49 protein-coding genes, 1 other RNA gene and 2 pseudogenes (1 of these 52 running past the window's edge) are annotated in these 57,671 nt (G+C 48.8%); 33 read left to right on the plus strand and 19 right to left on the minus strand.

The annotated features are described in order from the left end of the window. Positions 1-148: 148 nt before the first annotated feature. Positions 149-532 carry a hypothetical protein gene (locus tag NG346_RS09675; protein ID WP_396266807.1) on the minus strand — a complete coding sequence of 128 codons (384 nt, stop codon included), beginning with the start codon at positions 530-532 and terminating at the stop codon, positions 149-151. Positions 533-685: 153 nt separating this feature from the next. On the opposite strand from NG346_RS09675, the gene lepA reads away from it, so the two are divergent. Both lepA and NG346_RS09685 read left to right on the plus strand, forming a co-directional pair. After that, positions 686-2,467 carry a translation elongation factor 4 gene (lepA, locus tag NG346_RS09680; protein WP_262280094.1) on the plus strand — a complete coding sequence of 594 codons (1,782 nt, stop codon included), beginning with the start codon at positions 686-688 and terminating at the stop codon, positions 2,465-2,467. 72 nt (positions 2,468-2,539) lie between these two features. Then, entirely contained in the window at positions 2,540-3,136 is a 597-nt protein-coding gene (locus NG346_RS09685) for a Crp/Fnr family transcriptional regulator (RefSeq protein WP_262280095.1), read from the plus strand. Positions 3,137-3,243: 107 nt separating this feature from the next. Here NG346_RS09685 and NG346_RS09690 read toward each other — a convergent pair whose 3' ends face one another. The 4 genes from NG346_RS09690 to mltG form a co-directional block, all read right to left on the minus strand. Then, positions 3,244-3,885 carry a DedA family protein gene (locus NG346_RS09690; protein ID WP_262280096.1) on the minus strand — a complete coding sequence of 214 codons (642 nt, stop codon included), beginning with the start codon at positions 3,883-3,885 and terminating at the stop codon, positions 3,244-3,246. 43 nt (positions 3,886-3,928) lie between these two features. Further along, a complete protein-coding gene (locus NG346_RS09695; RefSeq protein WP_262280097.1) occupies positions 3,929-5,383 on the minus strand; it encodes a tetratricopeptide repeat protein in 1,455 nt (484 codons plus the stop codon). Positions 5,384-5,404: 21 nt separating this feature from the next. Beyond that, positions 5,405-7,126: a glutamine--tRNA ligase/YqeY domain fusion protein gene (locus tag NG346_RS09700; RefSeq protein ID WP_262280098.1), complete on the minus strand. Its 1,722-nt coding sequence runs from the start codon at positions 7,124-7,126 to the stop codon at positions 5,405-5,407. A 341-nt stretch (positions 7,127-7,467) separates the two neighbouring features. After that, positions 7,468-8,511, minus strand: coding sequence for an endolytic transglycosylase MltG (gene mltG / locus NG346_RS09705; protein ID WP_262280099.1), 1,044 nt, complete (start codon positions 8,509-8,511; stop codon positions 7,468-7,470). A gap of 158 nt (positions 8,512-8,669) precedes the next feature. On the opposite strand from mltG, the gene NG346_RS09710 reads away from it, so the two are divergent. From NG346_RS09710 to NG346_RS09720, 3 genes are all read left to right on the plus strand, one after another. After that, positions 8,670-9,440: a carbohydrate-binding module family 20 domain-containing protein gene (locus tag NG346_RS09710; protein WP_262280100.1), complete on the plus strand. Its 771-nt coding sequence runs from the start codon at positions 8,670-8,672 to the stop codon at positions 9,438-9,440. Beyond that, positions 9,415-10,056: an HAD family hydrolase gene (locus NG346_RS09715; protein ID WP_262280101.1), complete on the plus strand. Its 642-nt coding sequence runs from the start codon at positions 9,415-9,417 to the stop codon at positions 10,054-10,056. Before NG346_RS09710 ends, NG346_RS09715 begins: the two co-directional genes overlap by 26 nt. 606 nt (positions 10,057-10,662) lie before the next feature. After that, a complete protein-coding gene (locus tag NG346_RS09720; RefSeq protein ID WP_262280102.1) occupies positions 10,663-11,112 on the plus strand; it encodes a YhcH/YjgK/YiaL family protein in 450 nt (149 codons plus the stop codon). Between the two features lie 140 nt (positions 11,113-11,252). On the opposite strand, the pseudogene NG346_RS09725 reads toward NG346_RS09720, so the two are convergent. Beyond that, positions 11,253-11,569: pseudogene (locus NG346_RS09725) on the minus strand (transposase); the annotation flags it as partial. Between the two features lie 325 nt (positions 11,570-11,894). Further along, on the minus strand, positions 11,895-13,367 hold the full coding sequence (locus NG346_RS09730) for a Do family serine endopeptidase (RefSeq protein ID WP_262280103.1): 1,473 nt from the start codon (positions 13,365-13,367) through the stop codon (positions 11,895-11,897). Between the two features lie 309 nt (positions 13,368-13,676). Here NG346_RS09730 and rnpB point away from each other — a divergent pair. From rnpB to NG346_RS09790, 12 genes are all read left to right on the plus strand, one after another. Beyond that, positions 13,677-14,068, plus strand: an RNA gene (gene rnpB, locus NG346_RS09735) — RNase P RNA component class A. A gap of 116 nt (positions 14,069-14,184) precedes the next feature. Next, entirely contained in the window at positions 14,185-14,619 is a 435-nt protein-coding gene (locus NG346_RS09740) for a hypothetical protein (RefSeq protein ID WP_262280104.1), read from the plus strand. A gap of 51 nt (positions 14,620-14,670) precedes the next feature. Then, positions 14,671-15,075 (plus strand): YkvA family protein, encoded by a 405-nt coding sequence (locus NG346_RS09745; protein ID WP_262280105.1) that lies wholly within the window; start codon positions 14,671-14,673, stop codon positions 15,073-15,075. A 215-nt stretch (positions 15,076-15,290) separates the two neighbouring features. Next, entirely contained in the window at positions 15,291-16,082 is a 792-nt protein-coding gene (locus NG346_RS09750; RefSeq protein ID WP_262280106.1) for a hypothetical protein, read from the plus strand. Beyond that, on the plus strand, positions 16,079-17,260 hold the full coding sequence (locus NG346_RS09755) for a GH25 family lysozyme (RefSeq protein WP_262280107.1): 1,182 nt from the start codon (positions 16,079-16,081) through the stop codon (positions 17,258-17,260). The genes NG346_RS09750 and NG346_RS09755 overlap by 4 nt, the downstream gene beginning before the upstream one ends. 101 nt (positions 17,261-17,361) lie before the next feature. Continuing rightward, entirely contained in the window at positions 17,362-19,650 is a 2,289-nt protein-coding gene (locus NG346_RS09760) for an aconitate hydratase (RefSeq protein WP_262280108.1), read from the plus strand. Between the two features lie 13 nt (positions 19,651-19,663). Then, positions 19,664-20,848 carry an NADP-dependent isocitrate dehydrogenase gene (icd, locus tag NG346_RS09765; RefSeq protein WP_263010696.1) on the plus strand — a complete coding sequence of 395 codons (1,185 nt, stop codon included), beginning with the start codon at positions 19,664-19,666 and terminating at the stop codon, positions 20,846-20,848. A gap of 18 nt (positions 20,849-20,866) precedes the next feature. Continuing rightward, positions 20,867-22,213, plus strand: coding sequence for a citrate/2-methylcitrate synthase (locus NG346_RS09770; protein WP_154534447.1), 1,347 nt, complete (start codon positions 20,867-20,869; stop codon positions 22,211-22,213). Positions 22,214-22,354: 141 nt separating this feature from the next. Continuing rightward, the gene (locus NG346_RS09775; protein ID WP_262280109.1) at positions 22,355-22,906 is read left to right on the plus strand and encodes a 30S ribosomal protein S16; all 552 of its coding nucleotides are present in this window, start codon (positions 22,355-22,357) and stop codon (positions 22,904-22,906) included. Positions 22,907-23,039: 133 nt separating this feature from the next. After that, entirely contained in the window at positions 23,040-23,738 is a 699-nt protein-coding gene (locus tag NG346_RS09780; RefSeq protein WP_262280110.1) for a J domain-containing protein, read from the plus strand. A gap of 284 nt (positions 23,739-24,022) precedes the next feature. Beyond that, positions 24,023-26,491, plus strand: coding sequence for a phenylalanine--tRNA ligase subunit beta (gene pheT, locus NG346_RS09785; protein ID WP_262280111.1), 2,469 nt, complete (start codon positions 24,023-24,025; stop codon positions 26,489-26,491). Positions 26,492-26,588: 97 nt separating this feature from the next. Continuing rightward, positions 26,589-27,335 carry a YebC/PmpR family DNA-binding transcriptional regulator gene (locus NG346_RS09790; protein ID WP_154534451.1) on the plus strand — a complete coding sequence of 249 codons (747 nt, stop codon included), beginning with the start codon at positions 26,589-26,591 and terminating at the stop codon, positions 27,333-27,335. Positions 27,336-27,472: 137 nt separating this feature from the next. Here NG346_RS09790 and lpdA read toward each other — a convergent pair whose 3' ends face one another. From lpdA to NG346_RS09820, 6 genes are all read right to left on the minus strand, one after another. Continuing rightward, positions 27,473-28,807: a dihydrolipoyl dehydrogenase gene (gene lpdA, locus NG346_RS09795; protein ID WP_262280112.1), complete on the minus strand. Its 1,335-nt coding sequence runs from the start codon at positions 28,805-28,807 to the stop codon at positions 27,473-27,475. A 21-nt stretch (positions 28,808-28,828) separates the two neighbouring features. Next, positions 28,829-30,217, minus strand: a complete 1,389-nt coding sequence (gcvPB, locus tag NG346_RS09800) for an aminomethyl-transferring glycine dehydrogenase subunit GcvPB (RefSeq protein ID WP_262280113.1) — start codon at positions 30,215-30,217, stop codon at positions 28,829-28,831. A 47-nt stretch (positions 30,218-30,264) separates the two neighbouring features. After that, positions 30,265-31,584 carry an aminomethyl-transferring glycine dehydrogenase subunit GcvPA gene (gene gcvPA, locus NG346_RS09805; RefSeq protein WP_262288659.1) on the minus strand — a complete coding sequence of 440 codons (1,320 nt, stop codon included), beginning with the start codon at positions 31,582-31,584 and terminating at the stop codon, positions 30,265-30,267. Positions 31,585-31,706: 122 nt separating this feature from the next. Then, on the minus strand, positions 31,707-32,066 hold the full coding sequence (gene gcvH, locus NG346_RS09810; protein WP_262280115.1) for a glycine cleavage system protein GcvH: 360 nt from the start codon (positions 32,064-32,066) through the stop codon (positions 31,707-31,709). Between the two features lie 32 nt (positions 32,067-32,098). Continuing rightward, positions 32,099-33,184, minus strand: a complete 1,086-nt coding sequence (gene gcvT, locus NG346_RS09815; protein ID WP_262288660.1) for a glycine cleavage system aminomethyltransferase GcvT — start codon at positions 33,182-33,184, stop codon at positions 32,099-32,101. Between the two features lie 218 nt (positions 33,185-33,402). Then, a complete protein-coding gene (locus NG346_RS09820; RefSeq protein ID WP_262280117.1) occupies positions 33,403-35,694 on the minus strand; it encodes an NADP-dependent malic enzyme in 2,292 nt (763 codons plus the stop codon). Between the two features lie 324 nt (positions 35,695-36,018). Between NG346_RS09820 and NG346_RS09825 the strand changes: the two genes are divergently transcribed. The 10 genes from NG346_RS09825 to sucD all read left to right on the plus strand — a co-directional run bounded on the left by NG346_RS09825 (position 36,019) and on the right by sucD (position 46,386). Next, a complete protein-coding gene (locus NG346_RS09825) occupies positions 36,019-37,293 on the plus strand; it encodes a replication-associated recombination protein A (RefSeq protein WP_262288661.1) in 1,275 nt (424 codons plus the stop codon). A gap of 105 nt (positions 37,294-37,398) precedes the next feature. Next, positions 37,399-38,349, plus strand: a complete 951-nt coding sequence (locus NG346_RS09830; RefSeq protein ID WP_262280119.1) for a D-2-hydroxyacid dehydrogenase — start codon at positions 37,399-37,401, stop codon at positions 38,347-38,349. Positions 38,350-38,427: 78 nt separating this feature from the next. Then, positions 38,428-39,066, plus strand: a complete 639-nt coding sequence (locus NG346_RS09835; RefSeq protein ID WP_262280120.1) for a trimeric intracellular cation channel family protein — start codon at positions 38,428-38,430, stop codon at positions 39,064-39,066. Positions 39,067-39,837: 771 nt separating this feature from the next. Further along, entirely contained in the window at positions 39,838-40,662 is an 825-nt protein-coding gene (gene thiD, locus NG346_RS09840; protein ID WP_262288662.1) for a bifunctional hydroxymethylpyrimidine kinase/phosphomethylpyrimidine kinase, read from the plus strand. Further along, on the plus strand, positions 40,659-41,288 hold the full coding sequence (locus NG346_RS09845) for a thiamine phosphate synthase (RefSeq protein ID WP_262288663.1): 630 nt from the start codon (positions 40,659-40,661) through the stop codon (positions 41,286-41,288). Before thiD ends, NG346_RS09845 begins: the two co-directional genes overlap by 4 nt. Then, the gene (gene thiC / locus NG346_RS09850; protein WP_262288664.1) at positions 41,285-42,862 is read left to right on the plus strand and encodes a phosphomethylpyrimidine synthase ThiC; all 1,578 of its coding nucleotides are present in this window, start codon (positions 41,285-41,287) and stop codon (positions 42,860-42,862) included. The genes NG346_RS09845 and thiC overlap by 4 nt, the downstream gene beginning before the upstream one ends. 18 nt (positions 42,863-42,880) lie before the next feature. Further along, positions 42,881-43,654 (plus strand): sulfide-dependent adenosine diphosphate thiazole synthase, encoded by a 774-nt coding sequence (locus NG346_RS09855; protein ID WP_262280124.1) that lies wholly within the window; start codon positions 42,881-42,883, stop codon positions 43,652-43,654. Continuing rightward, entirely contained in the window at positions 43,651-44,211 is a 561-nt protein-coding gene (locus tag NG346_RS09860) for a thiamine phosphate synthase (RefSeq protein WP_262280125.1), read from the plus strand. The genes NG346_RS09855 and NG346_RS09860 overlap by 4 nt, the downstream gene beginning before the upstream one ends. Before the next feature lie 137 nt (positions 44,212-44,348). Beyond that, positions 44,349-45,488 (plus strand): ADP-forming succinate--CoA ligase subunit beta, encoded by a 1,140-nt coding sequence (gene sucC, locus NG346_RS09865; RefSeq protein ID WP_262280126.1) that lies wholly within the window; start codon positions 44,349-44,351, stop codon positions 45,486-45,488. Between the two features lie 19 nt (positions 45,489-45,507). After that, complete coding sequence (gene sucD / locus NG346_RS09870) at positions 45,508-46,386, plus strand: succinate--CoA ligase subunit alpha (RefSeq protein WP_262288665.1); 879 nt, start codon at positions 45,508-45,510, stop codon at positions 46,384-46,386. Positions 46,387-46,579: 193 nt separating this feature from the next. Here the strand turns inward: sucD and NG346_RS09875 are convergent. The 4 genes and pseudogenes from NG346_RS09875 to NG346_RS09890 form a co-directional block, all read right to left on the minus strand. Continuing rightward, positions 46,580-46,946 (minus strand): annotated as a pseudogene (locus NG346_RS09875) (transposase); the annotation flags it as partial. Positions 46,947-47,372: 426 nt separating this feature from the next. Continuing rightward, the gene (gene hisB / locus NG346_RS09880) at positions 47,373-48,449 is read right to left on the minus strand and encodes a bifunctional histidinol-phosphatase/imidazoleglycerol-phosphate dehydratase HisB (RefSeq protein ID WP_262288666.1); all 1,077 of its coding nucleotides are present in this window, start codon (positions 48,447-48,449) and stop codon (positions 47,373-47,375) included. Between the two features lie 24 nt (positions 48,450-48,473). Further along, a complete protein-coding gene (locus NG346_RS09885) occupies positions 48,474-49,481 on the minus strand; it encodes a hypothetical protein (RefSeq protein WP_262288667.1) in 1,008 nt (335 codons plus the stop codon). 22 nt (positions 49,482-49,503) lie between these two features. Continuing rightward, positions 49,504-50,265: an RNA methyltransferase gene (locus tag NG346_RS09890; RefSeq protein WP_262288668.1), complete on the minus strand. Its 762-nt coding sequence runs from the start codon at positions 50,263-50,265 to the stop codon at positions 49,504-49,506. Positions 50,266-50,367: 102 nt separating this feature from the next. On the opposite strand from NG346_RS09890, the gene tamL reads away from it, so the two are divergent. Next, positions 50,368-52,608 (plus strand): translocation and assembly module lipoprotein TamL, encoded by a 2,241-nt coding sequence (tamL, locus tag NG346_RS09895; RefSeq protein WP_262288669.1) that lies wholly within the window; start codon positions 50,368-50,370, stop codon positions 52,606-52,608. 28 nt (positions 52,609-52,636) lie between these two features. On the opposite strand, the gene NG346_RS09900 is transcribed toward tamL, so the two are convergent. After that, complete coding sequence (locus NG346_RS09900) at positions 52,637-53,452, minus strand: MBL fold metallo-hydrolase (RefSeq protein WP_262280132.1); 816 nt, start codon at positions 53,450-53,452, stop codon at positions 52,637-52,639. Between the two features lie 268 nt (positions 53,453-53,720). Here NG346_RS09900 and rpmB point away from each other — a divergent pair, with 268 nt between their 5' ends. Genes rpmB through NG346_RS09915 form a run of 3 tightly spaced genes read left to right on the plus strand, consistent with a single transcriptional unit; the run spans position 53,721 to position 54,387 of the window. Further along, a complete protein-coding gene (rpmB, locus tag NG346_RS09905; RefSeq protein ID WP_154534664.1) occupies positions 53,721-53,984 on the plus strand; it encodes a 50S ribosomal protein L28 in 264 nt (87 codons plus the stop codon). Positions 53,985-53,989: 5 nt separating this feature from the next. Next, on the plus strand, positions 53,990-54,178 hold the full coding sequence (rpmG, locus tag NG346_RS09910) for a 50S ribosomal protein L33 (RefSeq protein ID WP_154534665.1): 189 nt from the start codon (positions 53,990-53,992) through the stop codon (positions 54,176-54,178). A 50-nt stretch (positions 54,179-54,228) separates the two neighbouring features. Continuing rightward, the gene (locus tag NG346_RS09915; RefSeq protein ID WP_262280133.1) at positions 54,229-54,387 is read left to right on the plus strand and encodes a DUF4295 domain-containing protein; all 159 of its coding nucleotides are present in this window, start codon (positions 54,229-54,231) and stop codon (positions 54,385-54,387) included. Positions 54,388-54,636: 249 nt separating this feature from the next. Here NG346_RS09915 and NG346_RS09920 read toward each other — a convergent pair whose 3' ends face one another. Then, complete coding sequence (locus tag NG346_RS09920; protein WP_262280134.1) at positions 54,637-55,662, minus strand: asparaginase; 1,026 nt, start codon at positions 55,660-55,662, stop codon at positions 54,637-54,639. 140 nt (positions 55,663-55,802) lie between these two features. Here NG346_RS09920 and uxaC point away from each other — a divergent pair, with 140 nt between their 5' ends. Continuing rightward, on the plus strand, positions 55,803-57,209 hold the full coding sequence (gene uxaC / locus NG346_RS09925; protein WP_262288670.1) for a glucuronate isomerase: 1,407 nt from the start codon (positions 55,803-55,805) through the stop codon (positions 57,207-57,209). 112 nt (positions 57,210-57,321) lie between these two features. Further along, a protein-coding gene (locus NG346_RS09930; RefSeq protein ID WP_262280136.1) for a polysaccharide biosynthesis/export family protein crosses the window boundary here: on the plus strand, positions 57,322-57,671 show its beginning. 451 nt of this gene lie beyond the right edge of the window; the window shows 350 of its 801 coding nt (coding positions 1-350); its start codon is at positions 57,322-57,324; the stop codon falls past the right edge of the window.

The raw sequence follows: 57,671 nt of genomic DNA on the forward strand, positions 1-57,671 counted from the left end.
AAAGGTTGTACATACGATGGTTTGGACTTAATGTTTTGAACACCACTAAGTTACTAAAAATCAGCGATATGTGCAACTTTTTACTCATATTTATCAACTTAAATTAATTCCGCCAACGGGTTCCGTTTATAAATTTCCTGCCAAAGACTTATTTCTTTACCTTCTTGATCGTAGCGTAGTCTTTCTTATGGAATACGACATCGAGCAGCACTTTCTTTGTTGAGGCCGAACGGAAGACATAGTGGAAAGAGTAGCCCTTGTCCTTGAAAGCCTTGTTGCGGGTATCCTCCTTCAGTCCGCTGAGTAGGATCGTGCGAAGTGTGTCGTGGCGCGCGGTAAAGATTCTTGCGTCATCGAGTTTGCCATTGACAAGATAGTAATAATTGAAAGTGCGTGTGATGCGGTTGAAACCGATGCTGTCCGTGCGCGTATTGCCCTGATAAGGGGTTGGACAGTACTGGGCAGTGTAGTCCTTGCATTCTTTCTCTGCACGATCCTCCAATGTCTGATGATGGCAAGCGGTTAACATCAAGCTTGCTGATAACAGTGGAGCTAAAAACCTAAAACCAATCTTCTTCATATAGTGTGAAATTCCTTTTTTGTGCAAAGTTAATAAAAATAATGATAGATAGCCACCCAAATTTGCTTAGTTTTTCGTAACTTTGCGTAAAAGATAAAGAAGAAGATGGAACATATAAGGAATTTCTGCATCATCGCACACATTGATCACGGCAAATCAACGCTTGCTGATCGTATGCTGGAATACACCAATACGATTAAAATCACCGAGAACCAGATGCTTGACGACATGGATTTGGAAAGAGAGCGTGGCATCACCATCAAGAGCCATGCCATACAGATGGAATACAAGCACAACGGTGAAAATTATATACTCAATCTCATCGATACTCCGGGACACGTGGACTTCAGCTATGAGGTATCGCGCAGTATCGCTGCTTGCGAGGGCGCCCTCTTGGTGGTGGACGCTACTCAGGGCGTACAGGCTCAGACGATTTCCAATCTTTATATGGCCATTGACCATGACTTGGAGATTATCCCGGTCATCAACAAGATCGACATGCCCAACGCTATGCCCGATGAGGTGGAGGATGAGATTGTGGACCTGATTGGTTGCGATCCCTCCGAGATCATCCGTGCAAGCGGTAAGACGGGCGAAGGTGTTCCCGACATTCTCGATGCTGTGGTTGAGCGAATCCCGTCACCTAAAGGCGACAAGACAAAGCCTTTGCAGGCTCTGATCTTTGACTCGATCTTCAACTCTTTCCGTGGCATCATCGTGCTCTGCAAAGTAGAGAATGGCGTAATCCGCACCGGAGATAAACTGAAATTCGTTCAGACGGGAATGGAATATACCGCTGACGAAGTGGGTGTGCTCAAGATGGACATGGAGCCACGCAAGCAACTCTCAACGGGTGAGGTCGGCTATATCATCTCGGGCATCAAAAACGCTACCGAAGTAAAGGTCGGTGAAACCATCACCCACGTCGATGAGCCCTGCGACAAGGCTATTGAGGGATTCCAAGAGGTGAAGCCGATGGTGTTTGCCGGTGTTTATCCGATTGACCCCAATGAATATGAGAATCTCAGAACGTCGCTTGAGAAGCTGCAGCTCAACGATGCCGCATTGACATTTATGCCAGAGTCTTCTCAGGCTTTGGGCTTTGGCTTCCGCTGTGGCTTCCTCGGCTTGCTCCACATGGAAATCGTGCAGGAGAGACTCGATCGAGAATTCAACATGGAGGTGATCACCACGGTGCCCAACGTCTCGTATATGGTCTACGACAAGCAGGGTCACGCGATGGAGGTGCACAACCCCAGCGGACTCCCGGATCCGACGCTCATCGACCACATTGAGGAGCCTTATATCCGGGCAAGCATCATCACGTCGGCCGAATATATCGGTCCAATCATGCGGCTCTGTCTCGACAAGCGTGGTGAGTTGCTCGACCAGCAATACGTCTCGGGCAACCGCGTGGAACTGCATTTTATGCTGCCGTTGGGTGAGATTGTCATCGACTTCTACGATAAGTTGAAGTCAATCTCCAAAGGCTATGCGTCGTTTGACTATCACATCGACTCCTATCGTCCATCGAAGTTGGCCAAGCTCGACATACTGCTTAATGGCGAGCCTGTTGACGCACTCTCCACGCTGACCCATCAGGACAATGCCGTGACCTTGGGCCGTAGGATGTGCGAGAAGCTCAAGGACTTGATCCCACGTCAGCAGTTCGATATTGCGATCCAAGCTGCCATCGGTGCAAAGATCGTAGCGCGCGAGACGGTGAAACAAGTCAGAAAAGATGTCCTCGCCAAGTGCTATGGTGGTGATGTCAGCCGCAAGCGTAAGCTCTTGGAGAAGCAGAAGAAAGGCAAGAAGCGCATGAAACAGATTGGTAACGTGCAGGTACCACAGAAGGCTTTCCTGGCTGTGCTGAAGTTGGATTAGAGAAGTGAGAGAAAAATTGTCTAAGAGAGGAAATGCTCCTATGTTTAAGAAAATAATAGAGGAGGAATAGAAATGAAAGATTATCATAACACAACGCGGGATATTGCCCGTGAGTTGGCAAGAAAATACAGTACGATGACGCACGATGAGCTCGATATCTTGGAGAGCATCATCGTGCCAAAGAAATACGCTAAAGGAGAGATGATTCTTCGCGAAGGAGAGACTTGCGAGGACATCAGCTATATCGATCGTGGACTGGTCCGTCAGTTCTATTTCAAAAACGATAAAGAGCTGACGGAGCACATCGGTTCGGATGGCGAGATCTTCATGTGCATTGAGAGTCTGTTCCGTGAAGAGCCCACACATCTGCAAGTGGAAGCTTTGGAGCCTTGCATGATCTATTGTCTGCCGAAGCGCAGACTGGAGCAGGTGGCCCTTCACAATGTCAACATTCAGATTCTCTACCGTAAGATTTTGGAAGAGAGCTTGATCATCTCGCAGATTCATGCCGACTTGGTGCGCTTTGAGTCAGCTCAGAGCCGCTATCAGAAGCTTTGCAAGCTGAAGCCTCAGGTGGTGTTGCGTGCACCGTTGGTGTATATCGCCAGTTATCTGCAGATGACACCGGAGACGCTCAGCCGTGTCAGAGCTCAGAAAGGTGACGGATAAATAATTTATGAACTATAGAAAAAGCCATGAATGACTCATATATATAATATGGTGTGTCATTCATGGCTTTTTGTATCTATCTTGTGTAACTACATAACTGTGGTAGGCTAATCTTCTGTTTCGATTTTCTTCCTCCGCTTGATCAGACTCTTTGCGAGGAAATAGAGGAGGGCTATGGCAGCAAGGGAGCAGATGACCACTTTGATGTATTCGCCGTATTCCATGATCTTATCGTTGAGCATCTCTTCCGGAACCATCGTGTGGAGATACCATCCGAGCGCAGCGAGGATACAATTCCAGCAACCGGCACCTAACGTTGTGTAGAGTAGGAATTTCCAAAACGTCATTTTGGAGAGCCCGGCAGGGATTGAGATGAGATGGCGGATGCCGGGAATGAGTCGGCCGGTGATAGTTGCCACCATGCCATGATCATTGAAATAGTTCTCACTCTTCTCCACCTTTTTCTGATTCAGCATACAGAAGTGGCCCCAACGGCTGTTGGCGAAGCGATAGATGATAGGGCGGCCGAGATAGTAGCCTGCCAGATAGTTGATCGTAGCACCGCAGTCAGCTCCTAATGTCGCAAAGAGAATGACCAGCCAAATGTCGAGATTACCGGCGGCAGAGTGGTAGGCCGCGGGAGCAACCACCAACTCAGATGGTACCGGGATGACTGTACTCTCAAGCAACATCAGCAGGAAAACCGTCCCATAGTTGAGGTTTCCAAGAAGCGAAGATAAAAAATTCATAATGGTGTTTCTTGCGTTATGTATTTGTCAATCGTTATTTCATTCAATCCTTCAGCTCTTCATACGGCACTGCGCCCATCCGTGGATGCTGTAGCGCATAAGCGTAATAGTCAGCAGCACTCAACTCCTGCGGAAACATCGTAGCGAGAAACGAGGTAGCAGCCTCGGGATCAAGCTCCACGGTTCGTTTCAGATCAGCAAGAAAAGCCTGGCGGTCACCAAGCTCATGGTCGCACAGGGTGATAAACGCCCAACCGCCCGACCACGATCCTTTGTCGACATGGCCCACAATCTTGAGATATTGCTCACGGGCATAGCGGATGTATCCGCACTCATAGGCAGCGTAGGCCACAAGCATGGTGACTTGGTCGAGGTTGTCACCGGCAGAAGACTGTGCCTGACCGAAGCACCGCATGGCAACACTCACCTGGTTTTGTTTCAGAAAGAGAAAGCCGCGCATGACATCCAGTTCGGCTTGAGTGGCTCCTTGGTTGGCTTTGATCTTTTCAAGGCATTGCAGCGCCTCGGCATATTTACCTTCGCTGGAGAGCAGGTTGAATTTCTGGCGTAGGATTTCTATGCGGTTGATGCTCTGCGGCGGGCACAGCTGCTCAGCCTTGCTAAGGGCTTCAATCGCTTTCTTGCGGTCGTTCTGTGCCATGTAGACCGTGGCCATACCCATGTCACCGGCTTCATTTTGTGGCTGCAAAGTCTTGAAACGCTGATAGTATTTCAGCGCTTCGTCGTAGTTGCCCAGCTGCACGAGTCCGTTGGCTTTGTTGAGCACAGCGTCAAAGTCATCAGGGTCGATGGCCAGTGAGAAGTCGCTGCTCTCGATGCTGGCTTGCAGATGGTGCTGGGCAAACTGCAAGGAGGCGAGTTGGTTCCAATAGCCGTTGGCATAGGGATCCTCATCGATCAGATGGTTGAAGATGTGCTCGCTGCGCCGGAAGTCGCCTTGCTCCATGGCAATGCGCCCCTGCAACTCTTTATAGTCTCTCGAATCGGTGTCGGAGCTTTTACTCAGCCAGTATTTGGTCTGCTTAATGCAGGAATAGTCGGCAAAGAGCGTGGCGACATCGAGATAGTAGTCCTCAAGATCGTCTTCGTCGACCTCAGCCTCCTTTTCCTCCAAATATTTTTCAGCTTCAGTCACTTTTCCGTCAGCGATGAGTATCTCTGCGATGGTGTAGAAATAGTCCAGGTCTCCCTTGTCGTTGATCTGATGGGCATAGGCAAAAGCTTCCTGCGCATTGCCGTTGACAAGAATGGCATAGCGGGCGCGGAAAGCTAAAGGATGCAAGGATCCCGGAAACATATCGATGGTTTTATCGATTGTCTCCAAAGACTCTTGCGTCCTTCCGTGATAAAAATAATATTCAGCAATATCGGTCAAGTCGTCTGCGTCCATGAAGGGGAAGCTGCCCTTGCTGCGGACAGCCTCATACTGTTGGAGCATCTCCTTGAACTCTTTGCTTCGATAGAAATTATCGCTCAATCGTGTATTTTCCTTCTTTGGTTATTTCTTACTCTGCTTGGCCCATGTATCCTTGAGTCCCACAGTCTTGTTGTAGACCGGTGCAGCCTCAGTGCCGTCGGGGTCAGCCATGAAGTATCCGATGCGCTGGAACTGGAGATACTGTCCCGGCTTCATCTTGGCGGCGAAGTCCTCGACATAGCAGTTGTCGTGAACGTGCAGAGAGTTGGGATTCAGCAGCTCATGGAAGTCGCGCTCATCGGCGGATGGATTCTCCACGCTGAAGAGTCGGTCATACTCTCTGACCTCAGCCTTGACACAATGGTCAGCGCTCACCCAGTGAAGCGTGCCCTTGACCTTGCGGTTGGCACCCGGCATACCGCTCTTGCTGTCGGGATCATACGTGGCCTCGATCTCGATGATGTTGCCGTCAGCGTCTTTCTTGCATCCGGTGCACATCACGATGTAGGCATTCTTCAGTCTCACCTCTTTGCCCGGTGTCATGCGGAAGAACTTCTTCGGAGCATCCTCCATGAAGTCTCCACGCTCGATCCACAGGTTGCGGGTGAAGGTGATGGTGTGTGTGCCGGACTGCTCGTCCTCGGGATTGTTGACAGCCTCCATCTCCTCGCTCTGACCTTCGGGATAGTTGGTGATGACCAGCTTCACGGGGTCAAGGACAGCCGAGACACGTGTGGCACGCTTGTTGAGATCCTCACGAACGGCAGCCTCCAGGAGAGCCATGTCGTTGAGAGCGTCGAACTTGGTGTAGCCGATCGACTTGATGAAGTTCTTGACCGACTCCGGTGAATAGCCACGACGGCGCATACCACAGAGTGTCGGCATACGGGGATCGTCCCAGCCGTTGACGAGATGCTCGTCGACAAGGGTGTGGAGCTTGCGCTTCGACATCACGGTATAGGTGAGGTTGAGTCGGTTGAACTCGATCTGCCGCGGGCGGAAGTCGTTGAGTCCCTTGGCTGCAGTGCCGTCGTACTCTTTGAGGAAGTCAATGAACTTGTCGTAGAGTGGGCGGTGGGGCACAAACTCCAGCGTACAGATGGAGTGGGTGACACCCTCGAAATAGTCGCTCTGTCCGTGAGCAAAGTCATACATTGGATAGCAGTGCCACTTGGTACCGGTGCGGTGGTGTGGAATCTGAATGATACGGTACATGATCGGATCACGGAAGTGCATGTTGGGGTTAGCCATGTCGAGCTTGGCTCTGAGCACCATAGATCCCTCGACGGCCTCGGGGGTATTCATCTGCTGGAACAGACGCAGGTTTTCTTCCACGGGGCGGTCGCGATAAGGACTGGCAACACCGGGCGTGGTCGGCGTACCCTTCTGCTCAGCGATCTGCTCAGCGGTCTGCTCGTCGACATAGGCATTGCCCTGCTTGATCATCCAAATGGCGAAATCCCACAGCTTCTGGAAGTAGTCCGAGGCATAGTAGATATGTCCCCACTGGAAGCCGAGCCACTTGATGTCGTTGAGGATGTTCTCGACATACTCGGTATTTTCCTTCGAGGGGTTGGTGTCGTCGAACCGCAGGTTGCAGACACCATTGAACTCCTCAGCCACACCGAAGTCCATGCAGATGGCTTTGGCGTGTCCGATATGCAGATAGCCGTTGGGCTCTGGAGGGAAGCGCGTCTGAATGCGTCCTCCGTTTTTACCATTGGCCAAATCCTCCTTGACAAATTGCTCCACGAAACTCAAGCTATGCTTCTCTTCGCTGTTCTCAGTCTTGCTATTTTCCATATTTACAGTGATTCTTTTTCTTGGTGCAAAGATAATCATTTTCTATAGATTTTCATTACTCGAAATAAAATTTATCGAGATAAAAACAAAAAAACATTTGCAAATATCAATAAAAAGGATTAACTTTGCACTCGTTATCCTGAATACAATCTTTTTACCTTAGAGAAAGACTAATACCTATTGAGGATTGATGGCACTCGCTGTGAAGCGGGTGCCATTGTTTATTTTTGCCCTTTTCATCGTTCTTTTACCACATTCTCCTCGTCCCATCATTGCTACGGCAGCATAAAAAAAGACGGCTCTTGCGAGTCGCCTTCTATTGACATGTTTTTATGTGCTGCTTATTTGATGCCTCGGCTGTTGAGGGCAGCGGCATAGCGCCTGGCGTTGGCCAGATGCTCCTCATAGGTTCTTGCAAAACGGTGGGTGCCGCTGAAGTCCTCGTTGGCGCACATATAGAGATAGTCGTGATGCTTCATGTTCAGCACTGCGTCGATACCGGCCACCGACGGGATGCGGATAGGCCCTGGGGGCAGTCCGGGATTGCGGTAGGTGTTGTAGGGGCTGTTGATCGAGAGCAGATTGTTGTAGATGCGCTTGAGTCCGAATTGTTTCCAGGCGAACTTGATCGTCGGGTCAGCCTGCAGCGGCATACCCTCGGGATATTTTGCATCGCGCAGCATCAGCCGGTTGTAGTACATACCGGCGATCATTGGCTTCTCACCATTGTTGGCGGTCTCCTCGTCGACGATGCTGGCCAACGTTGTCACCTGAATCGGGTCGAGACGCAGAGCGTTGGCTTTGGCCATGCGGTCATCATCCCAGAAGAGGCGGTTCTCTTTCTGCATACGTTTCATCAGTCCGTCGATCGAGATATTCCAGTAGATGTCATAGGTGTTGGGGATGAACAGCGCGGCGATGGTGGCTGTGTCATAGCCGTATTGCTTGCAGAAGGCCTCGTCGGTGAAGTCCTTGGCCAGCGTGGCGCTGTCGACCATGAGTTTCTCTCCGAGCTCTCCTGCCAAGTCCTGCATGGTTCTGACGCTGGGCACTGTGAGGCTCAAAGGCTCCTGCATACCATTTTTGAAATGGCGGAAGACGACCAGTGCGCCCATACCCGGCTTGATGGCGTAGCGGCCCGTACGCACATGAGTGGTGAGCTTGCTGTGGCGGGCCAGCGCGCAGAAGGCATGATAGCAATGCCGCTGCGAGATGGGCTCCACCTTATTTAATAAGGAGTCGAAGTTGTCGTCCTGGTCGATGTAGACATACTTGGTGCTGCTTTGGCCGGTGAACGACGTGAAGAAATAATAATATCCGATTCCGAACAGCACGACCAAGCAGGCCACGGCCGGAAGGATGTATTTTCTCAATTCTCTTGTCATAGTAACTAATCTGTTAAAAAGACGGTGCAAAGATACTGCAAAACGCTGAATTGGCAAAACTTTTAAGATACAACATCGTGGAGAAGAATTTATTTTGAATAATTTTATGCTTAAAGTGATGTGTTATTACGAAAATGATTATCTTTGCAAACATGAAGATGTCATTTCAAATCGAATACCGAGCTCCGTTCGGGCAGTCCATGCATCTCTGCGTGACCTACTACAATGCTGAGATGCATCGCCGTGTCCACGACCTGCTTATGCATACCGACGATGGCAACACTTGGGAGGTGGAGACCAGCAGCATGGTGCTCTCGCATTTTCCCATTGCTTACGTGGAATATCACTATCAGGTAGAGGATGATCACGGCAAATGCATCCGAAAGGAGTGGAGTGGCGTACCGCGCGTCTACGCCATCGACGATTCAAAGAACTACATCTTCCAAGACCAGTGGCGCGACCTCTCGCTGCAGCACTATCTGTTTCGATGGACCAAGCGTCCGCTGGCTTATCTCAAAAACATCCCCTTTTTCGACCGCTCCATCGTGTTCCGCGTCTCGGCTCCGCATATCAAGAGCTCTCAGCATGTAGCTCTGCTCGGAAGTGAAGGCCCCCTGGGAGCATGGAACGTGAAGCATCCGCTGCCCATGCATTATATCGGTGACGGCGACTGGATGCTCTCGATCAACGCCTACGCCATCAGACTGCCGTTGGAATATAAGTATGTGGTGGTCAGCGACGAGACTCACGATGTCGTGGAGTGGGAGAAGGGCGGGAACCGACGGACGAAGATCAAACGGCTGGAGTGGGGCGAGCAGCTCGTCCTGTATGGCGGCAACCTGCGGACGGATTGCGAACTCGTCTGCCATGACGATTTTTTCAACAAGGATAACACTATTGCACATGAAATTCGAGAGTTATATATTTGATTTAGACGGAACATTGATAGAATCATTACGGGACTTAAAGGAAAGCTGCAACTATGCGCTCCAAAGCTGTGATATGCCTGTCCGTACACTTGAGGACGTGAGGATGTTTGTAGGCAACGGAGTGAAGAAGCTCATGGAGCGCGCTGTGCCCGACGGACTCGCCAACCCTCGCTTCGAAGAGGCTTATGCCATCTTCCGCCAGCACTACCTCCACCACAATCTCGACCACACGGCTCCATATCCCGGTATCATGGAGATGCTCGCCACCCTGCAGGCCAATGGTAAGGCTGTGGCTGTGGTCAGCAACAAGTTCTACGCTGCCACGCAGCAACTGGTTCGTCACTTCTTCTCCGACTATGTCTCTGTGGCCATCGGCGAGCGCGAGGACATCAAGAAGAAACCGGCTCCCGACACCGTGATGGAGGCGCTCCGCCAGCTCCATAAGCCTGTCTCCACAGCAGTTTACATCGGTGACAGCGACGTCGACATCGACACGGCAAAGAACTGCGGCATGCCCTGCATCAGTGTCCTGTGGGGGTTCCGCGACAAGCCCTTTCTCATCGATCACGGTGCCACTACCTTTGCCGCCACTCCGGCTGACATCCTGAAAATATGATGAGTACTTGGTGAGTATATGATGAGTATATGATGAGTATATGATTTGCGCCGTTTTTTATTCTCGGTGCAAAGTTACGGCACAATCTCTCCGTATCCAAATCTTTGCGTTCTATTGCGGTTAAAATCCGTTAACAACAGAGCGCAAACATCATTTTTCTATATTCATGGTCTGTGAGGGGCGTAATTATTGTATGCCCAAAGCATACATGTTGTTTGACGTGACGAGACTACTATGCTCCAAGCGTCGCACTGTCGCACCGTCGTATAAGGCCGATTCTGACATGCGGTGGGATAATCTGCGGAAAATGAGACTATAGAGTAAAAAGATATTATATTGTTGATAATCTATATTTTACGTTGATAGTATGTTTTGAATATTATGTTTACATTTGTTCGTTTTCCAATATGCGATAGCTATAAATGCGACGGTGCGACACTGCGACGGATGATAATCTTAGTCCAATTAACTGTCAAGACCAGAGTTTAGGGTAAGCTTAATGATTTTTATGAAAGAGAGATGATCGTAGCAAGAGATTTTTTCGTATTTTTGTAGTTGAAGAAAGAATCCAAAATCAATTCATCAACCATTAATTCTTACACAATCATGATCATAGACAATTTGGAGAATCTGATGCAGTATGCACCGCTGAATCCGCTTATCGAAGAAGTGTGGAAATTCATGCAAACTCATGACTGGAAAAATATGGCCAACGGGCATTATGAAATCATTCCTAACCGACTGTTTGTCAACATAGAAGACGATCAAGGCAAACAAAAGGATGAAGCCGTCGTTGAGTATCATCGCAAGATGATAGACATTCAGGTACCAATGAACTTCTACGAGACTTATGGCTACATTCCCGTCGGTGACCTGCCTAATGTTCCCTTCGATATTGAGAAAGATATTGCCAAAGTGCCCAATGTCCGTCCACGTTGCTATGTAAAGTTGCTGCCTGGTGAGTTTGCTATATTCTTCCCTCAGGATGGTCATGCACCATGCATCTCCGAGGGAAGTCTTCACAAAGCAGTTTTCAAACTATTGGTTATAGACTAAGTTTTTTTCTTGATAAAAAAGAGGGTGTATCATAATTAAGTTTTATGGTGCATCCTCTTTTCTTTTACAATGATAGTCGTAAAATTAGGATTAGGCCGACTTTTTAGTTAAAATTCCATTTTCGCTGTTTCTTAGAGTCGTCAGACCGCAATGAGGCAGAAATAGGCCGTATTAGCGGCTCCAAAAGGCTTTCCCTTGCCTTTTTTGTTGATTTTCGAGCACATTTTCTTTATGTTGAAAGCAATTGCAAAGAAAGCAAAATCCATCTTGACCTTGTCCATACCGAAGTGCCTGAAGCGTTTGTAGTTCATGTCGTATTTCATCTGTCCGAAGACGGCCTCTGGCTCTATGCATCTTTTTCCCCTATATTTTTTCCTTCTTCCGAAGTAAGTCTTTCCGCGGCCTGCTTTCTGTATTTGGCAAGACGGTGGTTGATCTCGATGATCCTGTTGCCCTTGATTGAGTGGGTTTGAAGCTGCATTCTTGCGGGGTCGAAGCTATGTTCTTGTGGGGTCGAAGCTATGTTCTTGTGGGGTTGAAGCTATGTTCCCAATGTTGTAACGCTATAGAAAAAGATCGTTCGCTACGCAGGGAATGATTAAAATCTACGCAGCGAACAATCATTTGTAAGGCAGTAAAAACAAGCGTTGGAAATCTTGCTAAATAAGTAAGTGTTAATTTCCAGTATTTATGGGCACTCACAAAGCATTTTAAGCCGAGAGTGCCCATAAAATAGGGGTGGGAAACTTTAGTTAAATAGTGTTTTGCTTGGATGATGAATACTATTTGTCGGTACCGATATTCACAGCCTTGTAGTCTGTCTTGCCCGATGGCCATTCACCAGTGATGAACAGCACAGGATTCTTGCTGGTAGAAGCATCTTTGACAGCATCCTGAAGATCAGAGATGGTCTTCATCGGCTTGTCATTGACGGTCAGAATGATGAAGCCATTGCTGATGCCACCATCTTTGAAGGCGCCGTTCTTCACATCCTTGACCTGTAGACCATAGCTGATGCCCAATTGCTTCTTCAACTCAGCACTGACAGGGATGACCTTGGCACCAAGAACATCCAAGTCGGCGGTCTTGATCACCTTGGTATTGCCTTGCATATTTTTGACGGTGACCGTCTTGCTCATCTTCTTCTTGTTGTGAAGCCAAGTGATGGTGATCTTGTCGCCCGGGTGCTTACTGTTGATGACCTCTTGTAGTTCAGCCATCTTAGTGATATTCTTGCCGTCAACGCCAACGATGACATCGCCCTTCTCGATACCGGCTGCTGAGGCTGCGCTGTTGTCCTCTACCTTAGCGACATAAACTCCGTCTACGGTACCAAGGTCGGGCACATCCTTGTTTTGATCTTTCAGGTTGTTGACATAGTTGAGCACATCCTGGCCTTGAATGCCCAGGTAAGCACGCTGTACGGTGCCGTATTTCTTCAGGTCGTCAATGACCTTTGTCATGATGGCTGTAGGAATGGCAAAACCATATCCGGCGTAGGAGCCGGTTTCAGAGAACAGCATGGCATTGATGCCGACGAGCTCGCCTTTGGTGTTGACAAGAGCGCCACCCGAGTTGCCTTTGTTGATGGCGGCATCGGTCTGAATGAAACTCTCAACGCCATTGGCACCGAGTGTGCGGGCTTTGGCGCTGATGATGCCGGCTGTCACCGTGTTGTTGAGTCCGAAAGGATTACCCACGGCGATGACCCATTCACCAACCTTCAGATTGTCGGAGTTGCCGATTGGAAGGGTAGGCAGATTCTTACCGTCGATCTTGATCAGGGCAAGGTCGGTGGTTGGATCTGTGCCGATGATGCGGGCGTTGAACTCTCTGTTGTCTTCGAGAGTAACGGTCAGTTCGTCAGCACCATTGACGACATGGTTGTTGGTGACGATATATCCGTCGGGGCTGATGATGACTCCCGATCCGGCAGCCTCCTGCTTGGGAGTTCTGATCTGACGCTTTTGTACGCCGCCATTACCGCCACCGGGATTACCGAAGAATCCGAAGGGATCAAAGAAGTCGGAGAAAGGATCACTCTGTACCTCCACGGTCTTTGTCTTGGAGTTTTGTACGTATTTAATATAGACGACGGCAGGCAGTGCCTTTTCGGCAGCGTAAGTCAAATCAACCGGCTGTCCTGCCACTTCCACCTTGTTGGTGGCTGCAGAAGCATTGGCATACTTGCCGACGGGTAGGGTCAGTGCCATGGTGCAAAGTCCTACGAGCAAATAACTGGAATACTTTTTCATTCTTTCTATAGTTTATGTTTATATGGTCTTTATTTCCACTTTGTATCTTTGTTTCACTTTGTTATCAGTTTCCTCATATCTTTGACAGAGAACTGACAATCTTTGTTGAAACACTTGCAAATATAGCATCAAAAGATGAATGACTGTCATTTTGTCCTATTACTTTATCTGACTTTAACACATTCTTTTTTGCACTTAACTGCTATTAAGTAGAATAAAAGTTGATTTTACATTCCTTTAAAAACTTACAAAATATTAATCAGCCGGTTGGCAGTTTGGAGATTATTTATTACTTTTGCAAGATGTAAGGCAGTGCTCCGGCTCGTCGCTGGCATCGCTACAGATGCGAGAGGAAAGTCCGGGCAGCATAGGACACCTCACTTCCGAAAATAGAAGCTATTGGCAACAGTAGGTGTAGGCAGAAGAAAATAACCGCCGCTCCTTGTGGGCGGTAAGGGTGAGAAGGTGGTGTAAGAGACCACCAGCCGGCGGGTGATCGTCGGGCTGTGCCGTCTGGGGGCTGCAAGTTCATGTAAACTATCGTCATGTCAGGGTTGTCCGCCCGATGCCACTTCGATGGCAACGATAGAGGGTAGAACGCTTGAGTGATGGGGTGACTCATTATCTAGATAAATGACAGAGCGCCGCCTCTTCCTGAGAACTGGCGGTTACGGAACCCGGCTTATCAGAGCACTGTCTTACTTTTTTGTTATCGCGATACAATATAAGGAGGGAAAAAAGGTTATCTCACTTGGGGATAGTACCTTGGGTAGAGGCAGTAAATTCCAGACAACGACTTAATTAAAGATTCTCATCTATGAAGGATTTAGAGCCTAATATACTTAACGATTATGAGCATCGCATCGCTCGAATCATTGAACACTACGGCGACGAGGAAACGTTTCCCCGGATGGAGCAGTATGGCGTGGCGCGTGAAGAGTTGGACAGTTTTCTGTCGGCTTATCAGGATATTCTTGACAGTGAGGGTACCCAACGGCAGCAGCTGACGGTCTATGGGATTATTGCCGTATTACCTGTGCTTGTACTGAGTGCCTTTCCTGAGGAGAGTTTACCTTGGGGCAACAAGTCGCTGTTTGTTGGTATTGGTATTGGACTGTTATTGGCGCTCATGGCCAAAGGAGTGCGGATGTTGGTGACGCGTTATCGACTGTCGCAGTTGAGAAGAGAGCAGAAAGCTTACGCACAATATGCAGACGCAGTAGACCAATATTTGATGGACAAAACCATGTGAGTATGTGATGCCTAAACAGAATGAATACTTAAACTTAACGACTAAAACTATATGAAAGACTTACAGTTACCGGATTTTATGAAGTACAGCGACAAATACACTGCTTCAGGGTTTGTCGAGAAGATTTCTCATATCGCCAAGCGGGCAGGAGCCAAACTCGTATATGCTGCGCTCATTCTTTACTACACGCTTCAGAGCAAGGATGTACCATTGAAGGACAAAGCGATTATCATTGGCGCTTTGGGCTATCTGATCAGTCCTTTGGATGTTATCCCCGACGCAATACCTATCGCTGGATTGGGCGATGATGTGGCAGTATTGTTGTATGTGTTACGCAAAATCAAGGGTGACCTTACCGACGATGTGAAGAAGCGTGCTTACGACAAACTGTCGAAATGGTTTGATGAGGACGAAATTGAAGAGGCCAATCATCTCTGGGACGATGCCGACCAATAAAAAATACTCTTCCGTTTGCAAAGGATTCTCATTTATGTTTAGTAACTTTGCACTCGTATTTAGGAGTATAGAATTGGAGGTTTGAGATCAGAGTGATGCTGAGAAGAAAGATCATACCATTCATTGTGAGACGGAGAGTCTATATTGCGGTGATTCTCCCCTTGATGTTGTTGTTTTGGCTTACTTGTATGGCTTTGCCTGCAACGGAAAACGACATGCGAAAGTCTGTCTGTATGTTGGATGGAACAGCTACGCTTTGCTTGAGCGATGGTCAGCATGTTACTGACTTACAGGTACATCCCATCCATCAGCAAGGAGTATGGATCAATCGCCATTGGTGGTGGCCGAGTTGTGATGGTCGTGTGTTGACATTGCTTTCTTTTCCTTCTTCTCATTTTGCAAAAATACAGCCTGATACTGCTTTGAAACGTCAGCGTGACTCTTTGTCTGTGGCGCTGCATCGCTCTACAATGGTCAGAAAGGAGTTGGAATACTATCTACGCTGTCATAATGTCCAGGACGAAGGATACAACCGTATCGCCGCTTACAGCGCATGGCAAAAACAGCAACTCGACTCTTTGAAGCGTTTAAGCGCGGCGACCAGCAAGTTGGGTCAGCGTCATTTGACTTTGCTTTATAAGTGTCGTTTCACGGTGTCGTGGTATGATGATAAGGGACAGCTGCATCGTCGCTCTTGTCGCTTACTGCGCATTCCGTCTGACAGCATCAGCCTTCCTGTCATTGTGCATACCGATAAAACTGTCATTCCTTGGGGATGCCGGGCGGTGAAGAATGTGCCTTGGGGAGTGTCCCGGCATAAAGAGGTGATCACCGTCACGTTGTCACCTGCCGACATCCGGCGGAAAGACCATACAATTCTTACCCGCGGTGATTATGATCGTGGGCAGAAAATTGGGGTGGCTCATGCCTTTGCCCAGCCGGGAACAGCAGTATTCACGCTTCATGGCCGTTTTGTGGGATTAGTAGATAAGGAGGGGTCGTTATGAAATCAGGCTTGAGACATATTCTCTCTACTTTCCTTTTCCTGCCGTTCTTGGCTCTTCTGTTCAACGGCTGTACAGTGAAGACCAACGACGTTGCCAAGATGTCGTGGCAAGGTAAGACTTACCAGGGACAGACGCTTCATGGCAAGCCTGATGGCTTGGGTACGCTCTCGAATGGCGACTCCATTATATATAGTGGTATATGGAAGAATGGTTTGCGCCAGGGTAAAGGGTGGACTTTGGACTCATTAGGAAACCGAATAGACGGTGTTTGGAACCATGACACACTGACGAGTGGTGTGCGTAGGGATTCTGCCGGACTTTATAAGGGTGACTTTAACCGTCAGCTGCAGGCCAATGGCTATGGCACACTGATCGATAACCAGAGCACGCTTTATGAGGGCTTTTGGCAAAAGGGAAGTCGCAGAGGTTTTGGCTTTTCCAGTCAGCATCGTTTCTTCAGAGTAGGAGAGTGGAAGGATGATGTGTATAAAGGAGAGCGGTTGAACTACAATTCCTCACGGCTCTATGGCATCGACTTGTCGAAATATCAGCATGTGAAAGGAAAGCATCGCTATGGCATCGACTGGTCGCGCCTGCGTATTACCCATTTGGGCACGCTGTCGAAGAAAAATGTGAGTGGACATGTGAACTATAAGATCTCGTTTATCTTCATCAAGTCCACCGAAGGCAGCTCTATGCTGAATCCTTACTACCTTTCGGATTATGCCGCTTCACGTAAGCATGGCTATCCTACGGGTACCTACCACTATTTCACGCATCGCTCGTCCGGCAGTCAGCAGGCCGCCTTTTTCTTGTCTAATAGCTGCGTGGCGCAGAACGACTTGCCGCCGGTGCTGGACTTGGAACTGCTGCCCAGTCAAATACGCAAGATGGGTGGTGTGACAGTAATGTGGCAAAATGTGAGGGCGTGGCTTCGTACGGTAGAGCGCCGCACGGGCAAACGGCCGATTCTTTACATCAGTCAGACGTTTGTCAACCGCTATCTCGACTCGGCTCCGGACATTAAGCACAGTTATCCCGTTTGGATCGCTCGCTATGGTGAATATAAGCCGGACATTAAGTTGAAGATTTGGCAGTTGGCACCCGACGGGAGGGTCGACGGTATTCACGGTGCGGTAGATATTAACGTGTTTAACGGCTATAAAATCGAATTTTAATAGAATTTCCTTTCATTTTGATTAATTTCTATCCAAATATAGTATCAATTCAAAGAAAAATTACTATATTTGCAACGAGTTTAATCAATAAAGGGAATTATATGTTGGATATCGAAATGGTGAAGCAGTTCTACGCTGCTTATTCTTCCAAGATTTCAACGGTAAGAGGGACATTGAAAAGACCGTTGACCTATGCCGAAAAAATACTCTTTACTCATCTTTATGATGAAGCATCGTTGAAGCCACTGAAGCGTGGTGCCGATTATGCTGATTTTCGACCGAACAGAGTGGCGATGCAAGATGCTACGGCACAGATGGCCTTGCTGCAATTTATGAATGCGGGAAGAGAGCATGTCGCTGTTCCAGCTTCAGTGCATTGCGATCACCTTATCCGTGCTGACGAAGGTGCCAAGGATGATCTTGGAGTGGCTTGTAAAGAGAATAAGGAGGTATATGATTTCCTTCGGTCTGCGTCAAATAAATATGGTATTGGCTTTTGGGGGCCTGGTGCAGGCATCATCCATCAAGTGGTTCTGGAAAACTATGCATTCCCCGGTGGTATGATGATCGGTACCGATTCTCATACGCCCAATGCGGGAGGTTTAGGCATGGCTGCTATCGGCGTAGGTGGCGCGGATGCCGTAGATGTTCTCACCGGACAGCCTTGGGAGTTGCGTATGCCTCGTATCATTGGCGTTCATCTTCATGGACAGCTTCAAGGATGGGCAGCACCCAAAGATGTCATACTGACGATCCTCGGACTGTTGACGACCAAAGGCGGTACCAATGCAATTATGGAGTATTTCGGTGAAGGCACCAAGAGCTTGTCTACCACAGGTAAGGCCACCATCTGCAACATGGGAGCAGAATTGGGCGCAACCTGTTCTTTATTCCCTTACGACGATAACGCCGATGAGTATCTCTGTCAGACCGGTCGCGAACAGGTGGCTGCGATGGCACGTCAGCATGCTGCGGATCTTAGAGCCGACGCTGATGTGGAGCTTCAGCCTGAGATGTATTACGATCAGGTCATCGACCTCGATCTTTCCAAGATAGAACCACACCTTAATGGTCCTTTTACGCCAGACGCTGCCACGTCGATCTCTCAGATGCGTGAGAAAGGTCCGGCCAACGATTATCCGATGAACGTAGAGGTTGCGCTGATTGGCTCCTGCACCAACTCTTCTTACCAAGACTTGTCTCGTGCGGCTTCTGTCGCCCGTCAGGCTTTGGCATTGCATCTGAAGGTGAAGGCGCAACTTATTGTTTGCCCTGGTTCGGAGCAGATCCGCTGTACGGCAGAACGTGATGGCATCTTGGATGATTTCCGTGCTATTGGTGCCGTGGTCATGGCCAACGCCTGTGGCCCGTGTATCGGTCAGTGGAAACGACATACCGACGACAACACCCGAAAGAATGCCATTGTCACCTCTTTCAATCGTAATTTCCGTCGCCGTGCTGATGGCAATCCCAATACTTATGCTTTTATAGGCTCGCCTGAGATGACGGTGGCCTTGGCCTTAGCCGGAAAGCTGGATTTCAATCCTGCAACAGACAAACTGACTAATGAAGAAGGTAAGGAGGTGATGCTCAAGGAGCCTCAGGGCTTTGTCTTCCCACCCCAGGGCTTCACCTGTGGAAAAGAAGGAGATGCCATCACTACATTGGAGCAGGAGGGTCTCTTCGTTCCTCCTACGGATCAGCATACCGATGCGCCAGTCGTCATCGCTCCCGGTTCCAAGCGTCTGCAACGGCTGGAGCCTTTCGCAGCTTGGGATGGAAATGACTTGGTGGATATGCCGTTGTTGATCAAGGTCAAAGGCAAGTGCACGACTGACCACATCTCTATGGCTGGTCCTTGGCTTCGCTTCCGTGGCCATCTCCAAAACATCTCCGACAATCTGCTGATGGGAGCAGTGAATGCCTTCAACGATGAGAGTAACAACGTGAAGGATCAGATCGACGGTCAGTACAAAGCCGTCTCCGCCGCAGCGAAAGATTATAAAGTTCACAACATGGGCAGCATCATCGTGGCAGAGGACAACTATGGCGAGGGCTCTTCGCGTGAGCATGCAGCTATGGAGCCCCGTTTTCTCAATGTCAAGGTGGTGTTGGCAAAGAGCTTCGCCCGCATCCATGAGACCAACTTGAAAAAACAAGGTATGCTCGCACTGACGTTTGCGAATAAGGATGACTATGATAAGGTGCAGGAGGATGACCGCATCTCCGTGACCGGTCTTAAAGCATTCGCCCCGGGGAAATCGTTGACGGTCACCTTGACGCATAAGGATGGGACGAGTGATAGTTTCGAGGCGCTCCACACCTATAATCAAATACAAATCGAATGGTTCAAGGCTGGCTCAGCTTTGAACAACCTTTTAAGATCTTAAACAGGATACTATTATGAATATCAGTAAACAAAACGGGGCACTCATAGTACCCGATTATCCGACTATCCCTTTCATCGAAGGAGATGGTGTAGGCAAAGAGATATCACCCATCATGCGCGCAACCGTGGATGCCGCAGTGGAGAAATGCTATGGCGGTAAGCGCAAGATCGAATGGAGAGAGGTGCTCGCCGGTGGCAAAGCCCACGAGCGGACCGGTGAATGGCTGCCGCAGGCCACGATGGATGCCTTCCGGGAGTGTCTTGTGGGCATCAAAGGTCCTCTGATGACTCCTGTCGGAGGTGGTATTCGTAGTTTGAACGTAGCGCTGCGCCAAGGACTCGACCTCTATGTCTGTCAGCGTCCTGTCCATTGGTTTGAAGGTATCGAGAGTCCTGTGAAGCATCCGGAAAAAGTGGATATGTGCATCTTCCGTGAAAACACGGAGGACATCTACGCTGGTATCGAATGGGAGGCAGGATCAGACGACGCCCGTAAGTTCTACCGGTTCCTCCATGACGAGATGGGGGTTACGAAGGTTCGTTTCCCCGAGACCTCTGGCTTTGGTGTCAAACCCGTCAGCCGTGAGGGTTCGGAGCGTCTTGTCCGTGCGGCCATAGAATATGCCCTGTCCCACAATCTTCCGTCAGTGACATTGGTTCACAAGGGCAATATCATGAAGTTCACCGAAGGCGGATTCAAGAAATGGGCTTACGAGTTGGCAGAGCGCGAGTACGGCGATGCACTGAAGTCCGGTCGCCTGGTGATAAAGGACTGCATCTGCGACGCTTTTTTGCAAAATGCGCTTTTGAAGCCGCAGGACTATAGTGTCATTGCCACGATGAATCTCAATGGTGACTATGTCTCTGATATGTTGGCGGCTCAGGTGGGTGGCATTGGCATTGCTCCCGGTGGCAATATCAATTACCAGACGGGGCATGCTATCTTTGAGGCTACTCACGGCATCGCTCCCGACATAGCCGGAAAGAATATCGTCAATCCTTCGAGTATATTGCTTTCGGCGGTGATGATGCTTGACTACATCGGATGGAAAGAAGCAGGACAGACCATTGAGCAGAGTCTGGCCGAGCTTTACCGCCACCATACGGCCACGGCTGACCTTGCGCGGATGATGACCGACGGAAAGTCGTTGGGTACGAGAGAATTTGGTGACGCTGTCATCAAAGGTATTTTGAAGTAAGCTAAAAGTTACGGTGTTATGAGAAAGGAATATCTGATATACAAGTTGAGCGATGAGGTGAAGAACTCTTGCAAGATCCCTCGCGAGGCTTTTACTAAATATGGTGTGAAGCGTGGACTGCGCAATGAGGATGGCACAGGTGTGCTTGTCGGACTGACCAATATCGGTAATGTCGTTGGCTACGAGCGTAATGACGACGGATCGCTGCGTCCTTGTCCGGGTCGGCTCTATTATCGTGGCTATGAACTCGACGACCTTGTCTCTCCATTGCTGAAAGAGAAGCGTTTCGGTTTCGAGGAAATTGCTTACTTGCTCCTCTCCGGCAATCTGCCCGATGAGGAGGAGTTGACGGCTTTCCGTGAGCTGATCAATGAGAATATGCCGCTTGACCATCGTACGATTGTGCACATCATCGACTTGGAAGGCAGCAACATCATGAACATCCTGGCCCGTTGCGTGCTGGAGATGTACACCTTTGATCCTAATCCCGATGACATCTCGCGCGACAATCTTATGCGGCAGTCCATCGAGCTTATTGCCAAGTTCCCGACGATCATCGCCTACGCTTACAACATCTATCGCCACTCCATGCAGGGCAGCAGTCTCAATATCCGTCATCCGCGTGAGAACATGACGATCGCAGAGAACTTCCTCTATATGCTTAAGGATGAAGACTTCACCGAACTCGACGCGCGTATGCTCGATTTGCTGCTTATCATACAGGCTGAGCACGGCGGTGGTAACAACTCCACGTTTACGGTGCGTGTGACCTCTTCAACCCGCACCGACACCTATTCCAGTATAGCTGCGGGAATCGGCTCTCTCAAGGGACCTTTGCATGGTGGCGCCAATATCAAGGCGATCAATATGTTCCACCATCTCAAGGAGCAAATCTCTGACTGGACCAACATCGACGAGATCGATACCTATCTCAACCGCATGCTCAACAAGGAGGCTTACGACAAGACAGGTCTGGTTTATGGCATCGGCCATGCCGTATACACCATGAGCGATCCGAGAGCAGTGGAGCTCAAGAAGTTGGCCGGTGAGTTAGCCAAGGAGAAGGGAATGGTCAAGGAGTACAACTTCCTGAAGCTCATCGAGCAGGAGGGCGTGAAGTGTGTCTCTGCTTTCCGCAAGACTACAAAGCCAATCTGTGCCAACCTCGACTTCTACAGTGGCTTCATCTATGAGATGATAGGTCTTCCACAGGAGATTTATACGCCTATTTTTGCTATGGCACGTATTGTCGGCTGGACAGCCCATCGTATCGAGGAACTGAACTTTGAAGGCCGTCGCATCATCCGTCCTGCTTACAAGAACATCTTGGAGCAGAAAAGTTATGTGCCCATTAAAGACAGATAACCGTTGTAGCTTAATAATTCTTAAATGTTTAGAGGTAGAAAGCCGTAGACATACAGCTTCTTAGAAAAATGTAGTAACTTTGCATCTACTTCTACGAGTTAGGAGCATGATACAAACAATTAATAGTTTATACAAAACAAAATGGCAACAAAAATCAGATTACAGCGCGGTGGTCGCAAGGGCTATGCTTTCTATAGCATTGTGATTGCTGATGTAAGAGCACCACGTGATGGTAAGTTTACAGAGAAGATCGGTACTTTCAACCCGAACACCAATCCTGCAACCGTAGATTTGAAATTCGACCGTGCTTTGTACTGGGTAGAGACCGGTGCACAGCCAACAGACACAGTCCGCAACATCCTTAAGGGTGAGGGCGTCTACATGATGAAGCACCTGCGCGGTGGCGTTAAGAAGGGCGCTTTTGACGAGGCTGCCTGCCAGCAGAAGTTCGACGCTTGGAAAGCTGCCAAGGAGCAGAAGTTAAATGCTGTTCGCAGTGCAGAGACCAAGAGCCGTGAGGACGCAGCTGCCAAGGAGTTGGAGGCTGAGAAGAAGGTGAATGAGGCTATTGCTAAGAAGGTGGCTGACAAGAAGGCTGCTGAGGCTGCTGCTAAGGCAGAGGCTGAGGCCGCAAAGGCTGCTGAGGCTGCTCAGGCTGAGGCTCCCGCAGAGGAGGCTCCTGCTGAGGCTTAATCCTCACTTTTCTTTCAAAGAAATAATCAAAGGATGTATTGCTTATTGCAGTGCATCCTTTTTTTTACGCCCTCTTAGCGCTGCATGGCATATTTTTTGTAGCTATGCTAATTAAAAACAGGAGGATAAGATTATGGCATTTATTGATTATTACAAGATTCTTGGCGTCGACAAGGACATCCCGCAGAAGGACGTCCGTCGGGCATATTTGAAGCGGGCAAAACAGTTTCATCCGGATTTGCATCCCGATGATCCAAAGGCAAAAGCAAAGTTCCAGGCACTCAACGAAGCTTACGAGGTGATCAATGATCCTGAGAAGCGTAGGAAATACGATCAGTTTGGCGAGCACTGGAAAGAGGCCGATGCCTTCAATGGAGCCGGTGGCGCAGGAGGTAATGGCGGCAGCTCGTTCCATTGGAGTTCAGGTGGAGGATCGCCTTTCGACAATTTCGACTTCTCGCAATTTGGTGGTGGTGGAGGTTTCTCCAGCTTCTTCGAAGATCTTTTTGGCAATATGGGCGGTTCTCGTTCGTCAGCGGGTGGCAGTAGAATGCGGACAAGCAATGGCGAGATGAATGCCAATGTCTATATCGATCTCTATACGGCGTTGCTCGGTGGAGAGATCGTCATTCAGCTCAATAATGGCAAGAAAATCAAACTGAGAGTAAAGCCAGAAACGCAAAACGATACGAAGGTGCGCGTACGTAACCAGGGTTATGACAGAGGTGACGGCACATACGGCGACCTGATTATCACCTACAAAGTGAAGTTGCCGACAAATCTCAACGATAAGCAAAAGGATCTGCTCCGTCAGATGCAGATGGCGCAATAAACAAAGAATGCCGTTGCGCTCTTCTCTTTCATAGAATAAACATTTCATTCAAGCAGTTTCTATCTAATGGTAGGAGCTGCTTTTTTTGTTTTCAAATCATGGCTGACCGTTGAGAGTGAGAGAAATAGAGTCGTTTTACGCCATTCTCTTTGTGTTGAAGGCTTGATAAGACAGAATGATTCTCAGGCATTTCGATTTTTTCTAAAGTAACTTTTGAGGGCTCGTTTTTTTTTAGTAACTTTGCATCATATTATCAATATACGGAAACATAAAATCATTATATAATGAAGATTTCTTATAAATGGCTCAAGGAATATGTTGATTTCGACCTGACGCCACAGGAGACAGCGGACGCGCTTACTTCTACAGGTTTGGAAGTTGACGCCTTGGAGGAAGTTCAGGCAATCAAAGGAGGATTGAAAGGACTTTACGTCGGTAAGGTGCTGACGTGTGAGATGCATCCCAATAGTGACCATTTGCATATCACTACGGTGGATCTTGGCAAAGGCGAGCCCCAGCAGATTGTCTGCGGTGCTCCCAATGTGGCAGCCGGACAGAAAGTTATCGTGGCTGACCTTGGCTGCGTGCTCTATGACGGCGACAAGGAGTTCACTATCAAGAAATCAAAGCTTCGTGGTGTGGAAAGCTACGGCATGATCTGTGCTGAGGATGAGATCGGAGTGGGTACAGACCACGCTGGCATCATCGTGCTCCCTGATGACGCTGTCGTCGGCACGCCCGCAGCAGAATACTATCATCTTGAGAGCGATTGGGTAATCGACATTGACATCACGGCCAACCGTGCCGATGCCCTCAGCCATTATGGCGTTGCCCGTGACTTGTATGCCTGGCTCGTTCAGCGCGGCTACAAGACCAGTTTGCATCGTCCCGACTGCTCACGTTTTCATGTCGACAACAACGACCTGCCTATTGAGGTGGATATTGAGAACCATGAGGCCTGCAAGCGCTATGCCTGCTTGAGCATCACAGACTGTGATGTCAAGGAGAGTCCTAAATGGCTTCAGGACAAGCTGACGGTCATCGGCCTCCGTCCGATCAACAACATCGTGGACATCACCAATTACATCATGATGGCCTATGGACAGCCGATGCATTGCTTCGATGCTGATATGGTCAAGGGCCATAAGATCGTGGTTCGGACGCAGCCCGAGGGAACAGAGTTCATCACACTCGACGGCCAGAAGCATATCCTTGGCGAGCACGACCTCAGCATCTGCAATGCCGAAGAGCCTATGTGTATCGCCGGTGTCTTTGGTGGCAAGGGCAGTGGCACCTATGAGACAACCAAGAATGTGGTCTTGGAGAGTGCTTATTTCCATCCGACATGGATCCGCAAGAGTGCCCGCCGTCATGGATTGAGCACAGATGCCAGCTTCCGTTTCGAGCGTGGCATCGATCCCAACGGCACCATCTACGCTTTGAAGCAGGCTGCCATCCTTTGTCAGGAGTTGGCCGGTGGCAAGGTTTCGATGCAGATCAACGATGTCTATCCAGACCCGTTACCCGACTTTAAAGTAAATCTGAAGTACGAATATTGCGACAGACTGATTGGTAAGCAATTAGGTCACGAGACAATCAAGAGTATCGTCAAGAGCTTGGAGATGCGCATCGACCATGAGGATGAAGAGGGACTCGAACTCACCGTACCTGCTTATCGTGTGGACGTGCAGCGTCCCTGTGATGTCGTTGAAGACATCCTTCGCATCTATGGTTACAACAACGTGGAGATTCCTACTCAGTTGAAATCTTCGTTGACGGTTGCCGGCGAAGAGGATAAAGATCATCGACTGGAGAATATCGTCAGCGAGCAGCTTGTGGGTTGCGGTTTCAATGAGATTCTGAACAACTCTCTGACGAAGACTTCATACTATCAACCCAATGAGCTCAATACTTATCCTTGGGAAAAGACGGTGAAGATCATGAATCCGCTCAGCTCAGACTTGGGAGTGATGCGTCAGACGCTGCTCTTTGGTGGCTTGGAGTCGTTGTCCCGCAATGTCAACCGCAAGGCCAAGAATCTACGCTTCTTCGAGGTGGGCAATGTCTACAGTTATGCTGCTGAGAAGAATACGCCCGAGGCTCCTATCAAGGCCTATTCCCAGGACTATCATCTCGCCCTTTGGCTGACTGGTAAATTTGTTGAGGGCTCTTGGGCACATGCCGATGAGGATACCTCTGTCTTCCAGTTGAAGGCTTATGTCTACAATATTCTGAAGCGTGCCGGTGTCGCTCCGCACATGCTTGTCGAGGCTCACAGCGAGAACAACATTTTCTCGGAAGGTATCGCACTTAACAATCGTGCCGGCAAGACACTCGTCAACTATGGCAAACTTTCCCACAAGGTGCTGGCACCGCAGGGCATCGACCAGGATGTCTTCTACGCAGAGTTTGACTGGACTGGCATCTTGAAGGCTATCAAGAAAAATAAGGTGGAGTTCAAGGAACTCAGCAAGTATCCTTCTGTCAGCCGTGACCTGGCTCTGTTGGTCGACGACAATGTGGAGTTTGCACAAATCGAGCAGATCGCTTACCAGAGTGAGAAGAAGCTTCTGAAGCGTGTTGAGCTCTTCGATGTTTATCAGGGCAAGAACCTGCCTAACGGCAAGAAGAGCTATGCCGTCAACTTCATCCTTGAGGACGAGGAGAAGACTTTGAACGACAAGCAGATCGACGCGATCATGAAGAAGCTGATCCACAACCTCACCACAAAGCTCGGTGCTGAGCTGCGATAGGGCAGGTCTGCCATGCAAAGCGTAAAGCAAAATAGAGAATCAAAAATAATATAGTTAAAGATTTAAGCTACGAGATTAGCTACATTACTTTTCAATTATGGGAAGAGCATTTGAATACCGTAAAGCTACAAAGCTGAAAAGATGGGGCCACATGGCCCGTACGTTTACCAAGTTGGGCAAGCAGATTGCCATTGCTGTCAAGGCTGGCGGCCCTGAGCCGGAGAACAACCCGACATTGCGTGCCATCATTGCCACTTGCAAGCGTGAGAACATGCCTAAGGACAATATCGAGCGTGCCATCAAAAATGCAATGGGCAAGGACCAGAGCGACTACAAGGAGGTCTCCTACGAAGGATATGGCCCTCACGGAATCGCTGTCTTTGTAGATACTCTGACGGACAACACGACCCGTACGGTTGCTGACGTGCGTTCTGTATTCAATAAGTTCAATGGTAACTTGGGTACTCAGGGCTCCTTGAGCTTCTTGTTTGACCACAAATGTGTGTTCACTTTCAAGAAGAAGGACGATACCAATATGGATGATCTGATTCTGGAATTGATCGACTTCGGAGTGGACGACGACTACGACGAGGATGAGGAGTCTGGCGAGATCACTATCTATGGCGAGCCGACAAGCTTTGGCGACATCCAGAAGTATTTGGAGGAGAACGGCTTCGAGATCACCAGCGCTGAGTTTACCCGCATTCCTAACGATCTGAAGGATGTCACTCCTGAGCAGCGTGAGACAATCGACAAGATGGTTGAGCGTCTTGAGGAATTCGACGACGTACAGAATGTCTATACAAATATGAAGCCTGAGGAGACTACAGAGGAGGCTGAATAATTAAAAAGCAGACATAGTATAATCGTATATAAAGAAGACCGCATTTTGCATCGATATTGATGCTAAAATGCGGTCTTCTTTTGTTATTCCTGTTATATTAACATAAGTTTTGCAGGCGGGACATTCTGCATTTGGCCTCAGTCGCTGACAGCTTGAAGCAAGACTTCGTTGAGGGTAGGATGAATGTGGATGATGTCTCTCAGTTGCTCAAGAGTAACGTCAAAATTCATCAGCGCAGCCATTTCTTGTACGATAGCCGCGGCATTGGCTCCCATGACATGACATCCGACAATCTTTGAATCAGGTTGCTTGCCGTCGCAGATGATCTTGACGAGCCCTTCGGTAGCCTCTATAGCTTGTGCTTTGCCATTGCTACGGTAGAAGCCTTTGTGGGTGGTATAGTCGGGGAACTGAGATCTAACCAACTCCTCTGTCAGTCCCACGGAAGCTACCTCAGGACGGGTGAAGACAGCAGCGGGCATGATGTCGAAGCGAATGCGGTCTTCAAGGCCAAGAATGCGGTTGACCGCATGGCGTCCTTGCGCTGTTGCTGCATGAGCCAACATCTGTCGGCCATTGACATCGCCAATGGCGTAGATGTCAGGCACTGTGGTGGTAAAATCATCGTCGACGAGAATGCCGTGGCCATTGTACTGTATGCCGGCTGTCTCAAGCTCTAGTCCCTCCACTTGCGGTGCCCGTCCAGTAGCCACCAGTATGCAGTCGGAAACGATATGTTCCTCGGTTTTCTTTTTTGTATTGAGATAGATGACTTCATTGCCATTGCCTTCACAAACTTGACAAGCAAGATGGAATTTAATACCGGACTTCTCCAGTGTCTTGCGCAGTCGTCGGGCGATTTCACCATCTACGGTGGGCAGACATTCGCTAAGAAACTCCACGACATCGACCTTACAGCCAAAGTCCCGGAACATCGTTGCCATCTCTAAGCCGATGACACCAGCTCCGATGACGCACACATTCGGGGGCAGAATTGGAGAGGAAAGCAAGTCGTCTGACGTGAAGACGTAGGGGCTGCGCGGCTCCTTAATCCCTGGTAACGGTGGCATCTTGACCTTTGATCCTGTCGCGATGATCACATGCTGAGGTTTTACTATTTCTTCACCGACGGTGACTGTCTTTGCATCTACAAAGGTTGCATGCCCCTGCAACAGTGTGATGGCAGGATTAGAGAGCAAAGTGGAGATGCCCTGACGAAGACCCGCTACCACCTGTTCTTTTCTCTCCATGGCTCGCTTGAAAGCTTCAGCTTGGAGCTCTGTATTACCCGAAGCCGCCTTTGTAGCATCATGGAGCAAAGATTTGGTGGGAATACAGCCGCGGTTGAGACATGTCCCCCCAACCTCTCTCTCCTCGGCTAACACCACTTTCAATCCCTTATTGACAGCATAAAGAGCGGTTTCGTAACCGCCCGGTCCGCTGCCGATGATCATTAAATCTGTTTCTATCATACTTACTAATGTATGTCTTTCTTAGTTGTTTTCCTTAAATGTCAATACAGGATGACGGGCTGCCAACACATCGTCGGCACGCGAGATGGGTGTATTGTGTGGTGCAGTCTTCACCATGTCTGGTGTTTCCTTGGCCTCTCGTGCTATCTGATGCATTACGTCGATGAATCGGTCGAGTGTCTCCTTGCTCTCGTTTTCCGTAGGCTCGATCATCATGGCCTCGTGGAAAAGCAGCGGGAAGTAGATCGTAGGAGCATGGAAACCAAAGTCAAGCAGCCGTTTGGCAACGTCAAGTGTGGTGACTCCCGTAGATTTATCTTTCAGTCCGTTGAAAACAAACTCATGTTTGGAAAGCCCCTCAATCGGCAACTCGTAGTCGTCTTTCAACTGATGGCGGATGTAGGTGGCATTGAGCGTTGAAAGCGGTCCTACATGTTTAATGTTTTCTTTACCCAAAGAAAGAATATATGTCAGGGCGCGCAATTCGACGAGGAAGTTGCCGTGATAAGGATTGACCATAGGAAAGAACTGCTCCAGTCCTTGGCGCACACCCACCGGGCCGCTGCCGGGTCCACCACCGCCGTGAGGCGTGGAGAAGGTCTTGTGGAGGTTGAGGTGCATCACGTCAAAGCCCATGTCACCCGGGCGACAGATACCCAATAGAGGATTGAGATTGGCTCCATCGTAGTACATCAGTCCGCCGCAGTCATGTACGAGCTTAACGATTTCCACAATGTTGTGCTCAAAGAGTCCGAGTGTATTGGGATTGGTCATCATCATGGCTGCTACGGTGTCATCGAGTTTTGAGCGCAGGTCATCGATGTCGACGGTGCCGTCGGCAAGACTCTTGACCTCCACGACCTGCAGGCCACACACAGCAGCAGATGCAGGATTGGTGCCGTGGGCGGAGTCGGGTACGATGACCTTGACGCGCTTCATGTCTCCACGGCTCTCGTGATAAGCCCTGATGATCATCAGTCCCGTGAGCTCTCCGTGAGCACCAGCGCAAGGTTTGAGCGTGAAGTCGTGCATTCCCGTAAGTGCTGCGAGCTGACGACGCAGGGCTGTGGCCACCTCCTCACATCCCTTGACAGTCTGCTCAGGCTGTAGAGGATGAATATGAGTGAAAGCGGGTAGGGCGGCAATCTCCTCATTGATCTTGGGATTGTATTTCATCGTGCAGGATCCTAATGGGTAGAATCCGTTGTCGACACCGAAGTTGTTGCCGCTATGGTTGGTATAGTGCCGCCCAACTGTCATCTCGTCGCACTCGGGAAGCTCTGCCGGTTTGTCGCGGCAGACATCCGAGGGGAGGGCATGATGAGGAAAAGCATTATGTGGCAGGCTGTAGCCAACGCGTCCGGGATGGCTCAGCTCGAAAATCAGATGATGATATAACTTGTTGTTCATAACCTTCTCTTTTAAGAATTAACCAGTGCTAATGGGGAGTCAAGCATTTAAGAATTAACAAGTGCTACCAGTGCGTCGATCTCTTCCTTACTTCTCTGCTCGGTGACAGCCAGCATGAGAGTATGTTCATCGATCTTAACACCACCGAGGAAGCCAGCCTCCAGCCATTTAGCCTGCAGAGCGTCGAGGTCACCGTCGTATCTGACACAGAATTCATTAAGATATTCCTTGCCCTTGAATGTATCGGTGAAATGTCCGGTTTCCAATAGTTGATCGTGAAGGTAGTGTGCTCCATCACAGCCCGTTTGTGCAGCCTCTCTGAGTCCCAACTTGCCCATAAGTGCCATATAGATAGTCACCCACAGTGCCATCAGACTCTCATTGGAGCAGATGTTGGAGGTGGCTCTCTGTCGACGGATATGCTGTTCGCGGGCCTGCAGAGTCAGCACAAAGACGCGTTGCCCATTGCCGTCGACTGTCTGTCCGACGATTCTTCCCGGCATCTTGCGCATATATTTTTCCGTGGTACACATGTATCCGAGGTAAGGTCCTCCCCAGGCCATGGGCAAGCCCAAACTCTGTGCCTCACCGACAGCAATGTCAGCTCCCCATTCTCCGGGAGTCTTCAGCAGAGCCAAGTCGGCGGCAATGCTGTTGATGATCAGCAGTGCTTTGTTGGCATGGCAAGTATCAGCCACACCACTCAGATCCTCAACAATACCATAATAGTTAGGTTGCTGCACGATCACGCCGGCAACACCACCCTGATAGAGAGCATCCTCCATCTGACTAAAGTCGGTGACGCCCTCGTTTTGCGGGATTTCTTTCACAACCATGCCATGGAAATGAGCATAGGTATCAAGCACTTTTCTTACTTTCGGGTCGATAGTTGCCGACACCAGTATGGTCTCGGCATGGTGACCGATAGCACAGGCCATCATCGCAGCTTCAGCCGTAGCTGTGGCACCGTCGTACATCGACGCATTGCTCACCTCCATGTCAGTCAGTCGAGCCATCATTGTCTGGTATTCAAAGATATAGTGGAGGGTGCCTTGCGAGATCTCGGCCTGATAGGGCGTGTAGCTCGTCAGATATTCCGAACGCTCTACGATTTGCGGGATGACAGAGGGAATATAATGGTCATAGACACCTGCACCGGCGAAGCACGTCAACTCCCGGTTGTCCTTGGCAAGGTGACCGAAATATTTGCGCACTTCCACCTCGCTCATTGCTTCCGGCATGTCGTAGTCGCCCTTGAGCTGGACGGAATCAGGGACATCCGCGTAGAGGTCTTCAATGGAACTGACCCCTATGTCCTGCAACATTTCTTGGATGTCTTCAGTCGTTTGTGGAAAATATTTAAACATAGCTTAGATTTACTGAAATATCAGAAATAGAATGTCATATCCGTTATGACTTGTCTTATCCTCATACTTGAAGGATGAGACGATAATTATAGCGGACTGCCATTCTATTTCCGTACACGAGGTTATTGGTTTTTCTTGTTGTAGTCTTCTTCTGTCATGAGCTTTTGAAGCTCATCAGTGTCTGCGATGCTCACCTTGATGATCCAATTATCATTGGCATCCTGGTTGATGAGCTCAGGATGATCTTCCAGAGCCTCGTTTACCTCTACGACGGTGCCGCTGATAGGGGCAATCAAGTCGCTGGCAGCCTTAACGCTTTCCACGGCACCGAAGACTTCACCGGCGGTGATCTCATCGTCTACTTCCGGCATATCGACGTAGACGATATTACCCAATTGTTTCTGAGCGTAGTCGGTGATGCCGATATAGCCGAACTCTCCTTCAACTCTTACATATTCGTGTGATTCACTGAAATAAGTCATAATAGGTGCGGAATTAATGGTTAATGAGTATATTATTTGTGATAATGCTTATCATAGAATTTCTTCTTGACAATAGTTCCGTGGAACGTCTTACGCCGGATCTGAACCTCCACGCGGTCGCCCAACTTGAGCGAAGCGTCTACCAAAGCCACGGCACAACTCTTATCCACAGAAATGAGACGATAGCCCGTAGTGACCACACCGACAGGCTTGCCATCCTTGAGCACTGTGTAGCCATGACGGGGCACAGCTTTGTCGTCAAGCTCTATGCCGCGCAACCGTTGTGTCACGCCATTAGTCTTTTGCTCGACAAGTGCCTCTTTGCCGATGAATTCTGGCTTATCCAATTTGCAAAACATGCTCAGGCCCGCCATAATTGGTGAGATGTCCTTTGACAGCTCATCGCCATAGAGAGGCAGTCCTACCTCAAAGCGCAGCGTATCGCGACAGCCGAGTCCGCAGGGTACGCAACGATGGCTTGCCATCAGCTGGTCCCATTGCTTGACTATGAAGCCTGTGGAACCGTAGATCTCAAAGCCGTCCTCACCAGTGTAGCCGGTGCGGCTGATGATCACCTCCTCACCATCGATTTCCAATGTTTTGCAAGTGTAGAAAACAAGTTCACTGCAAGGTATCTTCAACACTTCTTCCATAACGCTTGGCGATTCGGGGCCTTGCACAGCAAGCTGACCATAATAATCAGACTTGTTGTCGAGTGTGACATCAAATCCCTGGGCTTGCTCCCGCATCCATGCGTCGTCTTTGTCGATGTTGGCAGCGTTAATAACGATAAAGAAGTGGTTGGGTGCCATCTTGTAGACAAGCAGATCGTCAACGGTTCCTCCATCAGGGTAAAGCATCATACCATAGTAGATCTTGTGGATAGGGGCATCGGTGATGTCATTGGTGAAAATGTGGTTGACATACTTTTCAGCGTCAGGACCCGTCACGATAATCTCGCCCATGTGCGAGACATCAAAAACGCCACAATGCTGCCGCACAGCATTGTGCTCATCTATAATAGATGTGTATTGGATGGGCATATCGAAGCCCCCAAATGGCTGAATGAGGGCTCCTGCCTGACAGTGCCGCTCGTAGAGACATGTTCTCTTATTCATAGACATTTATGTAACAAGGTATATTTGTTGCAAAAATAAAGGTTTAAACAATACACTGCAAGAAAAAGGCTACTAAAGTAAGTTAAAATCGAAATAATAGCTTTCAAGAGAGATGACTGCCATCGTATGGGGCAAGGGTAAAGTAGGAAATAAAAACGGATTGCAAAGAAGATAGCTTCTTTACAATCCGTTATGTGTGTGTTCAGAAAGGAGAAGGGTTACTTCTTTTCTTTCTTAACCTTATCGACATAGGCATCAATGACTGCTACAGCAGTAACGTTGACGACGTCGCGGACGCTTGCCTCAAAATCGGTGAAGTGGATAGGCTTGTTCAGACCCATCTGGATAGGGCCGATGATTTCCACGTCGGGATCCAGCGACTGCATCAACTTGTAGCTACTGTTGGCCGAGCTCATGTTGGGGAATACCAGTGTGTTGACATCTTTGCCCTTGAGACGGGTGAAAGGATACTTGGCATCGCGAAGCTCTTTGTCGAGAGCGAAGTTGACTTGCATCTCACCGTCGATGGCGAGGTCGGGATAGTCATGTTGCATCATCTCTACAGTCTGATGTACCTTCTGCGGTGAGCCGATCTCGTCGGTACCGAAGTTGGAATAGCTGATCATAGCCATCACAGGCTCATCGTTGAAGAATCGGACGGTATGGGCTGAGAGGCGAGCTACGTCATAGAGCACATTCTGATCAGGATGACGGTTGATGAGCGTGTCAGCGAGGTAGTAGACACCCTTCTTGGTGTTGAGGATGTGCATGGTGGCGAAAGTATTATAGTCTTTGCGCACGCCGACCACTTCCTTGGCAACCTTGATGGTGTTGCTGTATTTGGTATAGAGACCAGTGATGAAAGCGTCGGCGTCGCCCTGCTCAACCATGGACATACCAAAGTAGTTGCGCTCATACATCTTGTCGTAGGCCTCTTCAAAGGTGTAGCCTTGTCTTGCGCGCTTCTCTGCGAGGTGCTTAGCGTAAGTAGCGCGGCGGCCTTGCTCCTTGTCAGCGCGCATGTCGATGATCTCCACACCCGAGAGGTCGAGTTTCAGACGATTGGCGATACGAGCCAAGCGATCGGGATTACCAAGAAGGATAGGATGGCAGATGCCTTCTTGCTGGGCTTGTACGGCAGCTTTCATCATTGTCGGATGACCACCCTCGGCGAAGACCACACGCTGCGGATGCAGTGCTGCTGTGGCGTGCAGAGTGCGTGTGAGTTTGGTCTCCTGACCCAGCATCTGACGCAGATGATCCTTGTAAGCTGTCCAATCCTTGATAGGCGTACGGGCGACACCGCTTTCCATGGCAGCTTTTGCCACGGCGGCACTGACCTCTGTGATCAGACGGGGATCCACAGGCTTCGGGATGAAATACTTGGGGCCGAACGTCAGATCATTGACATGGTAAACCTCGTTGACGATGTCGGGGATGGGCTGCTTGGCCAAGTCGGCAATGGCATTGACAGCCGCCATCTTCATTTCTTCGTTGATGGCTTTAGCGTGGACGTCGAGAGCACCGCGGAAGATATAGGGGAAGCCGATAACATTGTTGATCTGGTTAGGATAGTCAGAGCGGCCGGTAGACATTAATACGTCCGGACGACTTGCCATGGCATCCTCGTAGCTGATCTCCGGCACAGGGTTGGCCAAAGCAAATACGATAGGCTTCTCAGCCATCGAGCGTATCATGTCCTGAGTCAGAATGTTACCCTTAGACAGTCCGACGAAGACGTCAGCGCCCTTGATAGCTTCCGCAAGATTGTGAACATCACGACGGTCGGTAGCAAAGAGCTTCTTCTGTGGTGTCAGATTAGGACGGTCAGAAGTAATGACACCCTTGGAGTCAAGCATGATGATATTTTCTTTCTTCACACCCAGTGCTACATAGAGCTTTGTACAGCTGATAGCAGCAGCACCGGCTCCGTTGACAACAAGGCGCACCTTGGTGATGTCCTTGCCGGCAACTTCCAATGCATTTTTCAGTCCGGCAGCGGAGATGATGGCAGTACCATGCTGATCGTCGTGCATCACAGGGATGTCGAGGTTCTTTTTCAGACGTTCTTCAATGTAGAAGCACTCAGGAGCCTTGATGTCCTCAAGGTTGATGCCGCCGAAGGTAGGAGCGATGCGCTCTACGGTCTCGCAGAACTTCTCGGGATCCTTCTCATTGAGTTCGATGTCGAACACATCGATGCCTCCGTAGATCTTGAAGAGCAATCCTTTACCCTCCATCACAGGCTTTCCGCTCATGGCGCCGATGTCTCCCAGTCCAAGTACGGCAGTACCATTGGAGATGACAGCTACCAGATTGCCCTTGTCGGTGTATTTATAGACATCGTCAGGATTCTTCTGTATCTGAAGGCACGGATAGGCGACACCCGGTGAATAAGCCAGGCTCAGATCGGTTTGTGTACGATAAGGCTTCGTCGGCTTCACTTCTATTTTGCCCGGTCGTCCATTGGCATGGTAGGCGAGGGCAGCTTCCTCTGTAATCTTTACCATAAAAATGTTATCTATTTGATTTAAAAACTTTCTATCTCTTTTTATTTTAGTGCAAAGATAATAAAATCTGTTGAATCCAAAGAAGTTTTTCTTTTTTTTTGTGTAGCCTTCTGCTTTCCGTCTAATAAATAATTTGTAGGTTTGGGAGAAAGTGATGGAAATCTTAAAGTGTTCTCGGTATTGAATAGATATGATGGAAAGGTCTTTGTAGCATGAAAGACTTTAGATAAAAGTTGATTAATATAATTTTAAGGAAAAGACGATGCAGTATCATAGAAAATATGTAAATTTGTAGATTGTAAAACATATAAGGAGATAAATGATATGTCAGAGCCTTTAGCGGAACGTATGCGGCCACAGACCCTTGATGACTACGTAGGTCAGGATCATCTTGTAGGGGCAAATGGTGTGTTGCGGCGGATGATAGAGTCGGGGCGTATTTCGTCCTTTATTCTATGGGGCCCCCCGGGAGTGGGGAAGACGACACTGGCTCAGATCATCGCCCACACGCTCAAGGTGCCGTTTTATACACTCAGTGCTGTGACCAGTGGCGTGAAGGAGGTGAGAGATGTCATAGCGCGTGCCAAGCAGGGCCGTTTCTTTCAGGAGCAGTCGCCCATTCTGTTTATCGATGAGATACACCGCTTCTCCAAGTCTCAGCAAGATTCCTTGTTAGGCGCCGTGGAGCAGGGAGTGGTGACCTTGATAGGTGCCACGACGGAGAATCCGTCTTTTGAGGTGATTCGCCCTTTGCTTTCGCGTTGCCAACTCTATGTGCTGAAATCCTTGGAAAAGGAGGATCTCTTGAAGATACTTCACCGGGCTGTTGACAAAGATCCTGAACTCTGTAAGCGGCATATAGAGTTGAGGGAGTATGGCGCCATGCTAAGATACAGTGGCGGAGATGCCCGTAAACTTCTTAATATCCTCGACTTGATTGTCAAGAGCACAGAGGCCAACGAGGTGGTTATCACAGACCAGCTGACGGAGTCGCTTCTCCAGACCAATCCTTTGGCCTACGACAAGGATGGGGAAATGCACTACGACATCATTTCGGCTTTTATCAAGAGCATCCGTGGCTCTGACCCTGATGCGGCCCTCTATTGGATGGCGAGAATGATAGAGGGCGGGGAAGACCCGCAGTTCATAGCGCGTCGGCTGGTCATCTCTGCCGCGGAAGACATAGGACTGGCCAACCCCAATGCGCTGCTTTTGGCTAATGCGGCCTTTGATGCCGTGATGAAAATTGGCTGGCCGGAGGGACGCATTCCTCTTGCTGAGGCTACCGTCTATTTGGCGACGAGTCCTAAGAGCAATTCTGCTTATCTGGGCATTGACGCGGCGCTCTCAGAAGTCAGGAAGTCTGGCAATCAGCCCGTGCCCTTGCCATTGCGCAATGCACCCACCAAGCTAATGGCCGAGCTCGGATACCACGATGGCTATAAATATCCTCATGACTATCCGGGCAACTTCACGCCACAGCAGTATCTTCCCGATCAGCTGAAGAGTCTGCGCTTGTGGCATGCCCAGCACTCGCCGTCGGAGGAAAGACTCTATCAGCGCATGCTGAACTGTTGGGGTGACCGATATAAGGAATAGGCGACGCGGATTAAAACTCATTTTTCAGTATTCGATGCCTATATATAATTAAGGTGTCGTACGGTATTTAACAAGGTAATCACATCAAAGAAAAGACTTTTGAACATGAACATTGTAGAACTCGACGGCTTTGCCGCCAATCCCGGAGATCTGTCTTGGGATGCACTCAAGGCGTTTGGTAATCTCACTGTTTATCCTCGGACGGCTCCTGAAGACGTGGTAGAGCGTGCCAAGTATGCCGACGCTGTGCTGATCAATAAGGTGAATATCACTGATGAGGTGATGGCCCAGCTCCCAAAGTTGAAATATATAGGCGTGCTGGCCACCGGCTATAATGTGGTGGACGTGGATGCTGCTCATCGTCGAGGCATTGTGGTGACAAATATTCCCTCATACAGCACAGACAGCGTGGTGCAGATGACGTTCGCTCATATCCTGAACATCACTAATCAAGTGGCTCACTATGCTGAGGAGAATCGCCAAGGCAAGTGGAGCCGCAATCCAGACTTCTGCTATTGGGATACGCCACTGCCCGAATTGGCCGGGAAGACGATGGGCATCGTAGGGCTTGGGCATATCGGCATGAGAGTGGCGCGCGTCGCCTGTGAACTGGGTATGGACGTGTTTGCCTTGACCTCAAAAAACGCTACCGATCTTCCCGAAGGCATACAGAAGACCACGCTTGAGGGAGTGTTGGCCGTGTCTGACATTCTCTCGCTCCATTGTCCGTTGAGCAAGGATACCTATCACCTCATAGATGCCCGACGATTGAAGTTGATGCGTCCGTCTGCAATACTGATCAACACCGGACGCGGACCTCTCGTGGACGAAGAGGCTGTGGCCTGTGCCTTGGCAAATGGTGAGTTGGCAGCCTACGGCGCTGACGTGATGACGGAAGAGCCGCCACGCGCAGACAATCCCCTTTTCGCCCAGCCTCATGCCTATATCACTCCGCATATCGCATGGGCAACAAAGGAAGCAAGAGAACGTTTGATGGAGATTTGTGTTGAGAATATAAAGGCATTTGTTGAAGGCCGAGACTTAAATCATGTCTGAAACTGGTTCTGTGGCCAGAACTCGCGTCTGAAGGGCTATGGGCGCAAAGGCTTTTATATGTGAAATAATAGAAAAAGAATGTTTTATCACGATCCTGTTTTTATTCATTCTGTTCAGCAGACAATAGAGATCTTGGGTACACTGGCCTTTGCCATCTCAGGCATACGTCATGCGGCAGCAAGGCATTACGATTGGTTTGGAGGCTTTGTATGTGGCTTTGTCGTGGCTATCGGCGGAGGTACTTTGCGCGATGTCATGCTCGGAGTGACTCCTTTCTGGATGACATCGCCGATGTATATCGTCTGCACCTTTCTCGCCCAAGCGATGGTGATACTCTTCGCGCGTTTGCTCCGTCATTTAAACAATGCCTGGTTTTTCTTTGACACGCTTGGCTTGGCATTGTTCACAATAGCAGGTATACAAAAGACACTGGTCTGTGGACATCCTTTTTGGGTGGCTATTGCCATGGGATGTATAACGGGATCGGCCGGAGGTGTCCTCCGTGATTTGCTGCTCAATCGGCCGCCCGTAATTTTCCGTAAGGAAATCTATGCGATGGCGAGCATACTTGGCGGTCTGGTCTATTGGCTGATGATTTCGTTGCATGTCAATGTGGCTGTTACCGTGGTAGTGGCATTTGTCGTTATTGTAGCAATCAGGATATTAGCAGTGAAGTATCATATCTCATTGCCTCTGCTGAAAGACGAGTCACATTGAGCAAGTGCGTCGAAGAATAGCAGTTGTTAGAAAAACTGACAAAAAAGCGGGCATGAGAATGCGATTTTTGCGAGCAAGTATGATCTTAAGTGTGAATTCTTGACTTTTGGCAATATTACATAAGTTGCTAATTGTCAATGATTTGTGTGATACTTGCGTCGTTTCGATTTGCAAAATCACCTTCTTCTTGTGAAATTCTTTAGAGAATATTCAATCATCTCAGTGGCTTTAGCTCATCAAAACGGTGGTTTGATGAGCTAAAACCACTGAGATGACATAAAGAAATCACTGATTTCTCACTTTTAAAGCTCTTTTGGGGCGTTTTGCTGCTTGCTTTTTTTATTTTCCTTTCTCTGGAATACAAGTTGTCGCGGAAGTGTTTTTGTAGAAATTATTTCTGTTGTTAGTGATAGGATATAGGTGTGTAAAGAATAGCTTTTTGTTGCAGTGAAAGGGTTAAAATGATATAATTATTCGGTGTATTCGCTTTTTTCTTGTTACAAATTTATATTTTTGCACACGACTAAAAGCAAAGGGGGCAAAAAATGTCTCTGATGCATACTGAAAGATGACGGGCAGAAATGCTCGTCAGAGGGGTGCGGAGCCGTGTCACCCGTGGCGACAAGGCAAAGCTGAGATAATACCCGTGAACCTGATGCAGGTAATGCTGCCGTAGGAAGTTGCCAGTATTTTCCATTGGTCACAGCTTGGCTGTGCACCTCTCTGATCGTATAGTTAGATAGAAGAAAATCAGAGTGAGGTACAGTTAAGATGTGCAGTAAATACGTTTCTACATTAACGATAGCAGGCTCTGACAGCTGTGGAGGAGCCGGGCTGCAAGCTGATATCAAGACGATGTCGGCCTTAGGGTGCTATGCTTGTAGCGTAGTCACCGCCGTCACCGCCCAAGACACTACAGGGGTGCGCAGTGTGGAGGATATGTCCGCAGATTTGGTGGCGCGACAATTGCGCGCCGTCATGTGCGACATACGTCCTTCTGCCATCAAGACGGGTATGCTCGGCAATGCCGAAGTGGTCGCTGCCATTGCGGACATCCTCTCGTCCTATCCCCGCGTGCCTCTTGTCGTGGACCCTATCATCGTGGCCACCTCTGGCGACTCACTCATGCGGCAAGGTACGCTGCAGATGCTTGTCGACCGGCTCATCCCGCTTGCCAGCCTGCTCACCCCTAATCTTCCTGAAGCAGAAACTTTGGCTGGCATGAACATCCGGTCTACCGGTGACATCCACATGGCGGCACGCCACATTCTTGACATGGGCTGCCAAGCTGTTCTCATCAAGGGCGGACATGTCGACGGCAAGACAAAGACAGACTGGCTCTTCACACAGACAGGTATGGTCAAGTCCTTTAGTGCTCAGACCATTACCACGTCCAACACGCATGGTACAGGATGTACGCTCTCCGCCGCCATCACGGCTTATCTCGCAAGGGGACTGGACCTTGTCTGCGCTGTGGACAAGGGTAAACGATACCTGAGCCAAGCGATCAAGGCAGGGGCTGAGGTGACGACAGGCCATGGTCACGGCCCGCTCAACCATTTTTTTCACCCACAAAAACTTATCATCCAGCCATGAAGCATCTGCAATTTATCACACATGCCACCGACCGCTACACCGACCTTGACGAGGTGAGGATGGCTCTTCAGGGTGGTTGCCGCTGGATACAGCTGCGTATGAAGGGAGCCACTGACGACGAGGTGTTGAGCGTCGGCAGGGAAGCCGTACGCCTTTGTCACCATCAACATGCCACTCTCATCCTCGACGACCGTGTAGCTCTCTGCCCGCTCATCGGTGCCGACGGAGTGCATCTTGGTCGCCGTGACATGCCCGTGGCCGAAGCTCGGAAGCTCCTTGGGCCACACGCCATCATCGGAGCTACTGTCAACACGGTGGAGGATCTGTGCAGGGCTGTTGACGAGGGCGCCGACTATGCAGGATGCGGCCCGTTTCGCTTCACCACCACCAAGGAACATCTCGCGCCCCTGCTTGGTCTCGACGGCTATCGGCATCTCGTGGCTGCACGGAAAAAGTTGTCAGTCCGGCTGCCTCTCATAGCTATCGGGGGCATCACGCGTGACGACATCCCCGTTATCCTGTCTACGGGCGTTGACGGCGTGGCAATGAGCGGATGCATTGTCCGAGCCGCCAACCCCGTAGAAGAGATGCACAAGATTTGCAAAACGATTAACCCAACACTATGAACCAGAATATCAAAATTCATTATCCACATTCCGAGAAAATTTATCTTCAAGGCAAGCGCTATCCCTTCCTTCGGGTAGGCATGCGACGCGTTAGCCTCATGCCAACCGTAACTGTGACCGACGGCAAGGAAACGCGTCACGACAATGCTCCTGTATTCATCTACGATACCAGCGGCCCTTACAGTGATCCTGACGTCGACATCGATTTGGAGCGAGGTCTGCCCAGACTGCGCGAGACGTGGATGCCCGAACGCAAAGGCACTCAGCGCTACTATGCCCGCCATGGCATTGTCACTCCCGAGATGGAGTATGTTGCCATTCGTGAGAACATGAACAACGAGGCGCTGGGCATAAGCTCCTATATCACCCCGGAGTTTGTGCGCGAGGAGGTGGCTGCCGGCAGGGCGGTCATTCCCTGTAATCACCGTCATCCCGAGGCGGAACCTATGATTATCGGTGACCGCTTCCTGGTAAAAATCAACACCAACATCGGCAACTCGGCACTCTCGTCCAACCTCGAAGAAGAGGTGGAGAAAGCTGTGTGGAACTGTAAATGGGGTGGCGATACGCTGATGGATCTCTCCACAGGTAGCCATATCCACGAAACGCGTGAGCATATCCTGCGCAACTGTCCGGTGCCGGTGGGCACTGTGCCGCTCTATCAGGCTTTCGAAAAGGTGAACGAGAAGATTGCCGACCTTTCTTGGGATGTCTACCGCGATACGCTCATCGAGCAGTGTGAGCAGGGCGTAGACTATTTCACCATCCATTGCGGCATACGCTTGAAAAACGTGCACTACGCGCTCGACAGGCTCACGGGCATGGTCAGCCGAGGAGGCAGCATCATCTCGTCGTGGTGCTCCATGCATCAGCAGGAGAGTTTTCTCTATACCCATTTCGACGACATCTGCGACATCTGCCGACGGTACGATGTCGCCATCTCCCTCGGCGATGGTTTGCGGCCGGGCTCCATCCACGATGCCAATGACCGGGCGCAGTTTGCGGAACTCGACACCATGGGTGAACTGGTGCAGCGGGCATGGGACAAGGACGTGCAGGTGTTTATCGAGGGGCCGGGACATGTACCTCTTCAAAAGATTCGGGAAAACGTGGAGCGTGAACAGGAGAAGTGTCACCATGCTCCTTTCTACACCCTTGGCCCTCTGGTGACCGACATTGCGCCGGGCTACGACCATATCACCAGTGCCATTGGTGCCGCTCTCATCGGTTGGGCTGGCACATCGATGCTCTGCTATGTCACGCCCAAGGAGCATCTCGCATTGCCCGACTTGCAGGATGTGCGCGACGGCATCATCGCTTACAAGATTGCAGCCCACGCTGCCGACATTGCCAAAGGTCACCCCGGAGCCATGGTACGCGACAATGCGCTGTCCAAGGCTCGCTACGATTTCCGCTGGATCGACCAGTTCAGCCTGAGCCTCGACCCCGAACGATCACAGGCTATTTACCAGGCTGCCAACCCGCAGCAGGGACGCTTCTGCACCATGTGCGGTCCCAACTTTTGTGCGGCTCGCATCAGTCATACACTTTGTGAAGAAACATTCACTAAATAACCAAAAAAATCAACCATTATGATTGAGACAGAAATTTCAAAAGGTATCATTCAGACCTATTTCAACAAACTGGAAAAGAATCTTCAACTCGATGTAGCCATCGTGGGTGGTGGTCCTTCCGGCATTGTCGCCGCTTACTATCTTGCCAAGGCAGGACTGCGTGTGGCACTCTTCGACCGCAAGCTCTCGCCGGGCGGTGGCATGTGGGGCGGCGCTATGATGTTCAACCAAGTGGTCATCCAGCAAGAGGCCATGGACATCATCCGCGAATTCGATATACGCTATGAGCCGTTTGAAGAGAATTTGTTCACTGTCGATTCCATTGAGAGCACCTCTTCGCTGCTCTACCATGCTGTCCATGCCGGAGCAACTCTCTTCAACTGCTATTCTGTGGAGGATGTCATCTTCAAGGACAACCGCGTCAGCGGCGTGGTGGTCAACTGGACACCAGTGCTGCGCGAAGGACTGCACGTAGACCCGCTCAATGTATTGGCGAAATATGTCATCGACGGCACGGGACACGACAGCGAGATCAGCAAAGTGGTAGCCCGTAAGAACGGCATTCGACTCGACACTCCCACGGGTGCAGTCGCCGGCGAGCGCTCACTGGATGTGATCGAGGGTGAGCGTGAGGTGGTAGCCGGTACCAAAGAAATCTATCCGGGGCTGTATGTCTGTGGCATGGCTTCCTCAGCCGTGTCGGGTACACCACGCATGGGACCTATCTTCGGTGGCATGCTCATGTCGGGTAAGAAGGTAGCCGAACAGCTCATTGCCCGTCTGAAAGGATGACGACCTCTCTACGCCTTATTGCCATCACCTCGCCCCGTTTCTTGCCGGGCGAGGGTGAGCGCATTGCCGCCCTGCTCTCTGAGGGTGGCTTTTGGCGGGTGCATGTGCGCAAGCCAGAGGCTTCGGCCGACGACTTGCGCCGTCTTCTCAACACGATACCAACCTGGTGCTATCCTCGTCTCGTCCTCCACGACCATCATGAGCTGTGTGAGGAGTATCGTGTGGGAGGGCTGCATCTCAACCGCCGTAATCCCACGGTCCCGGACTGCGCCACGAGTGCCGGGCTGAGTTTGTCGTGCTCATGTCATTCGCTCAATGAAGTGGAGCTGCGCAAGCCGAAGATGGACTATGTGTTTCTGAGTCCAGTCTTCGACAGTATTTCTAAACAGGGCTATCGCTCTCAGTTCTCGCTTGCGGAACTTCAGAAGGCTGCTGCAGAAGACATCATCGACTCAAAGGTGGTGGCTCTCGGAGGTGTCACAAAGGATCGTCTGCCCCTACTGCAAAGCCTCCACTTCGGAGGAGCGGCCATGCTTGGAGCTGTATGGAAGCGTTGATGATGTGTATAAGAAATTAATATTTTCTACAATATTAGCTCTGTTTATGTTTAATTGGAAAAAAAGTGGTTGATAATTTTGTGCTTTTCAAGGAATTCACTAATTTTGTGACCTGTTAATTCATTAACTAATATATTATGAAGGTACACGAATATCAGGCAAAGGAGTTCTTTGCTCAGTATGGTTTGCCCGTAGACAGTCCTATTTTGTGCCGTAGCGTTGATGAATGTGTTGACGCTTATCATCAATTAGGCTCCGGGAGAGTTGTAGTTAAGGCGCAAGTACACACTGGTGGGCGCGGAAAGGCCGGTGGCGTGAAGCTCGCAGCTTCGGAAGAAGAGGTGCGCAAGGTGTCATCCGACATCCTTGGGATGACCATCAAGGGATACGTTGTTGACCGTGTGCTCGTCACAGAGGCTGTGAACATAGACAAAGAGTATTACGTCAGCATCCTGATCGACCGTAAGAGCAAGTCTCCTTTGATGATGCTGTCTCGTGCCGGAGGTATGGATATCGAGCAGGTTGCCAAGGAAACACCAGAGAAGATCGAGAAGATCGTGATCGATCCGCTTATCGGTATGGCTGATTTCCAGGCTCGCGCTGCCGCTTACAAATTGTTTGATGATAAGGCTGTGGTGAAGCAGGCCATACCACTTTTCAAGAATCTCTATCGCCTCTTTATTGAGAAAGACGCTTCTTTGGCAGAGATCAATCCACTCGTATTGACAAAGGAGGGACAACTGAAAGCTATCGATGCCAAGATGACTTTCGACAATAATGCGCTTTACCGTCATTCTGATGTGGCTGAACTTAATGAGCCTACGGAAGATGAGAAGAAAGAGCTCTATGCTAAGTCCAAGGGTTTCAGCTATGTCAACTTGGGAGGTAATATCGGTTGCATGGTCAACGGTGCCGGATTGGCTATGGCTACTATGGACATGATCAAGCTCTATGGCGGCAATCCTGCCAACTTTCTGGACATCGGTGGCAGTTCTAACCCTGAGAAGATTGTAGATGCTATGAATCTGTTGATGAGCGATCAGCACGTAAAAGTGATTCTGATCAACATCTTCGGAGGCATCACCCGATGCGACGATGTGGCGAAAGGACTCTTAGAGGCTTTCAAGAGTATCAAGACCGACATGCCGATCGTCATCCGTCTGACAGGTACCAATGCCGAGGAGGGACGTCGTCTGTTGCAGAATTCTCATTTCATTGTGGCAACGACCATGGCCGATGCAGGCCACAAGGCTGTGGAGGCAATGAACAATCTTTAATCTTTTAAAAGCGATTACCATGAGTATTTTGATCAATAAAGATACGCGCCTGATTGTTCAGGGCATCACAGGCCGCGACGGCAGTTTCCATGCTGCCAAGATGAAAGAATACGGAACAAACGTTGTAGGCGGCACCTCACCCGGAAAGGGTGGACAGGAGGTGGATGGCATTCCGGTGTTCAACACAGTTCGCGAGGCCGTAGAGGCTACGAAGGCCAACACGTCGATCATCTTTGTTCCGGCTCCCTTTGCCAAGGATGCTATGCTGGAGGCAGCTGATGCCGGCATCAAACTCATCATTTGCATTACGGAGGGTATCCCCGTAGTGGATGCTGTCATTGCCCAGCGCTATATCCAGGTGAAAGGTGCTCATCTGATCGGCCCGAACTGCCCGGGATTGATTTCTCCAGAACTGAGCATGGTGGGTATTATGCCATCCAATATCTTCAAGAAAGGACATACGGGTGTTATCAGCCGTTCGGGTACGCTGACCTATGAAGTCGTTGATAACCTCACAAAGGCTGGTATGGGACAGAGTACTGCAATAGGCGTCGGCGGTGATCCTGTGGTAGGTCTTTACTTCGAGGATTTGTTGCAGATGTTCCAAGATGATCCTGATACCGACTCCATTGCCTTGATAGGCGAAATTGGTGGTGATGCTGAGGAGCATGCTGCTGCCTATATCAAGGAGCATATCACCAAGCCTGTCGTTGCTTTCATCGATGGCCGCACAGCTCCTCCGGGCAAGCAGATGGGGCATGCCGGAGCTATCATCTCCAGCAGTTCAGGTTCTGCCGCTGACAAGATTGCGGCTTTCGAGGCTGCCGGCGTGCCGGTGGCTATGGAGAGCTGCGAGATTCCCGGCCTCTTGAAAAAGCTGATGGAGAAAGCAAAGTAAAGTAGAAAGGCTGCTGTTGAAGATGGAAGTCTGAGTCGTAACGATATGACTTGGTATCTATTCAACAGTGTAAAGCAGAAATGGGCTTCAAGCCAGATCCTTGGTCCTCTATATATAAAATAAGAGGGTGTATCATAATTAAGTTTTATGGTGCATCCTCTTTTCTTTTACAATGATAGTCGTAAAATTAGGATTAGGCCGACTTTTTAGTTAAAATTCCATTTTTCGCTGTTTTTAGAGTCGTCAGGACCGCAAGGAGGAAGAAATAGGCCGTATTAGCGGCTCCAAAAGGCTTTCCCTTGCCTTTTTTGTTGATTTTCGAGCACATTTTCTTTATGTTGAAAGCAATCGCAAAGAAGGCAAAGTCCATCTTGACTTGTCCATATCGAAGTGCCTGAAGCGTTTGTAGTTCATGTCGTACTTCATCTGTCCGAAGAGGCCTCTGGCTCTATGCATCTTTTCCCCCTATATTTTATTCCTTCTTCCGAAGTAAGTCTTTCCGCGGCCTGCTTTCTGTATTTGGCAAGACGGTGGTTGACCTCGATGATCCTGTTGCCCTTGATTGGGTTTGAAGCTGCATTCTTGCGGGGTCAAAGCTATGTTCTTGCGGGGTCGAAGCTATGTTCCCAATGTTGTAACGCTATAGAAAAAGATCGTTCGTTACGTAGGGAATGATTAAAATCTACGCAGCGAACCATCATTTGTAAGGCAGTAAAAACAAGCGTTGAAAATCTTGCTAAATTTCTGTATAAACGTTTGTTGCAATATCTTTGTCAAGACGTTGAGGAAAAAGGATAATTTGTTTGGGATTGTAATCCCGAAAGTGTACTTTTGCCATGTAATTCGTTTATACCACAAAGATACTAAATTTTTGTGATATGACAAAGCCCCGGCTTGTGAAAGTCGAGGCTTTGTTTTAAAAAATAATACGAAAAAGAGGTTGAACCAGAATTTTGATACACCCCCTTATTTGATTTATAAACGTGTTATAGTGTGCCTTTTGTAGAAGGCAGCACCAAGTGGTGTATATCTCTTCTTACCGCCATTTTCAAGCTACGCGCCAGTGCTTTAAAAATACCTTCTATCTTATGGTGCTCGTTCTCACCCTCCGCTTTAATGTTGAGGTTGATGCGTGCAGCGTCGCTGAAGCTTTTAAAGAAGTGCATGAACATTTCCGTTGGCATCTCACCGATCTTTTCTCTGTGGAACTCAGCGTCCCAAACGAGCCAAGGGCGTCCGCCAAAGTCGATAGCCACCTGGCACAAACAATCGTCCATTGGCAGGCAGAATCCATAGCGCTCGATGCCGCGCTTGTCACCCAAGGCTTTGAGGATGCACTCTCCCAGAGCAATGCCAGTGTCCTCAATGGTGTGGTGCTCATCGACCCAGAGATCTCCTTTGGTGTGTACGGTGAGGTCTATCATGCCGTGCTTGCCGATTTGCTCCAGCATGTGGTCAAAGAAGCCAAGTCCAGTGTCAATATCTGTTTTGCCCGATCCGTCGAGGTTGACGCGAACGAGAATGTCTGTCTCCTTGGTAGTACGTCTTACCTCTGCCGTGCGTTCTCCGGCAATCAACAGTTCGGCTGCTTTTTCCCAAGTCATACCGTCGCGTCCAAGGATGATAGCTTTGCATCCCAGATTCTTGGCTAACTGTTCGTCACTCTCTCTATCGCCGATGACATAGCTTCCCGCGATGTCGTAAGCCGGATTGTCGGTGTATTTCTTCAGCATGGCAGTACCGGGCTTGCGCTCCGGTGAGTTGTCTTCCGGGAAGTGCCGGTCGATGAGTTGATCGTCGAAGGTGATGCCTTCGCTCTCCAATGCTTGAAGCATCAGTCGGTGTACAGGCCAAAATGTCTCCTCGGGAAACGACGACGTGCCCAATCCGTCTTGATTGGTGACCATCACAAAGCGGAATCCCATGCGTTTGTGGATATATCCCAGATTGCTGAATACGCCGGGAACGAAGCGCAACTTCTCAAAAGAGTCGATCTGCTCGTCAGCGGGTTCTTCGATAAGTGTTCCGTCCCGGTCGATAAAAAGAATGCGTTGTTTTTCCATCTCTCCTTTTAATAAATATGATTCTTATTGTATGTCTTCAATGTTGAGTCTGCTGTCTGATACTTGTTCTGTTCCCAGTTTTAAGCGCTTATCCAGGGCATCAAAGTCATTATTGTTTGCACTATTATCTGTGGCTACATTGACAATATCCTTTTTTGCTTTCTCTTTAGCTTCGATACTGCCATAGACATAGTAATAGACAAAGTTCATCCAGCAATAGATATAACACCAAATGAAGTAGCACAGGATAGTAACGAAGAGCTGAAGTACCGTGAAAGAGGCAGTCAGCCCGTTGCTGTCGCCCATTGCCATTCCAATGTCATTGGATTGTTTAGCAGTCTCGAGGATGATCTCGGGAATACCGGTGATGACGAAGAGAATGCTGATGATGATACCTCCGAGAAGGGTAGCCAAGAAGAGGAAGCCCCAGCGATGCAATCCCGTTATATATGGTTTGCCAAAAATGCTCAACACTTTTTGTTGAGGCTCCACGAGATATTTCATGGAAGAATAGCTGATGGGCAGGGTAAAGATGAGGGCTAAGACAAATACGATGCCTGCTACCAAAGGTGAGATGATAGTAGGATGGCCCAAGGTAGCTTTGCCGCCAAACATAGGCAACATATAGCCTACAGAGATGGCAACGCCCACGATGATATATAGTCCGATCACTGCCAACAGCAAGTAGAGTATGCGTCGGATATTGTCTTTCACCTTGCGTCCTGTCAGAAGACTGATTACCGAGGATTCCCACCACGATGCAATGGCGATGTAAGCGATAAACAAGATGGCACTGAGAATCAGAAGAGGTGTATTTACTGCGGTCGTTCCTGTTGTTGCTGGTTGCTGTGACTCAAAGAGGGAAGGCAACAAGATGCTGAAGCCCGCGACAATACTTAGCACCAACGTTGGCAGCCAAGTACGGCGAAGAATAGTTAGTGGATTGCTGATCATCATGTCAGTGGCCGACTTGATGCAGGCTCTGACACTCCTAACTTTATAAAGTTCATTCTCAATATGTTCTGTATTCATGATTTCAGTCCGTTTATACTGTTTATTCTATTCTTCTTCTAAACTCTGCGCACACGATGGCAGTGGCGATTGCTACGTTCAGGCTCTCTGCCGTGTCTCTGCCTTTAGGATAGTTAGGGATCAGCAGTCTGTTGTTGACGCGTTGTCTGACTTCTGCCGTCAGTCCCTTTCCTTCATTACCCATGACTATCAGGCCATGATCACTCAACTTCTGCTGATACAGATTGTTTCCGTCAAGCAGAGTACCATAGACCGGACAATCATTGGGAAGATGGTCGATGAGTGATGCTAAATCGGTGTAGTGTATGTCCACCCTTGCGAGACTGCCCATCGTGGCTTGTACCACCTTGGGGTTGTAAACATCAGCAGTCTCATGAGAACAATAGATCTGTGTGATGCCAAACCAGTCGGCTACTCGGATGATTGTTCCCACATTGCCGGGATCTTGTACCCCGTCAAGGGCAAGGCATAGCTGCTGACTTGGTAGCTTTGTATCGGTGGCTTCTGTGTGGGGTAGGGGGAAGACGGCGAGTACTTGCTGTGGATGCTGCAAGAATGAGAGCTTCTTTAGCTCTTCCTCGCTGACGGTTTCGTCGGTCTCCGCACCGGTGGCTCCCCCAAGAGGAGTGTGCCAGTCTGCCGTGTGGAAAAGCATCTTGGGCTGAAAACGTACCATCAGGTCACCGACGACCTTGGGTCCTTCGGCGACAAAGAGCTGCTCGCGTATGCGTGCCTTCTTCTGTTCGAGTGTATGAACAAATTTTATTTTTGCCTTGCTTATCATATTGCAAAGTTAGTGATTAATGTTGTAACCGATAAAAATAATGTGTTATTTTTATGTAATCTGTCAACAAAATACATTACCTTTGTACCAAAAATATAGCAGTTGAAATCAAAAGTTACATATTTCTACGTTTTCCTTGTCCTCACGTTATGTCTGGTCTCGGCATGTAGCACTTCCAAGTATGTGCCACAGGGAAGTTATCTGCTCACCTCTGTGGAGATAGAATCTGATGAGAAATCGTTTGATGCCTCACAGCTCTTTCCTTATATTCGTCAGAAAGCCAACTCAAAGTGGTTTTCGCTCTTCAAGATACCAATGGGCACTTATACGCTTGCCGGTAAGGACAGTACGAAATGGATCAACCGCACTCTCAAGCGTATTGGTGAGCGTCCTGTGGTATTTGACACGCTTACGGCGCGGCAGACGATGGATGATTTACGACAGGCCATGGTCAACCAAGGCTACCTTCATGCTGGTGTCACTTTAGATACGGTTGTTAAAGGGCATTCGCTCAAAGCGGTCTATATGCTTCATCCGCGGGCCCAGTATCGTTTTGGGCATATCACATACGACATTCAGGACCCGGCTATTCGACAATTGTTGGGTGGCGAGGATAGCATGTCCCGTCATCAGCATAGAAAGTCTACTTCTGCTCTTCGCGAAGGATCTCCATTCTCAATTAAAGCATTGGAGGCAGAGCGTGACCGGCTGACAGCGTTGCTTCAGAATGTCGGCTATTACAAGTTTCACAAGGACTTTATATCTTTTACTGCAGATTCCTCTTCCGACAGTCGCTCGGTAGGTATTGTGCTTCATCTCAAGAAGTATCAGGCCAATAGTGATGCTCGTCCAACAGACCATCCCAGGTTTGTTATCCGTTCAGTGCGGTATTCTGATGGCTCTTTAGGCAAAGTTCAACTTCGGAGGAATGTGTTGGAAAACAATACGGCGATTACTGCCGGTCGACCTTTTAGTAACACAGATCTGCAGAAGACCTATTCAAATTTCAGCAAGCTTCAGGCGGTGAAGTATACCAATATTCTGTTCAGCGAGGTTCCGGACTCGAATCTTTTGGATTGTCATATCCAGTTGAGTATGAACAAAAGGTCTACAATTGCATTCCAGCCAGAAGGTACCAACACGGCGGGTGACTTGGGCGCAGCTGCGTCACTCATCTATGAGAATAGAAACTTGCTACGTGGATCAGAATTGTTGAGCGTGCAGTTGCGTGGTGCTTTCGAGGCGATTACGGGGCTGGAGGGCTACAACGATGAAGATTATATAGAATATGGTGTGCAGGCGAAACTTCAGTTTCCGGAGTTCTTGGCACCTTTTCTCTCTCGTAGCTTTCGCCGTCAGAGCAATGCCACTTCGGAGTTGTCTTTAGCCTGGGACATGCAAAATCGACCAGAGTTCCATCGTCGTGTCTTGTCTGCGGGGTGGCGCTATCGCTGGGCTGATCCGGGGCACAATACTCGCTACCGCTTCGATCTTTTGGATCTGAACTATGTCTACATGCCATGGATTAGCGCTACTTTTAAGGAAGACTATCTCGACGATGTCTCTAATCGAAACGCTATTCTACGCTATAACTATGAGAATCTCTTTATCCTAAGAATGGGAGTGGGATTTAGTTATAACAATGGTGTCAATGCGTTGAAGATGAATTTTGAGTCGGGTGGGGGATTGCTGAGGGCACTCTCCCCTTTGATGGGCCTGAAGAAGAATGAGAATGGGCAGTATACGCTTTTCAATCATATACCTTATGCCCAGTATCTGAAATTTGATTTTGATTATACACGTATCCAACAATTCGATACTCGCAATATGCTGGCTTTTCATGCTGCGTTTGGTATGGCATACCCTTATGCCAACAGCACTGTGCTGCCTTTTGAGAAACGCTATTTCTCCGGAGGAGCCAACAGCGTGAGAGGATGGTCGGTGCGAGAACTCGGTCCGGGTAGTTATCGGGGCAAAGACGGCCGCATTGACTTCATCAACCAGACGGGTGACATGAAATTGGACCTTAGCGCAGAGTATCGTACCTTCCTCTTTTGGAAATTCAATGGTGCTGCCTTTATAGACGCCGGTAACATTTGGACGCTTCGCAACTATGCTGATCAGCCAGGAGGACAGTTCCGTTTCGATGAATTCTATAAGCAGATTGCTGTCTCTTATGGATTAGGCTTGCGCATCAACTTTGGCTATTTCATACTACGCTTCGATGGGGGCATGAAAGCCATTAATCCGGCTTGGACCACTCAGCAAGAGCATTGGGCGATTTTCCATCCGAAGTTTTCTCGTGACTTTACATTCCACTTCGCAGTGGGTATGCCATTCTAAAAGACATATATTATAAGGAGAGTTTTCGCTATTTCAGGTCAAATACGCCTGTGGGCAGTTTTCTGTGGAGCGCATTCAGTGTGAAGTCTGCTCCTGGGTCATTGCTGGCAACAATGCCGCTGGCTCTAAGCACTTGCTTGACCGTTTTTTCGGCCAACTCCGGTTGGTTGTTGGTGTCGCTCAGATGACAGAGCCATACTCCTCTGAGTGCCGGCGTGGCATAGTGGGCAAGCACTTGCCCGCAATCAAAATTGCTCGTATGTCCGAGCGAGCTCTGTATTCTTCGCTTCAGTTCTACGGGGTAGGGCCCTGCTTCGAGCATGGCCTTCTCATAGTCTGCCTCTATGACAAGATAATTGGCGTGTCCGACATATTCCAGCATTTCGTCTGTGAAATGCCCGATATCCGTCATCAATACGAATGTGATGCCTTCTGCCTCAATGCAGTAACCGACATTTTCCTTACTGTCGTGTGGCACCCCGAAAGCAGTGATCGTAAATTCGCCTATATGAAAAGGCTGTCCTTTCTCGACAACAAATGACATATCTTGGGGCACCTTGGTCCTCACACACCAGTTCTCCTCTATGCCTTCGTGCACTTTGCGCGTGGCATATACAGGGATGTGATAATCCTTGCTTACACTACCTACTGACTTCACGTGATCGGCATGATCATGTGTGACCAGTATAGACCTAATATTGGAAATGTTTAGGCCGTAGTTTTTCAAGTGTTTTTTCAAAATACGGACACCGATGCCAGCGTCAATGAGCAACCCTTCTTTCTCGTTGTATATCAGGCTGCAGTTGCCGCTGCTGCCGCTGCCGAATGAGATAAAATGCAGCATTGTGTTATAATTTTCTACAAAGATAAATATTTCTCTTCAATAATCACTCTATTTGCAATGCAAAAAAACTTAATGGCGTAAAAAAGTCTGTTCTTTGGTCTTTGTTTGAACCAAGAAAAAGGAAAGAGAACATCGAATCGTAAAAACAAAAAAATAGTTAATAGTCAAGATTAGCCCGCTAATTATTTGCTAATCAGAAAAAAGATTGCTAACTTTGCACTCTGTTTGGAATAAGTATCAAAAATCGAATCAAAAACAAAGAATAGCGATGTCTAAGATTTGTCAGATTACAGGCAAGAAGGCACAGAGAGGTTGCAATGTGTCTCACTCAAAGCACCACACAAAACGCAGCTTTGACGTTAATCTCTTCAGCAAGAAGTTCTTCTATGTAGAGGAGAACTGCTGGATTTCGCTCAAGATTAGTGCCGCTGGTCTTCGTCTTATCAATAAGGTTGGACTGGACGCAGCTCTGAAGCAGGCAGTCTCTAAGGGCTACTGCGATTGGAAGGACATTAAAGTATTAGGAGAATAATCATCATGGCAAAGAAGTCGAAAGGAAATAGAGTTCAGGTGATTCTGGAATGCACAGAGATGAAAAACTCTGGCCTGCCAGGCACTAGCCGTTACGTTACGACAAAGAACCGCAAGAATACTCCCGAGCGTCTGGAGCTTATGAAGTACAATCCCATCTTGAAAAAGATGACACTTCACAAGGAGATCAAGTAATCTCACCAGAGTTCTCGTTTTACGTTAATAGTTAAAAGATAATATAGACTATGGCAAAGAAAGCGGTCGCTACCCTCCATGAAGGTTCTTCGGATGGTCGCGCATATTCAAAGGTTATTAAGATGGTAAAGAGCCCTAAGACAGGTGCTTACATCTTCGATGAGCAGATGGTTCCCAATGAGGCCGTCAAGGATTTCTTTAAGAAGTAATCTCGGATTTTGATACTTTAAAGATAAATGTTACAAGAGGTTGGACTTTTTCTTGGTTCAACCTCTTGTTTTTTTATTTATGAGACTTTTTAAATTAAATATAGTATAGGCTTTGGGTGCAACAAAAAAATAGCTTATCAAGCAGCATTGTAGAAAAATATGGATTTCTCTATTTTACTATTCTTGATAAGCTATTTCTGTGGAGCAGGTTTTTCTTTGCTCGCATTTTTTTGTTTGTCTACTGGTGGCTTATGTAGTGATCTCACCGGCAATGCTTCTTGCCATCAAGTTGCGGATGGTATTTGGATCGTTGTGTTGAGCTTGTAGATACATGAGTTTGGTGACAGCTGCTTCTACGGTAGAGTCGTGACCAGAGATGACACCAATGTCTTTGAGTTGGTATCCGGTGTCGTATCGGCTCATCTCCACGGTGCCGGCTACACATTGGCTGATATTCACAATGACGATTCCCTTTAGGGTCGCTTCTTTGAGCAGGTGCATGAGCCATGGACTTTTCATTGCGTTGCCACTGCCAAAACTGCGCATGACGATACCTCTGAGACTTTGCAGTTGCAGCACTTGTCTAAGGATCCCCTCTTGAATGCCGGGGAAAAGACTGAAGACAACCACATTGGTGTCCATGGCCAGGTGGGCTTGCATCCGCTTGCTGAAGTCTGGTTTTAATATATGGTGATCATGAAACGAAAAGTTTACTCCTGCCTCACACAGGTGAGGATAGTTAAAGGAGTCGAAGGCGTTGAAACCGTCTGCATTGATCTTTGTTGACCGGTTGCCTCGAAGCAGAACACCGCTAAAGTATATACATACCTCCGGCACGCGTGCGTGTCCGTATTCATCCTTCAATGCGGCAAGTTCTATACTTGTCACAAGGTTTTCCTTACCGTCGGTTCTTAACTGACCAATGGGCAGTTGTGATCCGGTAAGGATCACGGGCTTTGTCAGTCCTTCAAGCATAAAAGAGAGAGCCGAGGCTGTGTATGCCATTGTGTCCGTACCGTGTAGTACTACGAAACCGTCGTAGTCGTCATAGTTTCGGTTGATGATCCTCACGAGTTGGGCCCATTGTGTGGGCGACATCTCGCTGGAGTCGATAGGAGGCGTGAACTGGTAGACGTCAATGTCGGCTCTGATCAGTTGAAACTCCGGCATAGACTCAACGAGATGGTTGAAATCCAGTGGCTCCAATGCGCCTGTCTGAGGATTTTGTCCCATACCGATTGTGCCTCCTGTGTAGATAAGCAGTACCTTGTTCATCGCTATTCTTAGTTTTTTCTGCAAAAGTAATTTAATTTTGTCGATATTCCAAATAAATACTGTATATTTGCGCTTGTGACTTTAGGTAATCGGTCTACCACTTACAATTATTAGTCAATCCGTTAAAAATAGAATCAAATATGAAGAAATTCATGGATGAGGACTTCCTCTTAGAGTCTGATGTGGCTAAAGACTTGTATCATAATCATGCTGCGAAGCTGCCAATCATTGATTATCATTGCCATCTCGACCCTAAGATGGTGGCAGAAGACTATCATTTTCGAAGCATCACAGAACTTTGGTTGGGTGGAGACCATTATAAGTGGAGAGCTATGCGTAGCAATGGCGTTGATGAGCGCTATTGCACAGGTACAGATACTTCCGATTGGGAAAAGTTTGAGAAATGGGCAGAGACAGTGCCTTATTGTTTTCGTAATCCTTTGTATCACTGGACACATCTTGAATTAAAGACAGCTTTTGGAATCGAAAAGTTGCTTTCGCCCTCTACGGCCCGTGAAATCTATGATATCTGTAACGAAAAGCTTCAACAACCCGAGTTCAGTGCCCGCGGGCTCATGCGTCACTATCATGTGGAATGCGTCTGCACCACCGATGATCCTGTTGATGACCTGCATTGGCATAAAGTGACACGTGAGAGTGGTTTCGAGATTAAGATGTTGCCAGCTTGGCGACCTGATAAGGCAATGAATATCGAGCACCCCGATTTCTCGGCCTATATGGAGCTGCTCTCGGAAGTAAGTGGCATCGAGATTGACAGTTATCAGCATCTTATCGATGCTCTGCAACGCCGACACGATTTCTTTCATGAGAATGGATGCCGGCTCTCTGATCATGGCGTAGAGGAGTTCTATTGTGAGCCGTATACTTCTTCTCAGATCGAAACAATTTTTAGTAAAGCATTACGTGGCTTGCGGCTTTCTGCACTGGAGGTGCATCAGTATAAACATGCTTTCTTGAAAGACTGTGGTGAGATGGACTATGATGCCGGATGGACACAGCAGTATCACTATGGGGCTATCCGCAATAACAATACTTGTATGTATGAGCAACTGGGGCCGGATACGGGCTTCGACTCTATTGGAGAGTTCAGTACGGCTAAGGCTTTGAGTTGCTTCCTGGATGAACTCAATACAGAGCATAAGCTCGGTCGAACCATTCTCTATTGTCTCAACCCTTCGGCCAATGAAATGATAGCCACAATGCTCGGCAATTTTCAAGATGGTACGGAACCCGGCAAGATCCAGTTCGGCTCCGGCTGGTGGTTTAATGACCAACTCGATGGAATGACCAAGCAGATCAATGCGCTATCTGCGCTGGGGCTGCTCTCCCGTTTTGTGGGTATGCTCACCGACAGTCGCTCTTTCCTGAGTTATCCTCGCCATGAATATTTTCGTCGTCTGTTGTGCAATATTCTTGGCAATGATGTTGAGCGTGGCTTGCTTCCTGATAGTCGGGAGGATCTTTCCCGTATGGTGGAAGACATTTCTTATTATAATGCCCGGCGCTATTTTCGCTTCTACGAATAAGCGAGAATTGGCAAGAAGTAGAAGGCTCTCTGTTTTTTTAGCGTAATTCCTTTGCCCTTTGGAAATAAAATTGTAATTTTGCAAAGATAAAAATAAACGTTCAACCACGGATATGAAGAAATTACTCATACCTTTTATTGTCGCGGCTTTCGCTTTGTTCATGGGGTCGTGCGCAAGCAGCAAGAAAGTTGCTTATTTCCAGAACATCGATACATTGAATCTTTCTGCCTCCCGTGGCCTCTATGATGCCAAAATCATGCCGAAGGATATGTTGACGATTACGGTGATAACCACGAACCCTGATGCTTCTGCACCATTTAACCTCTCCGTTAATAACACCGTCGGTACAGGTGGACAGCTCAGCACGGGTGGCGGAATGCTGCAGGGCTATTTGGTTGACAATGAAGGATTCATCAATTTCCCGATAGTAGGTAAAATTCATGTAGAAGGCTTGACCAAGAC

The sequence above is a fragment of the Hallella absiana genome (assembly GCF_025457485.1).
In the GTDB taxonomy this organism is placed as follows: domain Bacteria; phylum Bacteroidota; class Bacteroidia; order Bacteroidales; family Bacteroidaceae; genus Prevotella; species Prevotella absiana.

Bases quoted from the DNA above. Each gene is read 5' to 3' on its own strand.
- lpdA (WP_262280112.1), bottom strand. From the start codon at position 28,807: ATGATAGAAACAGATTTAATGATCATCGGCAGCGGACCGGGCGGTTAC.
- NG346_RS09825 (WP_262288661.1), top strand. From the start codon at position 36,019: ATGTCAGAGCCTTTAGCGGAACGTATGCGGCCACAGACCCTTGATGAC.
- NG346_RS09775 (WP_262280109.1), top strand. From the start codon at position 22,355: ATGGCAACAAAAATCAGATTACAGCGCGGTGGTCGCAAGGGCTATGCT.
- mltG (WP_262280099.1), bottom strand. From the start codon at position 8,511: ATGACAAGAGAATTGAGAAAATACATCCTTCCGGCCGTGGCCTGCTTG.
- NG346_RS09745 (WP_262280105.1), top strand. From the start codon at position 14,671: ATGAAAGACTTACAGTTACCGGATTTTATGAAGTACAGCGACAAATAC.
- thiD (WP_262288662.1), top strand. From the start codon at position 39,838: ATGTGCAGTAAATACGTTTCTACATTAACGATAGCAGGCTCTGACAGC.
- NG346_RS09780 (WP_262280110.1), top strand. From the start codon at position 23,040: ATGGCATTTATTGATTATTACAAGATTCTTGGCGTCGACAAGGACATC.
- NG346_RS09730 (WP_262280103.1), bottom strand. From the start codon at position 13,367: ATGAAAAAGTATTCCAGTTATTTGCTCGTAGGACTTTGCACCATGGCA.
- NG346_RS09700 (WP_262280098.1), bottom strand. From the start codon at position 7,126: ATGGAAAATAGCAAGACTGAGAACAGCGAAGAGAAGCATAGCTTGAGT.
- gcvPA (WP_262288659.1), bottom strand. From the start codon at position 31,584: ATGTTTAAATATTTTCCACAAACGACTGAAGACATCCAAGAAATGTTG.
- NG346_RS09720 (WP_262280102.1), top strand. From the start codon at position 10,663: ATGATCATAGACAATTTGGAGAATCTGATGCAGTATGCACCGCTGAAT.
- uxaC (WP_262288670.1), top strand. From the start codon at position 55,803: ATGAAGAAATTCATGGATGAGGACTTCCTCTTAGAGTCTGATGTGGCT.
- rpmG (WP_154534665.1), top strand. From the start codon at position 53,990: ATGGCAAAGAAGTCGAAAGGAAATAGAGTTCAGGTGATTCTGGAATGC.
- NG346_RS09750 (WP_262280106.1), top strand. From the start codon at position 15,291: ATGCGAAAGTCTGTCTGTATGTTGGATGGAACAGCTACGCTTTGCTTG.
- thiC (WP_262288664.1), top strand. From the start codon at position 41,285: ATGAACCAGAATATCAAAATTCATTATCCACATTCCGAGAAAATTTAT.
- gcvH (WP_262280115.1), bottom strand. From the start codon at position 32,066: ATGACTTATTTCAGTGAATCACACGAATATGTAAGAGTTGAAGGAGAG.
- NG346_RS09920 (WP_262280134.1), bottom strand. From the start codon at position 55,662: ATGAACAAGGTACTGCTTATCTACACAGGAGGCACAATCGGTATGGGA.
- NG346_RS09885 (WP_262288667.1), bottom strand. From the start codon at position 49,481: ATGAATACAGAACATATTGAGAATGAACTTTATAAAGTTAGGAGTGTC.
- NG346_RS09915 (WP_262280133.1), top strand. From the start codon at position 54,229: ATGGCAAAGAAAGCGGTCGCTACCCTCCATGAAGGTTCTTCGGATGGT.
- NG346_RS09830 (WP_262280119.1), top strand. From the start codon at position 37,399: ATGAACATTGTAGAACTCGACGGCTTTGCCGCCAATCCCGGAGATCTG.
- gcvT (WP_262288660.1), bottom strand. From the start codon at position 33,184: ATGAATAAGAGAACATGTCTCTACGAGCGGCACTGTCAGGCAGGAGCC.
- sucD (WP_262288665.1), top strand. From the start codon at position 45,508: ATGAGTATTTTGATCAATAAAGATACGCGCCTGATTGTTCAGGGCATC.
- NG346_RS09790 (WP_154534451.1), top strand. From the start codon at position 26,589: ATGGGAAGAGCATTTGAATACCGTAAAGCTACAAAGCTGAAAAGATGG.
- NG346_RS09760 (WP_262280108.1), top strand. From the start codon at position 17,362: ATGTTGGATATCGAAATGGTGAAGCAGTTCTACGCTGCTTATTCTTCC.
- hisB (WP_262288666.1), bottom strand. From the start codon at position 48,449: ATGGAAAAACAACGCATTCTTTTTATCGACCGGGACGGAACACTTATC.
- NG346_RS09835 (WP_262280120.1), top strand. From the start codon at position 38,428: ATGTTTTATCACGATCCTGTTTTTATTCATTCTGTTCAGCAGACAATA.
- NG346_RS09715 (WP_262280101.1), top strand. From the start codon at position 9,415: ATGAAATTCGAGAGTTATATATTTGATTTAGACGGAACATTGATAGAA.
- sucC (WP_262280126.1), top strand. From the start codon at position 44,349: ATGAAGGTACACGAATATCAGGCAAAGGAGTTCTTTGCTCAGTATGGT.
- NG346_RS09770 (WP_154534447.1), top strand. From the start codon at position 20,867: ATGAGAAAGGAATATCTGATATACAAGTTGAGCGATGAGGTGAAGAAC.
- NG346_RS09855 (WP_262280124.1), top strand. From the start codon at position 42,881: ATGATTGAGACAGAAATTTCAAAAGGTATCATTCAGACCTATTTCAAC.
- NG346_RS09900 (WP_262280132.1), bottom strand. From the start codon at position 53,452: ATGCTGCATTTTATCTCATTCGGCAGCGGCAGCAGCGGCAACTGCAGC.
- NG346_RS09860 (WP_262280125.1), top strand. From the start codon at position 43,651: ATGACGACCTCTCTACGCCTTATTGCCATCACCTCGCCCCGTTTCTTG.
- rpmB (WP_154534664.1), top strand. From the start codon at position 53,721: ATGTCTAAGATTTGTCAGATTACAGGCAAGAAGGCACAGAGAGGTTGC.
- NG346_RS09890 (WP_262288668.1), bottom strand. From the start codon at position 50,265: ATGATAAGCAAGGCAAAAATAAAATTTGTTCATACACTCGAACAGAAG.
- icd (WP_263010696.1), top strand. From the start codon at position 19,664: ATGAATATCAGTAAACAAAACGGGGCACTCATAGTACCCGATTATCCG.
- NG346_RS09820 (WP_262280117.1), bottom strand. From the start codon at position 35,694: ATGGTAAAGATTACAGAGGAAGCTGCCCTCGCCTACCATGCCAATGGA.
- NG346_RS09710 (WP_262280100.1), top strand. From the start codon at position 8,670: ATGTCATTTCAAATCGAATACCGAGCTCCGTTCGGGCAGTCCATGCAT.
- NG346_RS09845 (WP_262288663.1), top strand. From the start codon at position 40,659: ATGAAGCATCTGCAATTTATCACACATGCCACCGACCGCTACACCGAC.
- gcvPB (WP_262280113.1), bottom strand. From the start codon at position 30,217: ATGAACAACAAGTTATATCATCATCTGATTTTCGAGCTGAGCCATCCC.
- lepA (WP_262280094.1), top strand. From the start codon at position 686: ATGGAACATATAAGGAATTTCTGCATCATCGCACACATTGATCACGGC.
- NG346_RS09690 (WP_262280096.1), bottom strand. From the start codon at position 3,885: ATGAATTTTTTATCTTCGCTTCTTGGAAACCTCAACTATGGGACGGTT.
- NG346_RS09755 (WP_262280107.1), top strand. From the start codon at position 16,079: ATGAAATCAGGCTTGAGACATATTCTCTCTACTTTCCTTTTCCTGCCG.
- NG346_RS09740 (WP_262280104.1), top strand. From the start codon at position 14,185: ATGAAGGATTTAGAGCCTAATATACTTAACGATTATGAGCATCGCATC.
- pheT (WP_262280111.1), top strand. From the start codon at position 24,023: ATGAAGATTTCTTATAAATGGCTCAAGGAATATGTTGATTTCGACCTG.
- NG346_RS09685 (WP_262280095.1), top strand. From the start codon at position 2,540: ATGAAAGATTATCATAACACAACGCGGGATATTGCCCGTGAGTTGGCA.